The following is a 57,671-nucleotide window of genomic DNA, read 5'->3' as shown; positions in this document are numbered from 1 at the left end:
AAGATTTTGTAAAAGATCTGAATACTTTTTCTAATTTAAAAGCCCGTGTCAGCTACGGTGTTACCGGTAACGACCGTATCCCTGCAAGTTTATATCTTGCAACGTTTGGGCCCTACAGCACAGTGCTTAACGGAAGCGGCCAGCTACAACCAGGTATCGAGCCCAAAAATCTTGCAAACCCTAACCTGCAATGGGAGGCAACAAGACAATTGGATATTGGTTTAGATATGGGCTTTGCTAATGGCCGTATCAACGCAAGTATCGATTATTACAGTAAAAAAACTACCGACCTGCTTATCCAGGTACCGATTGGGGCACAATGGGGCGCTACTAATGGAACACAATGGATCAATGGCGGTGCTATCCAAAACAGGGGTATTGAGCTTTCGGTAAATACCAGCAACCTGCGCAGCAAAGACCTGTCATGGAATACTACAGTGACATTTGCTTACAACAAACAAAAGGCGTTAGATTTAGGTCCGGGGGTTACAATAATAAGCACTAATACCGCCAACCCAAGCGGTACCGTTTCGGGCCAGGAGTTTACAAGGGTTGTACCAGGTATTGAGCTTGGTGAGCTGTATGGGTATGTATACCAGGGTGTTATAAAAACAGGGGAAAGCTATGCCCCGCAACCAAATTCAAAAGCAGGCGACCCTAAATACAAAGATGTTAATGGCGATGGTGTAATTACTCCGGCCGACCGTACTTACCTGGGCAACTCAAACCCACATTACATGGCCGGTTTTGGTAACGATTTTCATTACAAAGGCATCGATCTGGGTATATTTTTCCAGGGAGCATTTGATTACTACCTGTACAATATGAACAACATGGTATTGGAATCAACAACCGGAGCAGCTGCATTGAACAGGTTTGTTGCAGGTAAAAACGAAAATACATCTATCCCGCGTGAAGGTTATTACCTGAGCACCTATGGTAGCTACGTAAACTCACGTTTTGTTGAAAATGCCTCTTATGTGCGTTTGAAATCGCTTACGCTGGCATACAACTTCCCGGCCTCGTTATTTCAAAATATGAAAATTTTACAAGGCATCAGGATTTATGCCGAAGCGCAAAACCTGTGGACCATTACCGGTTATAAAGGTACCGACCCGGAAGCAAACGTACATGCCGATGACACTGGCGCACACCCTGGCCAGGTTCCGATCCGGTCTGCTCTTGGAGGTGGTTTAGATTTTAACTCCTTCCCGGCATTTAAAACGGTAACGTTCGGTATTAAGGCATCTATCCATTAATGAATTATCCATTTAAGGGATCAACAAAATTTAAATCAAATGAAAAAATATAATATTCTACTCCTTGCAGCTACGGTTATTACACAATTTTCGTGTAACAAATCCAGCCTTGAACCTAAAATATACAGTAGCTTAACAAGCCAAAATGCATTTCTTACCAAGTCTGACGCTATTGCGGCCGTGAACGCGGTTTATGCCCGTCTGAAAGGTCCGTCTGTTGGTGATAACTTCGACTATTGGACAGTAAGGCACTTCGCCCTTACCGATTTAACCACCGATGTAGGCCACTGTAGCTACGCTGGCGACCCTGGGCAATTATCACTGGTGCAGTGGAACTCGGCCAATGGTTTGATAGCTGAGGATTACAAGCAGATCTATAAGCTGGTAGCCAATGCCAATAACGCTATCTACAATATCGGGGCAATGAAGAGTATCACAGATGCTCAGAAAAATCAGTTTTTAGCCGAAATGAAATTTTTACGTGCAATTGCTTATTCTGATCTTACCGACGCCTGGGGGCCGGTGATCTTGAATACCGAAAAAGATGTAGCCAATCCTGATTATAAGGCCCAGACTGCGCCAAGTCCTGTTGCGGATGTTGATGCGCTGATGATCAGCGATCTGCAAAATGCAATCAATGTGCTGCCTACAGATTATACCAAAAGCGATATCTATACAACCAATGATGTTGGCCGCGCTACCAAGGGGGCAGCGATGTTCCTGCTGGCCAAAATCTATCTGCGTGAGCACCAATGGCAAAAGGCTGCTGATTTGACTAAACAGGTAATAGATTTAGGAATTTACCAGTTATATCCAACCTACGAGGGTTTGTTTAAAGAATCTAATACATGGTGCTCTGAAAATATCTTTTCGGTATTAAGCGATGCTAATGTTAATGGAACAGAGTTATTGAACCACTTTGGTCCGCTGAGCCATCCGGTGTTAACCGACAGGTGGCAATACTATGCTGTAACCTGGGATTTTTACAACAGCTACGGCGATGAGGACGATCGCAAGAAAATGTTCTTTACTCAATACCAGGGTGTTGACGGGCTGACGCACAAACAAGCTCCTTCGCAGGGCGCTACCGCTCCGGATGGCGTATTATATATGCCGGACGTTGCAACCATGAAGTATGCCGATCCAAACGGTGCTAACACTTACTATGATGGTCATAGTGTTGATGTTTTACGCTATGCAGATGTATTATTGAGCCGCGCCGAAGCTTTAAACGAGTTAGGCGGGCCAACTGCCGAGGCTGTTTCATTGGTAAACCAGGTTAAAGGCAGGGCACACGCCAAGTTATTGGTACAAGCTAACCTTACCCAGGCAACTTTCCGCGATGCTTTATTACAGGAACGTGGCTGGGAGCTGTATTATGAAGGCAAAAGAAGGGCCGACCTGAAACGTTTTGGAAAATATGATGTGGTCGTGAATGCTTACTTAAAACGTATTGGCCAAACCAATACCGTACAGTTGCCGCGCGACGAGTATTTCCCGTATCCGCTTAACCAGGTTAACATTAACCCTAACCTGAATAATTCGGGCAGACAACAATAAGCATACAATTTAAATATTGGTAAAGAATATACAGCCTTTAAAAAGTTGTATATTCTTTACTGTTTAACCGGTATTACAAAATTTAGTGATGAAGCATTGGTTTAAAGTCTTAGCGGCGGGGTTATTAGTTTCAATCATCTGTGGTTGTTCGGGCGGTAACCTGGTAAAAGAAATTCATATAGGTTTGTACAACAACAACGAGTTAAAGATTAAGCTTGATGTTATGACCAGCAAGCCTGTTGATCTGTACGCCGAATACTGGATAGAAGGTAAGCAGCCGGTAAAATACCGGTCGACCACCACCGGCAACGGCACATCGTATAAGCTTGTACTCTGCAATATTTTGCCTGATACCACTTACTCATATCATATCGTAACTGTAGATGGTGGCGATACGGTTGTGAGCAAACCCCATACCTTTAAATCGCACCAGTTACCACTGTTTTTGCAGGAGCAATTTAATGCAAAAGTTGCCGCGAAAGCCACCTTGCCAGCACAGTTCAATGATGGTTTAATGCTTATCAATAAACGTTATGCGCCCGGTGTGGCGTTTTTGGTTGATGCTAAAGGACAGATCAGGTGGTACCACATGATTGATAGGCTGGGATTTAAGGTGATCAACTTTACAAAGGATAAAACCTTGCTTTCTATTTTAGGCCGCAACGACGAACCTACAAGTTACGGCAGCGAGATTTTGGAGATCAATATGCTGGGCGATACTTTGCTCCACCTCACCAAAGGGCAAGGCGATTTTAAGCAAACCATTCATCACGAAATACTGAAGAATGATAAAGGCCAGCTGGTAACCATTTTTGTTGATAAAAAAATCATGGACCTCACATCTGTTGGAGGTAGTAAACAGGATACCGTTAACGGAGATGGCATTATGGTGATGGATAAAACCGGTAAGCAGCTTTATAAATGGAGCGTGTTTGATGTAATGGATCCGCTGAAAGATCCGAAGATCCTGAAAACCAAAAAAGACTGGATGCATGCCAACAGTTTAAATTATGATGTTGATGGCAATTATCTGATGTCGTTTTATAACAACGGGCAGATCTGGAAGATTGATGCCCATAATGGTAAAGTGATTTACAAATTTGGCAAGGGCGGTACTATTGCCATGCCTGCCGATTGCAACTTTACCCAAGCCCATGCCGCCCACATCAATAAGCAGGGAAACCTCATGTTTTTTGACAACGGGGTAGAGAAACACCAGTCGGGGGTGTATGCAATGAAAATTGACGAAAAAAATCAAACATCAACCATTGCCATGCACATTAAACTACCTAAAGAAATTTTTAACGGCCGTATGGGCAGTGCCTATATGATTAATGATACAACCACATTGGTATGTTGCTCCAAAAGGCACATTGTGGTGCTGGCAAACAATAAAGGCGTTTTACAATGGACGATGGAAACATCGGTACCCACTTACCGTGCCGGTTTTATCAAATACGAACAACTTGATCCATTTTTAAAACCATAGATCATTAAAAATGAAAAAGAAATATCAATATATAACTTTCCTGTTGCTATTATTTGCTTTGGCTAACGCGACGCAATTAGTATCATGCAGCGGCAGCAGGGCCGAAGAGGCGGATAAAGTTGATTCGGCAGCCGTGAATAACTTGGTTGCTGTGGATACCTCCAAAATGCCCGGCGGTAAATACGGTGATGCTGTGCGTTACGGCCGGGAACTGATGTTGCATACTGCCTATTATATAGGTCCCGAAGGAATTAACGGTCATTATACCGGCAACAAAATGAACTGTACCAATTGCCACCGCGATGCAGGCACAAGGCCATACGCTTTTAATCTGGTAAGGTCATTTCGTGATTATCCACAGTATAGGGCAAGAGAGGGCAGGATTTTATCTTTGGCCGAGCGCATCAACAATTGTGTAATGCGCCCTAACCTGGGCAAACCGCTGCCATTGGATGGCAAAGAGATGATCTCGATCATGGCTTACCTGAAGTTTTTGAGCGATTCGTCAAATGTTTCTAAAACCACGAAAGGTTTAAAAAACATGGAGGTCGAGCTGCCGGATGTAGCGGCTTCATCAGACAGGGGCGAGGTTCTGTACGCTCAAAATTGTGAGCGATGCCATGCTAAAAACGGCGAAGGTAAAATGCGTTTTGATAATGTAAGCTATGAATATCCGCCGGTATGGGGATTATTGGCCTATCGTCCGGGTTCAAGTATGCACCGTGTGGTTAAATTAGCGCAATGGTTAAAGGGTAACATGCCTTATGATAAAACCGCCGAAGGCAAACCGTTCCTGACCGATGCCCAGGCGCTTGATATTGCAGCTTTTGTAAACGACGATAAAAAACACAAACGTCCGTTGCCTAAAACCACCAAAGAGGTTGATTATCCGCATTACGAAGAAAAAGCGATTGATTATGATAAAGGGCCTTTTAAAGATCCTTTTTCAGAAGAACAGCATAAATATGGGCCATATAAACCGATAATTGACTATTGGGAAGGAAAGGGGATTACTCCGGCTATTTAAAATAAGTGACCGTTCGATTGGTTGCACGGATGCAGAAAGCGTGGGATAGCGCGATTCCCTCCCTTGGGAGAGTGTAGGGAGGGGTTTCTACGATAGGCTTATTTTAGTTTGCATAGCGCAAAACCCCTCCCCGCCACCGCGCGGTCCGAACGCACCCCTCCCAGGGGAGGGAATAAAAAATCTTCCAAAAAGATATTATAAAAAGACTGACTAAATTTATTTCATGAAAAAACAATTTTTAGCTATCACTTTTCTTTTAACCGGCTTCGCGGCATCGGCACAAAAAGTACCTTATACCAATTGCGAAAAATGCTGGCTGGCCGATTCATTAGGCAACCATCGTGTGGTATTAACTTTTAACGGCACAGGTAAAGTGGCTAAAGCCGTGATCAATTGGAGACGCAGGGATAATGAGCCCGAAAACAAGCGGATCATTATTGAGGATGCTAAAACCAAACAAAAAATTACTAACGTAAAAATCGGCTTAATAAACCGTGAAAGCGGCGAGCTGTATTTTGAGCCAACATCGGGCAAGGGCGCTTATTTTGTGTATTACATGCCTTATAAAAATGAGGGGCGCTCAAACTATCCTAAAGGTGTTTACCTTAAACCAGAAAATACAGCTTCGATTGAATGGCTTAATACCATAAATGGTAAAGCTCCTTTAGCTTCGGTAAAAGAATTTCAGTCGATAGATGCTTTTAACAGTTTTTATCCGATGGAGGTAATTGCTACCAAAGCAGAGACTGAGGCATTGCTGAATATGCATAAGTCTGAAGCATTTTTAGTTTTTCCGGAAGATAGAATGAATTCCATCCGAATGACTAAAGATCTGCCGCAACGCTGGATAGAGCTTGGTCCACGAACAGCATTTACCGGTGAAGCAGCCCGCGGAGAAAACTTTGCATTTCAGCTTGGTATTTATGCGTTGCAGAATATCGAAAATGTGCAGGTAACATTCAGTGACCTTAAATCAGCCACTGGTAAGGTTATTCCGGCTTCGGCACTGTTTTGCATCAATACCGGAGGTACTACATACGATGCTAAACCGCTTACTAAAGTAGTAAACGTAACCAAAGGTGATATCCAGGCCTTATGGTGCGGAATTGATGTGCCCGCGGCCATTTTACCTTCAGTTTATACAGGTAAAGCCACAATCAGCATTGGCGGAAAGCCGACAAAAACAATTGCTTTATCTATAAAAGTAACTACCAAAGTATCGAAAGACGGCGGTGTAAGCGAGCCTTATAAAATGACTCGCCTTGGTTGGTTAAACTCAACCATGGCACAGCAAAATACCGTTATTGCACCGTATACCCCGCTTGAGGTAAATGGTAATACAGTAAGTCTGTTAGGCCGTAAAGTAGAAGTAAACAAGGATGGTTTCCCAAAACAGATCCAAACTTATTTTACCCCTGAAATGACGGAGTATGCCGCAGCTCCGAATAACCTGCTTACAGAAGGTATCCACTTTCATTTTATTGACGCCGCCGGGAAAAAGATAAACCTGAAAAGCCAGGGTGTGCAATTCACCAAAAAAGAAGCAGGTACTGTGCAGTGGACGGCAGTAAGCGCCAATGATAGCCTGCAGATGGACGTAATTGCTTCATTAGAATTTGATGGTTTCATGGCTTACACGGTAAAGGTAAAAGCCTTGCATGACGTTAGCCTGAAAGATATTACCATGCACATTCCTTTTAAAAAGGATTTTGCCAAATACATGATGGGCCTTGGCCAAAAAGGCGGCTACCGTCCCGAAAACTTTGAATGGAAGTGGGATGTAGCCCATAAAAACCAGGATGGCGCCTGGATAGGGAATGTGAACGGTGGTTTGCAGTATTCATTAAGAGATGAAAAATATGTTCGTCCGCTGAATACCAATTTTTATCTGCAAAAACCTTTATTGCTGCCTACCTCATGGGGCAATGATAATAAAGGTGGCATTAAAGTGGCCTTTGATGGTAAAGCGGTGCTGGCTAATAACTACAGCGGCGAGCGTGATCTGAAAAAAGGGGATGAGCTGTATTATAACTTTACCCTGCTGGTAACGCCTTTCCATACTATCAATACCGATTTTCAGTGGGCTACGAGGTTCTATCATTCATACAAACCTATTGATACTATCAAAAGTGCAGGTGCAACGCTTATCAATATCCACCATGCCACGGCTATAAATCCTACTATTAATTATCCTTTCATCGCCTGGCAAAAAATGAAAGCCTATGATGATTCGGCACATGCGGCGGGGCTAAAGGTGAAGATCTACAATACCATCCGTGAGCTATCAAATCATGCATACGAAACATTTGCTTTACGCAGTTTGGGGCATGAAATTTATTCGCCGGGTAAGGGCGGAGGTTTTAGCTGGTTGCAGGAGCATGTGGGAGATGATTACATAGCTGCATGGTTTGTACCCGAGATTAAAGACGCGGCCATCATTAACAGCGGCATGAACCGCTGGCATAACTACTATGTAGAGGGAATGAACTGGCTAACCCAAAACATAGGTATCGACGGTATTTACCTGGACGATGTGGCTTTTGACCGTGTTACCATGAAACGCATCAAACGCGTACTGACCAAAGATGGTCACCCGGGGATTATTGATCTGCACTCTGCTAATCAATACAATAAAAGCGATGGGTTTAATAACAGCGCCAACCTGTACATGGAGCATTTTCCTTACCTCAACCGTTTGTGGTTTGGCGAGTATTTCGACTACGAAAAAAACGATCCTGATTTCTTCCTGACCGAAGTAAGCGGTATACCGTTTGGTTTAATGGGGGAGATGCTGCAAGGCGGAGGTAATAAATGGCGTGGTATGGTTTACGGGATGACCAACCGTATGCCATGGAGCGATGGTGCCGATCCGCGCCCGATTTGGAAAGCCTGGGATAATTTTGGCATGAAAGGCACAAAAATGATTGGTTACTGGGTTGATGATAATCCGGTGAAAACCGATAAGGTCAAAGTGATAGCAACTGTTTACCAAAAGAATGGTGCGGCAATGGTAGCCGTTGCCAGTTGGGAAGATGCTGATACCGATTTTCAATTAAATATCGACTGGAAAAAATTGGGCGTCGATCCTGCCAAAGCAACTATTACTGCTCCCGAAATTAAAAGCTTTCAGCCGGGCAAAACATTTGGCTTGAATGACAGGATTCCGGTTGAAAAAGGTAAAGGCTGGCTGTTGATCATTAAATAACACGGTAATGAATAAAAAATGGTTTATCGCCGTATGCCTTTGCGTTGGCGGCCTGAAAGTATTTGCCCAGCAAACGGCAAATGTGCGTGAGTATACTAAGGCTATTACCACTTATCCTTTTTCGGATCCTAACCCGATACCGGCATTCACCAATATTTATCCATATTTCCGTTATGACGGGTTTACGGATAAACCGGTGCAAAAGGATTGGAAAATAGTCGAGTTGGAAAACGCGTACATCAGGTTAACCATTTTACCTCAGATTGGCGGCAAAATTTGGTCGGCCATTGAAAAATCGACAGGTAAGCCAATTGTTTATGAAAACCATGTAGTGAAATTCAGGGATATCGCCATGCGTGGGCCCTGGACAAGCGGCGGCATCGAGCCTAATTATGGTATCATCGGGCATACACCAAATTCGGTTACTCCGGTCGACTACCTGACCCGTACAAATGCCGATAGTAGCGTAAGCTGTTTTATCAGCGTACTCGATCTGCTTACCAACACCACCTGGACAATGGAAGTAAATCTTCCGGCAGATAAGGCTTACTTTACGACCAAATCTTTCTGGCATAACTCAACACCACTTGAACAGCCTTATTACCACTGGATGAATACCGGGATCAAAACCAGTGGTAAACTTGAATATATTTTCCCCGGCACCAAATACCTCGGTCACCAGGGCGAGTATGCCGACTGGCCTGTCAATAAACAGAACGGGAAGGACCTTGCCTTTTATGATAATAACAATTTTGGCGGGTATAAATCATACCATGTGTTTGGCAAATACACCGATTTTTTTGGCGCTTACTGGCATAACGATGATTTTGGTATGGCTAGGTATGGTGGTCATGAGGATAAAGCAGGTAAAAAGATCTGGATCTGGGGACTGTCAGATCAGGGCATGATCTGGGAAAAACAGCTTACTGATAGCGATGGTCAATATTCCGAAATTCAATCGGGTAGGTTATTTAACCAAACTGCCGTTAAAAGTACTTTTACACCTTTCAAACACAAAGGCTTTGCCCCGGGCTCATCAGATACCTGGACGGAATACTGGTACCCTGTATTGAAAACTAAAGGCTTTGTACAGACCAATAACTATGGCGCGCTGAACGTCAAATCCGGCGGCGGCTGGATAAGACTTTATTTTAACCCGGTTCAAAAAATAGCCGATACGCTGAAGGTAAAGCAGGGCGATAAAGTGATCTACAGCAAAAAAGTAACATTACAGCCGCTTCAATTATTTGCCGATTCGGTTAAGGCAGATGCTGGAGATATGCTGGTAACTTTGGGTGGTAATAAACTGATCTATAATTCAAACCCCGAAGCTGATAACCTCAGTCGCCCGGTTGATTTGCCGAAAGATTTTGACTGGAACAGCGCCTATGGCCTATATACCCAGGGCAGGGAGTTTATGGATCAAAAAATGTACCCCGAAGCTGAAGAAAAACTGCAGGCAGCATTAAAAAAAGATCCATACCTTTTACCTGCGTTGGTGCAGTCGGCCGCATTAATGTGCCGTGATATGCGTTATGCCGAAGCTTTGGTCTTTGCCAAAACTGCGTTAAGCATCAATACTAATGATGGTGCTGCAAACTACTATTATGGCACTATCAATGCGCAGCTGGGTAATGTGACTGATGCTAAAGATGGTTTTGATATGGCCGGTTTATCGGTTGAATACCGCAATGCTGCTTACTCAGCTTTAGGTAGTTTATATCTAAAAGAAAAGAACGATATAAAGGCTCTCGAGTTTGCTTCAAAGGCGCTGGATTTTAATCGTTTAGATATTTCTTCATTACAGGTACAGGCTGTAGCTTACCGTCATTCGAACGATAATAAGAATGCTGCAAAGGTTTTAGATACGATATTGACTTATGAACCGCTTAATCATTTTGCCCAGTTTGAGCAATATTTGGCACAGCCATCCGAGGCTAATAAAACAGCCTTTACAGCCATGATCCGAAATGAACAGCCCATTGAAAGTTACTTTGATCTGGCGGATTGGTATTATAAAAATGGCTGTTTGAGCGAAAGTGAAAAGGTTTTACAGCTTTCACCGGTTAATGCACTGGTGTATTACAAGCTTGCATTTTTGCAAAGTAAGGCTGGCAGACCTTTCAATGAATTTTTAAAGAAAGCCAATGCGGCAACGGCTGCATTTGTGTTCCCTTTCCGCAACAGCGATGAAGAGGTGTTGCAATGGGCTATGCAACAAAGCAATAACTGGAAGCCAAAGTATTTCCTGGCGCTGCTTTATAAAGACCGTAATCGTATTGATGAGAGCAAAAAACTATTTGCTGAATGCGGCAACCTGCCCGATTTTGTACCTTTTTATGCGGCAAGAGCTGCCATCGAAACAGGCGACGATGTCCTGGCCGATCTAAACACGGCAGCCAAGCTTGATAAAGGCTGGCGCTACAACAAGTTGCTTGGCGAGTATTATGTTAATAATAAGCAATATGCCAAAGCATTAATCACCGTTGAGCCGTTTTATAGATCGCATCCCGATAATTACATCATAGGCATGTTATACGCCAAAACATTGCTGCTCAATAAGCGCTATAGAGAATGCGGCAAGCTTTTATCGGGGATTGATATTTTACCGTTTGAAGGCGCAACTATTGGCCGTGAGTTGTACAGGGAAACCGAATTAATGCAGGCGGTTCAAAAACTTGATGCTAAAAACTATAATGCTGCTTTAACTTATATAACCGAAGCTAAAAAATGGCCGGCAAATCTCGGCGTAGGTAAGCCTTATGTCGAAAATATCGATGAGCGTCTGGAAGACTGGATGAGTTATCTGTGTTATAAAAAAATGGGCAACACTGATGAAGCTGCACAGTATCTGCAAAAAATAACTGCCTTTAAACCTCAAATTGATAATACGGTAAGTAATTTCCTTTCGGCTAATCACTTGGTTAGTGCCTGGGCTATTGAAAAATTAGATAGCAACGCGGCGGCGATTAATTGGTTAAATGCTGAAGTCAAGAAATACCCTGATGATAAAGTGATCAAATGGTGCAAGGAGGTTTATGAAAGCAAGGCCTTTAAAGAAAGCGATGTAAGTGATGCAAGCATTAGGATATTGGAACATTTGATGTAATCATCTCAACTGTTTAGCGAATGCCGATGGCCTGATCTTAGTTAACTGGTAAAATATAGCGCTAAAGGCAGATAAGCTGTTATAGCCCAATTTGTAGGCGATCTCGCTCATGGACATATCAGTTTGAAGCATCAGCTCAATGGATTTAACCATTTTTAGTAGCTTAAAATACTGCAAAAATGAAGTGTGCAGGGTTGATTGAAACAGGCGCGAAAGTGTCCTTTCGCTGAAACCGGTTTCTTCGCTAACAGATGATAGGGTTAAAGGTTCAAAAGCATTTTCATTCATATAATCCAATACCGGGTGCATCCGGGGATTATCGGTAGTGGGCAGCGCTACAGGTAATGCTTTTTTGCTAATCTCTGGTAGTATCGCTTTTATTCCCGCTAAAAAATGAAATGCCTGTTCATCGGGGTGTACATCACCGTTCCACCGTTCGGAGTAAATAAGCATCTGTAATAATAAATTGTTGATAGGGTAGATGCCGCCTTTCGTGTAAAAAGGGTTACTATCATCATCGTGCCAGTAAAAATACACCGTACGCGTAACTGCAGATTTATGCATCTCCACAAAATGCATCATACCACCCGGAATCCACACATAGTGCCTTGCTGGTATCACTAAAGTTTTATCGGTTAGGTGGATGTATGCGATCCCGCCTTCAATATAAATCAACTGTCCTTTTTTGTGGCTGTGGTTTGGGAAGTTTCGTTCTGTTTTCCAGTTAATTACATAAACTGATTCAGGATGTTTATCTATATCCCTGAAAAAGTTTTCGGCAGTAACCGCATCTATGTTTTGGCTGGAATGAATAAGCATTTGGCAAATTTAAATAAAATAAGCTTTTAACAACTACCGAACTTTGTGCTATTAAATCACCATGAACTTTAATAGTAAATTTTATCTGGCCTTGTTGCCAGTTTTGTTGTTGGGCATTTCAATAAAAGCACAACAACCCATAGCTGATACCCGCAAAAACCTTCCTTTAACCATAGCACAGGTTTGGCAAAAAGCAGCCATTAACAGCAAAGCCGTTCAAATTAAGCAATTACGTGTAACAAGCAGTGCGGAAGCCGTTAAAGATGCCAAAGCCGAACGTTTGCCCGAGATTGGCATTAACGGCGAATATGCCCGGGTAAGCAATATGCCGGTTTACGAAAACGGCATTTTTAATACGCCAACTCAATTTCCGGTTTTGCACACTACCTATACCGTGGGTGGAGAGGCTTATTTAAACATTTACAACGGGAATAAAACCAATTTGGAGATCGACGCCCGTAAACGTGAGCATAATATAGCCGGCGAACAGCAAAAATTAACCGTATCTGAAGTGAAGCTACGTGCCGCGGCTTATTACCTCGATATGCAACGTAGTATCATATTTAAAGATCTGCTGCTGAAAGATATCGCAGCGCAGGAAAAACAGCTTTTACAAATCAAAACACTCCAAAAAAATGGTGTGGTATTAAAGAGCGATGTGCTGAGGGCCGAGTTAAAACTCTCCAAACAAAAACTCTCGTTGGTTCAATTAGATAATGACCTCGCGATAGCCAATCAAAAGTTGAACATCCTGATAGGCTTGCCCGATGAGCAACGTGTTGTCCCTGTTGAAGCGGTGCAACTGGACACCACGGGAAAGGAAACTTACGATGAGTATTTAACTGATGCGGGAAAGAATGCTTATCAGCTTAAGATATCCGAACAGGAAACAGAGCTAAGCAAACTGAAATTGAAGAATGTAAAGGCAAACATATCGCCTAAAGTAGGTTTGTTTGCGGCTTATAATTATAGCTACCCCCAAATCCTGTTTTATCCATATTCGCCGAGTTTATACGGTTTGGGTTTTGCCGGTGTAAAAGCTTCGTTTTCTATTTCATCATTTTATCATAACAGCCATAAAGTAAAAGTGGCAAGGCTCGATCTGGAAAGCCAGGAAATTGAGCATGCCCAAACAGAGGATGGTATCCGTCAGCAGGTAAACGAAGCCTGGCTCAGGTATAAAGAAGCGTTAAACAGGGTGGATGTAAGCAAAACCAATGTACAGCAAGCTACCGAAAACAGGCGAATTGTGAACAATACTTACTTTAACCAGCTTTCGCTGATAACTGACCTGCTTGATGCGGATACGCAGTTATTACAGACCCGCTTTGATCTGGCTGCTGCCAGGATAGCCGCTCAACTTCAATATTATCAATTACAAAACGTAACCGGGAAACTTTAATCATGAACAAACATATAAACACTTATACCGCAACTGATAAGTTAATAACTAAAATAACTACGTGGATAGCCGGCATAGTTGCTGTTGGCTTACTGGTATGGGGTATTATAACTTTGCTGCACCTGTACAACTATGAAGAAACCGATGATGCCCAGGTTGAGGCTTACATTAACCCGATTACGGCAAGGGTAAGCGGTTTTGTAAAAGAGATACGGTATGATGAAAATCAGGATGTAAAAAAAGGAGATACCCTGCTCATTATCGATAACCGCGAATATCAAATACAACAGGAGGAAGCCGGTGCAGGCTTGCAAAACGCACGCGAGCAGGTGAGTGTGTTGGAAAGTAATGTAGAAACTGCTGCTAAAATAGCGGAAGTAAACAAAGTACAGATAGCTGCTACCAAAGCTAAATTGGTTAAAGCCCAGCAGGAATTTGACCGGTTCACCAAACTATATGAAGCAGAATCGGCCACTAAACAACAATTGGAAAATGTACAGAGCGCCCTTGATGTAGCCCGGTCTGATTATCAGGCTTCATTAAATAATTACCAGGCATCGCTGTCAAAAGTAAATGACAGCCGTTCGCAAATTTCGCCGGTACTATCCGAAATAAAACGCCGTGAGTTGGTATTGCAGCGTAACGAGCTTGACGTTTCTTATACCGTTGTAACTGCACCATATGATGGTAAAATGGGTAAGAGGACTATTCAGCCTGGTCAGCAAATTCAGTTAGGTCAAACGCTCGCTTATATCGTTGATAAAGAAACCGGTTTGTGGGTAGTAGCTAACTTTAAAGAAACACAGTTGCACAATATGCACATAGGCGGTGGTGTGGAAATTACTACAGATGCTTATCCCGACAGGAAAATAAAAGGGGAGATCCTTTCATTGTCACCGGCAACTGGTTCGCGTTTTTCGTTGTTGCCGCCTGATAACTCTACCGGTAACTTCGTGAAGATTACCCAACGTATCCCTGTAAAAATAAAAATTGATAGTAAAGCCGCTAACTTTTTAAGTGCAGGTATGAACGCCAGTGTAACCGTACCCAAAAACTAACAGCCATGAGCAATCTAACCCCTGTTTTTAAGCCCTGGGTACCCGAATGGTTGATCCGTATCACATTGTTGTTGGTTGTATTGCCCGGTATAATTTTGTTTTCCCTGTCTATCAGTAATGTGGGAGCGGCTGCAGGTTATTACGGTATCAGTCCAAATGATGCGCAATACTCGATGATCATACTGTATGCTGCAACAGCAAGCTTTGTGGTATTGGAAAAACGCTTCTTCAGAAATATTGCCAGTAAAACTTATTTGCTCATCAGTGTATTATTGCTGGTAACTACCTGTTATATCTGTTACTACGTGCACATTTTTTTTGTGTTGTTGATTTTTAGATATATGCAGGGCATGCTAACCTGTGCAAGTCTCAGCATTACCCTCACCCTGATGTTTACCCGTTTGCATAGCGAACGATCAAAGGAAATTGGCTATTCGGTTGTTTATTGCATCCTGCTATGCGTGTCGCCCCTGTCAACCTTATTTACGGCATCTATTATTGATGATTTTAATTTCAATGTGATATACAAATGTGCTATTTACTCCTTTTTACCGGGAGCGATATTGATGTGTATCATCATGAACAATGTGCGTCTTAGCCGTAAGTTGCCTTTGTACCAATTGGATTGGGCCAGTTTTGTCATTTATTCGGCCGGACTTTGTTTGATAGGCTACATTATGGTTTACGGTCAGCAGTATGATTGGTTTGATGACAAACGGATTATTTACAGCGTTGCCATAGTTATCGCACTGTTTGCCGTTTTTGTATTCAGGCAGCTTAGTTCAAAGCGTCCTTATTTTCATATTCAGGCTTTTAAATCCCGCAAATTTGTGTTGGCAGCGCTGTTGTTGTTTGTGTTTTATATCTGTCGTGGAGCGTTTGGTGTTACTACGTCATTTATGAGCAGCGCCATGGGGATGGATCCAATCCATGTTGGGTATCTGCTTATTTATAACCTGGCAGGTATTATTGTCAGCGTAACCATATCATCAAGGTTTTTGCTGATGAAAAAGCCTTTGCGGCATATCCTTATTTTAGGCTTTACCTTGTTGCTGGCGTTTCATGTGTATATGTGCTTTGTTTTTTCATCGCAGGTTAATACCGAAGATCTGATTATCCCGGTAATATTGCAGGGTTTAGGTGCAGGTATGCTGATGACACCGGTAATCCTTTTTGTAATTTCGTCATCTCCGGTTCAATATGGTACAACCGGTTCTGCAGTTGGTATTTTTATGCGTTTTACGGGCTTTAGCAGTAGTATAGCGCTTATCAATTATTTTCAATTATACAGGCAAAATGATCATGCCAATCGTTTCCAGGAGCAATTGAGCCAGTTAAACCCGCTTGCTGTTCAAAAATTAGCTGTATATAAGCAAGCTTTAACAGGCAAAGGTATAGCTGCCGATCAGGCCGCGAAAATAGCCAACGGCTTACTGAACAAAAATATCAATGCGCAAGCCCAGCTGCGTTTTGCTGTTGATTACTATCAGCTCATCAGCTGGGTGTTGCTTGCTCTTATTTTGGTGGTGATTTTATTCCCATCGGCTAACCGCACAATCATAAACCTTAAATCACGCCAGCCTGCACCTGTAGTTTATTGATTGTTATTATTCGCTTCTTAAACTCTTTACCGGGTTTTCAAGCGCGGCCCTGATGCTTTGATAGCTTACCGTAAACAAAGTTATCAGGAACGCTCCTGCTGCCGTAGCCGCGAATACCCACCAGGAAATTTCGGTGCGGAACTGATAGTGCTGCAGCCACTTGTTCATGAAATAATAAGCAAGGGGAGAGGCAATTAATAAGGATATCATCACCAGTAAAACGAAGTCTTTAGAAAGCAATCTCCATAAATTGAACACAGATGCGCCTAAAACTTTGCGAACGCCAATTTCCTTTACCCGTTGCTCGGCCACAAATGAAGCCAAACCGAAGAGACCAAGGCATGAGATAATAATAGCCAAACCTGCAAAAACAGAGGCCAACCTGCCTATGTGCTCTTCGGCGGCAAATTTTGCAGCGTATTCGTCGTCAGCAAATTTATATTCAAACGGAGCCGATGGAATTAGCTTTTTGAAAACAGCTTCTATTTTAGGTAATGCTTTACTTGCGCTTACATTCGGTTTAATTTTGATATTGATCAAGCTTGTAGGTACATGACCTTTGATCATGAATATAGTTGGATACATTGGCGCATAAGGCGATTCCATAATCATATCTTTAACCACGCCCAGTATTTTATAATGTTTTACTGCCTGATCCTGGAATTTCCAGCTTACCTCTTCACCAACTGGGTTTTTTAACCCCATGTATTTAACAGCCGATTCGTTGATGACGATGCCGGATGAATCAGTTATAAAATTCCTCGAAAAATCGCGCCCGTTTACAAATTGCCAGCCAATCGTTTTGCCATATTCAAAAGTTACAGGTAAAGTGCCAAATTGGTCTTCAAGGTTAGGGTTTTTGCCCCGCCAGGTAAAACCGCCATTGCCCGAAGCTATTTCGGTAACCTTGCCGAATGATTCGGACATTTCCGTTACTACACCGGTGTTTTTGAGCTCTGAACGTAGCAAATCGTATTTTCCGTCAAAGTCGCTCGATTTTTTTTCGATCATCACCAATCCTTCGCGGGTATAACCTACCGGGCGGTTTTTGGCTACCTGGATTTGCCGGTAAACAATAATGGTACAAATGATTAAAGCAACCGATACTGTAAATTGTACTACTACGAGTGCTTTACGCGGAATGGCAGCAAAACGGCCAACTTTAAATGTGCCTTTCAATACTTTTACCGGATTGAAAGATGACAAGTACAAAGCAGGATAGCTTCCTGCTATAATACTGGTTATGAAAATAGAGCCAGTACAGGCAAGCCAGAAATAAACATTTTGCCATGGCATCATTACCTGTTTTCCTGATAGATTGTTGAACCAGGGTAACGATAATCTCACCAAAATGAGTGATGCGAGAAACGAGAGTAACACAATCAGAAAAGATTCGCTATAAAACTGTCCTATCAGCTGTTTGCGCATGGAGCCTATGGCTTTTCTTATACCTATTTCCTTGGCTCGCTTTTCTGAACGGGCGGTGCTTAGGTTCATGAAGTTGATGCAGGCCAGGAGCAATACAAAAGTACCGATGATACCAATGAGCCATACCATTTGCATGGGGCCGCTATCGGCAATACCTCTTTTATAGCTATGCAGGTGCCAATCGCGCATGGGGTGTAAAAATACCTGCGGGTTTAGTTTAGCCTCGTCTTTAAAGTTGCTCAGGTTTTTTATTTCAGCGTCTTTGATATTTCTTGAAACCTTTTCAAAATCTGTGTTAGGACTGATTTCTACATAAATTTTCAGAAAATGGTTTTGCCAGTCAGTTGATGCCTGTTTTATCCAGGGGTTATCAATTACCCATAAGTCGGCAGGTGAGATAAACTTAAGGTCTTTGAATTGAGTGTTGAGCGGTAAATCTTCATAAACTCCGGTAACTTTCACATTCAATTTATTATTGATCTTCATTACCTGATTTACAGGGTTGCTATCACCAAAAAAAGCCTGTGCGGTTGATTGCGACAGCATAATGGAATAAGGATCTTTTAATCCGGATCTTGAACCGTGAATCATTTTGAGAGTGAGCATATCTGGCGCACCCGGATCCATAAACAAGCCTGTTCTGGATAATTTCTTATCGCCGGCAGATAAAATATCATCAACATCCCATGATGCCATAACGATATGCTTAAAATTATCTTTATAGTTGGTTTTCAGTTCCGTTACCATTGGCACCTGCATTGATGAATTAGCATAGGGATCCTTGGTATGCGGGTCGAAAAGTCGCGTCCTTACCTGGGCAATGCGGTCATAGTTTTGATGATATGTATCGAATGAGAATTCATCCCAGATCCATAAACTGATCAGGATAGTAACGGACATACCGATAGCGAGCCCGCCGATGTTGATCAGAGACGAAACCTTATTTTTTAAAAGGTTTCTCCATGCAACTTTTAAGTAGTTTTTAATCATGACGTTACGGTTTAAACAGAACTAAAAGGAAAGCTTTAAAAGTTTTGTTTAAAATATAATGCCATTGGGTTAATGCATTGATTGTTAGTATTTTATTTAGATGATTGGTGCGAGGTATGTATCGAAAACGTACATGTTTCGTTCGCTTTCATAACAAGGCGATGAATGAGATCAGTAGCCTCGAAATTGCACGCTCCGGAGTGGATAGCTAAATGAGGAAACTTTTTAATTCCTCCTCCTTCTTCAAAGTATTGACAAAAGGAGAAGGGCTATGCATTTGACTACGATTTGTGAAGGGATTAGGTGATAATATTATCCTTGTATCTAAATGCATGGAGTTGCATTTAGATACTAATTTGTTTAACAAATAATCTATTCTGTAGAGAGCAATTGAATATACTGTTCCAGCAAAATGATGTACTTATCTTTCCAAAGGTTTACCCTGTTATGATTTGGACGCATCATTTCCCTGTTTCTGACATCATAGGGGGCATTGGTGTTTTTGGGAAAATATTCCGGAAATTCTTTCGAAAAATCATGGTCTACAATTCGGCCTATGCGGTGAATAATATCTGCATTTAATTCTTTTCTGTTAAACCATTGGTATACCACGCTTCTGCTTACATCTGAATGCTGAGCGAGTTCGGTAATGCTGAAGCCTTTTTTTCTAACGAGTATTTCTACAATTTGACCGTGATGTTTTTGCATAATTTTTAGCTGTAAAAAGTTAAAAAACTAAATCAAAATAAGCTTAGGTGCTAATTAATAATTAGTTATTAATCAATAAACTAACTAACATTAGGTAACTGGGTATTGCAACATCTATGCCAGTACCCGTAATTTAATCTTGACGAAATTGATAGGAGAAGTTGGTTTGGTGATAAAAGGTATTTCCAACTTTACAGAATAATTTTAACTTTTATGTAATTTATTTTCTTGTGTTTTTTTAAAAAAATAAAATGCTGTGTATTTAATTACGCGCGATGTGTGGAATAATGTATACAATATGTGAAATTTTATTCCCAAATTTGTTAAATTGAAATTTGCGTGTTGTTTGATAAAAGAAATAATGGGAAGCAAATGCCTGATGTGTTACAATAATGTTACAATTAATATGGTTGTAATGCAATTGTGAAAATATGTGCCAAATTTTTGCTATCAAAACCTTGTTATATTAATAGTTAATTAATGTGGAATTAACCTAATAGCGGGCTAATTTAAATGCTATGTCCAAATTATTTACCCATTGTTGCTAAACAAAATTGTGGGTTAATTGATGATCGTTTCGACCGTCCTTGCTTTTTTAAATGCAGGTAATCTAATACTAAAACCGCTATTGCTTTGTATACTTAATGTGTTGGCTGAAGTTTTTTTAAGCGAATCTTGTGTTACACTATCCTGTAAATCAGGAAGAAGTGAAAGGAAAGTTGGGTTGAGAAGTAACTGAGCAATAAAATGTATAAAAATAGAATAGGGATTTGGCAATGAAATTGCCGAATTATTAGTACTTTCATAAAATAATAAGCATAAAATTAAATTACTACCAATGAATACACAGCACCCATGGCATGAAGTTTCAACAGGGCCCAAGATTCCTTATGTTGTAAACGCCGTTATTGAAATCCCTAAGGGCTCAAAAGCAAAATATGAAATTGATAAAGAATCGGGACTTTTAAAGTTAGACCGCGTTCTGTTCTCATCTGTAATGTACCCGGCAAATTATGGATTTATCCCACAAACCTATTGCGACGATGAAGATCCGCTTGATATTTTAGTATTATGTTCGGTTGATGTTTTTCCGATGTCAATAATTGAAGCAAAAGTGATAGGGGTAATGCATATGATTGATAATGGCGAGCAGGATGATAAGATCATTGCCGTTGCTAATAATGATATGTCGGTAAATTATATAAATGATTTAAGCGAACTACCTCCCCATACTATTAAGGAGATAGAATGCTTCTTTAAAGACTATAAAGTTTTAGAAGGTAAAAATGTAACTGTTGAGCGCTGGATGGGCGTTAGTTACGCGCACCGTGTTATAGAAGATAGCCAGGTGTTATATGATGTTAACTTTAAATCAACTCAAAACGAAGTGAAAGCTGCCGGCTAAGTACAGGCTAAAATTAAAATGCTTAATTCGGCTCTTAATAATAGAATTTCCGGATTAAGCATTTTTAATATACCTAAGTTATAAGTATATGTTGGTGTTGTTGTTTTTACGGGGACTTTTCCTCTTGTTATTTATATAAATAATTTTTTAGCGAAGCGTAATCAATTTAGCCAGGAGCCTATCGCTGATTAAATTTCTTTTTTGAGTTTTCGAGAAGGCTTTTGTTGTACTTCTCCAGCAGTTCAATATACTTATCCCTCCAGTAAGAATCCTCTATCTCATCTGCATGATAATCTGGTGCCTGATAGCCTTGATTTTTAATATTATCAAATTCACCTTCTGTAAACAAGTGGGGGAATTCGACAGAAAAATCATGTTTCAGGCAAAGCCCGATTTTATATATGATTTTTGGCTTTAAATACTTTTGATTAAACCAGTAATAAACGGAGCGACGGTTTACGTTAGTGAATCGTGCGATTTCGCTTATGCTGCAGCCTTTGCGCCTAACCACTTTTTCCACTATTTCGCCATGGTGCAAATCCATAAGTTTTTATAAAATAAGTTTTGAACTGCTTAATAACAATCTTAACCTCGATTAAGTTGATAATTATAATAAAAAATAAACGACAAGTTAATAATACATCTTAAAAAGTTAACTTGCAACATTTAAACATATTTGATCTATGTTTACTTTCACCGTTAAAACACAATTAAGTTGTTCAATGGTCATTAATATGTTTTTGCCCATAATTTGGGTAACCACACCCTGGTAGTTATATAGCAGGCCATCTTTTATTTTAACTTTATTGCCAATGTTTAAATTCTGAATGCTGATAAGCTCAACTTCTGAATAGTTATTAACTATTGATTTTATGCGTTCAATTTCCGCATCATTTAAAGTAACCGGCTTTCCGCAATAGGATACAAAATTTATTACTCCCGGAACCTGCTTCACCTTAAGTTGTTCGCCTGAGTTTACCTTCACAAACACATATGACGGAAATAAAGGTGTTTCTATCATTTTGTTTCTATCTGCCCATTTTTTCAGTGATTTAATAACCGGGCAGAAAGACATGATACGGTTTTCGTTAAGAGTTCTGTCTATTTTTTTCTCAAATCTCGATCTGGTATATACAACCATCCAGCTAGGTGATGCGGGCTTGAGTAAAACGGCGTTGTTCATCATAGTTATTCGAGCTTTTTTATTTGTTTGAAAATGAGGTAGATAATCAAACTAATGTTTTTCACTTTGTAGTGTGTTATTTTCATAAAAATCGCCAATTAGTTTAATAATTCGCATGGCCTCACACAATTTGTTTTCAAATTGTGAAAAAGTGTGGTATAAAAAATACGCTGTTTTTATGGTGTTGTTTAAGCAAATAACAGTTGTGGATGATGGTCGTTTTTAACCAGCGAGATAATGAAATTGGTAAAAAAATTAATGAATAGTTAGTCGAAAAGTGTTTTTAACTTATGGTTATTATTCAAAGGTGTATTTTTCCTTGTTGTTAAATAAAGGTGTAAATGTTTCGGAAAAGTGCCCCCGTTAAGCGAATTTATTCTACCGTGCTTTTTATAGAGGTTTCCCGTACGTAAATGGTTGTTACTTTGTTACAAGAATGTGAATAATATCACACTTTTGTACATTTCACAACAATCGGCAGTTTTGTTGATGAAAAGTAAATTATATGGCTAATTTTGTATCAATGTGTTAAATAAAATTCATGTTTAATTAAACATTGACAATGAATTAATAGACCGGCACAGTAATTTTTGATTGAAAATAGCTCACTGTAAGCGAAATGGCGAAGCTATACGCAATTATCAATTAACGTTTCTAACCAATCGGACAGTTACTGCGACCACATTCCTCAAGTCAATTTAATTTCTAAAAAGCATGGGCTATCGTGCCCGTATATTAAACAGCTGCAGCTGGAAATTAATTTTAAGTGAATTGTGATCTGGGCACAACAGGAGTTTTAAAATAGTCAGGATTCTGAATCCTCCCGCTGATAACTTAATCAAATGAACAGGCCAAACGCATCGAGCAAAAAGATATTAGTTATAGGCATTAACTTTTCTCCAGAATTGACAGGTATTGGAAAATATACCGGAGATATGGTTGAATGGTTTGTTGAGAATAATTATAAATGCACTGTAGTAACATCTTTTCCGTATTACCCCTTCTGGAAAGTACAATCACCTTATTCAAACAAATTTTATAAGCGTGAAGTATTGAAAGACGGCATGCTGACCGTTTACAGGTGCCCCTTATATATACCTGAAAAACCCGGCGGCTTAAAGCGGCTGGTTCATGAAGCCAGTTTTTTTCTGTCGGCCTTTTTTACGCTCATTTACTTATTGTTTAAACCCAAAAACGATTATATTTTTTGCATCGCCCCACCTTTTCATTTAGGATTTTTAGGATTGTTTTACAGGTTTTTTAAACGCGGTGAAATTATTTATCATATTCAGGACCTGCAAATTGAGGCTGCACGGGATTTGAATATGCTGAAGTCAAAAAGAGCATTTAAGGTTTTGTTCGGAATGGAAAAACTTATTATGCGAAAGGTTGATTTTGTAAGTTCAATTTCTAAGGGGATGCTTAAAAAAATCAGTTATAAAATCAACCGCGAAATATCCTTTTTTCCTAACTGGGTTGACACTGATACCTGTTACCCCTTAAACAACAATGCCGAATTGAAATTGGTGTGGAATTTTGATGCAAATGATAAAGTGGTGCTATACTCGGGCAGCATAGGCGAAAAGCAGGGAATTGAAGCAATTTTGGATGTAGCCGAAAAGCTTCGGGCGCATAAGTTTATAAAGTTTGTTATCTGCGGTACCGGGCCTCATAAAGATAAACTCATTCAGCGTGCCAAGATACAGCAGCTTGATAGTGTAAGTTTTCTTCCGCTTCAGGAACGCCATTTATTCAACAGCTTTTTGAATATGGCCGATGTTCACCTGGTGTTGCAGAAAAAGAGTGCTGCCGACCTGGTTATGCCATCAAAACTTACCACCATTTTGGCGGTTGGCGGGTTAGCGCTGGTAACGGCGGAGCAGGGTACAACTTTATATGAGGTAATAACCGACAACAGCATGGGGGTTGTTATTCCCCCCGAGGATATCGATCATTTGAAAAATGCTATCCTGGATTGCTGTACAAACGATAACTCCGAAATTAAACTAAATGCCCGTAACTATGCCGAAAATCATCTTAACATCAGCAAGGTGATCAGGAGGATGATGTTAAATATGCAAAAAACTGTATACCCCGAACATAAGGGAATTAAGTATTTGAGATTAGACAGGGATGCAGATTAATTTAAGACAAAAAATTATACTGCATCTTCAATATGGAAGCGTGATGCAGGGCCTGAAAGAGAAATTTCAGATTGAGCGTATAAATAATTAGATGAAGAGTATTCATACACGGTAACATTGTTCAACGAAGCTGTAATGTTTCCATCCTTATTTTCAAAAGCCTTAACCTCACCCAAAAATGTAAGGTTAACATTCAGATCGGTTATATATATTCTTTTTGTAACGGGCTCACTCATAGTTTAATTATTGGCGCAAAGAAAATAAAATTTTATGTCAATCTTTTTTCAGGACGAAAAGAAATGATTGTTTTTATTAAAGAGTTTTATGTAATTGTTTTTTATCTGACATATACAGGCCGCAAAATGCCTTTTCAATAATAACCTCTGCAAAACCTAACCTTTGTGAAATTAATATTTATTGATGATGAGCCAATTCAGCATTTTATTATTCAAAGAATGATTGACACATATCTTTTATATGTGCCTCAAACTAAGTATTATTTCGATGCAACAAAAGTTCTTGATTTTTTAAGTGAAAACAAAACCAACAGTGACGAATTGCCCGATATGATATTTGTTGATATCAACATGGATATCATGAACGGTGCTACATTTCTACATAAATATAATAAGCTAAAACACCGTTTAGCAAAAAAAATAGCTGTTTATATTATGTCGTCGTCAATTGATCCAACGGATCTGGCCTTGTCAAAAAAATATGATTTTGTTTTAGATTATATTATAAAGCCTTTAACCAAGGTCACACTCAAAAAGATATTGGAGCCTCAGTGATTTACGAAAAATCAACTGCTTTAACAGGCCGGAATAATACCCTCAATGTAAATTTTGCACTTGCTCCTTTTTAAAGTGATTTCCTGCAAACTGAATAATGGAGTTGAAGAAGCGTAATCGTAAACTTCGATATCCTGCAAAGTGGCAATGACCTTATTATTTACTTCTTTATATGATTTAAAGAAGCCCGCAAAAGTCAGATTTTGTTCAAAGTCAGTTAAGTAAATTTTTTTTTGAAGGTTTGGTGCCATTGCAAATCTGCTTTTTGATAATAAATAAAATGTATTTGCACTGCTATACGGTTTTCCTCTAATAATGTTGCAACAATTACTTAATCATTTAATGTTGCTTTCCAGCTAATCATAGTCTGCTAACAGCCAAAGCTGTAATAACATCTTTTAAGATGCCGGGGGATAAACCAGCGGCCTGTTTTTAAAGAAATAATTAAATCAATCATGATGAAAAATCAATTATTTGCTACTTGTGTAATTTTAATGGTGTTGCTGACATCCTGCGCCAGCTACAAGGAAAATATTTATTTCCAGGGGCTTGAAAGAAACCCCGAAATGAGCTATAAGATCACCAATTTTTCTCCGCCAACTATACAGCCCGGCGATGTTTTGGCACTAACTGTTAAAAGTTTAAATGCCGATGGATCGGCAATTTTTAACAGCAGTCCTGCAACTATATCTTCAGCCAAAGGCAAAGATAGCGACGGCCCGGCGGCTCCAGCTACCGGCTATCTGGTTAATAAAGACGGTGAAATTCAGCTTCCGCTGGTACACAGTGTTAAGGTAGGTCAACTTTCGCTTGAGGATGCTGCGGCAACTATTAAAAGCAAAATTACCCCGTTTCTAAAAGAGCCTGAAGTGTCAGTTTCTTTCATGAATTTTAAGGTATCAGTATTGGGAGATGTTGCACACCCTGATGTGCTTTCTGTTACTGATGAGCGATTTTCAATTACCGATGCACTTAGCAGGGCCGGCGACCTTACCCCAACAGCCAACAGAAAAAATATTTTATTGGTTAGAGAAGTTGATGGTAAACGGAAATATATAAATATTGATATTACCTCTCCACGGCTGTTCGAATCGCCATATTACTACCTTAAAAGTAATGACCTGATATATGTTGAGCCTGGCAAAGATAAGTTTGCAAGTCAGAGCTCCACATTTAAAATATTACCAATCATAATTTCAATAGCCTCACTGATATTGGTTACCTACCAGGTAACTAAGTAAAATGCTCTAAAAGTTATTTCAATAAATAAAACATAATATGGAGGTTGCTAATTCTATTGATTCAGGTTCGGCCAAAGCCAGGGTCTTTTTTAATAAGATCTTGTTTCATTGGCCTTTATATCTGATTTTCCTGGCTGTGTGTTTGGGGCTTGCCGTCTTTTATCTTAAATATAAACGTCCTGTTTATCAGATATATGCCAAAGTAATGGTTAAAGACCAGCAAAAAGAAGCAAATAAGGCCGCTCTTGAAGCAATTAATTTAACAGAAGCCCAAACCGGCATCGATGAACAAATGGGTTTAATGAGTTCAATCCCGGTAACAAAGCAGGTAGTGGAAGATTTGCAGCTTTGGACCACTTACCTTGAACGAACGCCATATTATTCATATAAAGATATTTACAGTACCACACCGGTTGAGTTTAAGTTAATTAGTCGTGGGAAAGGGCCTTTAAATTCAATATTTGATATTGTGATTGAAAGCGATAGCACGTTCTTAATAAAACAGCCTAAAGAAAAGTCAATCAGGTTTGCGTTTCAAAATAGCCTCGTTAATAGTTTTGGTACCTGGAAACTTGATAAAACTCCTGATTTTAAGCATTATATAGGTAAAACTATCAGGATAAAATTACGTGAGATAGATGATGTTGTAAGTTATTATCAGGGTGCTATCCATGAATCGCCTATAGCTAAAAGTTCGATGGTTGCTTTCAGGCTTGAGGACGAAGTGCCTGAGCGTGGCCGCGAAATTGTTGACGATTTGATAAGGGTTTATATGGCTGCTTCGGTAGAAGAAAAGCGCCGCTCAACCCAAAATACCATCAAATTTGTTGAAGAACGCTTAGGCTCCATTACCCAGGAACTTAATAACGTCGAAAATAAATATACCGGTTACAAAAGTGTGCGTGGCATCACTGAAATTGCCGACCAGTCGTCCCAGTATGTCGGCGGCGCTCAATCAAACGAAAAACAGCTTAATGATATTAAAATTCAGATAAGCGTTTTGGATGGTGTTGATCGTTACCTCAACTCCGACGATAATAAAGGAAATGCACCTTCAACCCTGGGCATCAACAGTCCGGCCTTGCAAAGCTATATTGATCGCTTAACTGATTTGCAATTGGAGCGTACTAAAATGCTATCTACATTACCAGAGAGCAACCCGTTGTTTAATCCCATAAACCAACAAATAGCATTAACACGCACTGCATTAAAGGAAAATTTAAAAACAACCCGGGCGTCATTATTAGAAACACAGAGAAATTTGCAAAGCGTTGGCTCTTCATACCAGTCAACCATACGCAGCTTACCCGGTCAGGAAAGAGACCTGAAAGATATTGACCGTATGAAGGGAATCAAGGAAAATCTGTTTGTTTACCTGCTTCAGAAAAAAGAGGAGCTAAGCCTGGATTATGCCTCAACAATTTCTGATGCTGCTATTATTGATCAGGCACATAGCGGGGGACAAAGCGCACCAATTCCCGGGTCGGTTTATGCTATGGCGCTTTTATTTGGCCTCATTGTACCTACAGGTATGATATACGGAAGGGACGCTTTTAAAAACAAGGTTTCAAGTAAAGGTGCGGTCATTGAAGGTACAGGGTTGCCGGTATTAATTGAAATCACCGATTCGGATACCACAGATCCGATTGTTGTGCTTAACCAAAAAACTTTTATTGGCGAGCAGTTCAGGGATTTGCGGACCAAGCTGAGCTATCTGCACAACAATAATAATAATCCCGGTAAAACCACACTTTTTACCTCAAGTATCTCCGGCGAAGGCAAAAGTTTTGTGTTAAGTAACCTCGGTACGGTTTTGGCCATTGCAGGGAAAAAAACAGTACTTGTTGAACTGGATTTGCGTAACCCAACTTTGGCTACTCGCTTTAACCTCAAAAATTCCACCATTGGTTTAACAGATTATATTATAGGTAACGCAAACCAAACGCAAATAATCCAAAAGTCTGAAATCTCGGATGATCTGCACATCATTTGTGGTGGTGCTGTTCCGCCTAATCCTTCAGAATTGCTAGGAAGCAAGCAACTGGCCAACCTGATTTCCGAACTGAAATTGAAATATGACCACATCCTTATAGATACGCCCCCGGTTCATATTTTAACCGATGCTACGATCATTTCACCAATGTGCGATCTGTGTTTGTACGTGATAAGGCAGGATTATACCCCAAGCCAGGAATTAGGCTTTATAAATGAATTGAGCAGTGATAATAAACTGCCAAGAATGAAGCTGATCTTCAACGCTGTAAAGAGCGAACTGCATGCCAATAGCTATATCTACCAAAAAAATAGCTACATCAAGGAGCCAACCCGAAGCATGAAAAGCAAAATGAAAAAGTTTGCAAGCAGGTTTTAATTCTCTTTCTTAATTAACAGGGACAACATCTAACTATATGTATTTGAAGATCGATCTTCAAAAATTATTACCTGCAATATGAAAAGTTTAACAAGTAACCTTTCTGTGAACGGCAGGTTTGAGAAATGGCAACAATGGACCAAACTTGTGGCCGTCACATTTTCTGCCCAGGCAATTATCCAGTTATTGGGTTTATTAACCGGGATTTTAATTGTTAGGTTGTTGCCCACAACGGAATATGCCTTTTATACACTGGCAAATACCATGCTGGGCACAATGACTGTATTGGCAGATGGTGGCATCTCATCAGGCGTGATGGCGCAGGGAGGCAAAGTTTGGCAAAACCGGGAAAAATTAGGCGTTGTAATTGCCAGCGGGCTCAAACTGCGTAAAATATTCGGAATATTTAGTTTACTGATTTCTTTGCCTGTACTTTTTTATCTGCTTGTACATAACGGCGCTACGTTGTTATCATCATGCTTTATTGTACTGGCAATTATCCCGTCGTTCTTTGCAGCATTGAGCGATACATTGCTCGAAACGGCATCTAAACTGCACCAGGGGATAAATAAGCTGCAAAAAAATCAATTGTCTGCGGGCTTAGGGCGCTTTGTACTGATGATAGGCTCGTTATTGGTATTTCCGTTTACAGCCGTGGCAATATTGGGGAACGGCATCCCGCGTATGTGGGCAAACGTTCAGTTACGGAAAATTTCAGCCGAGTATGCAGATCCCGGGCAGAAATCAGATCCTGTTATTGAAAAGGAAATACTGGCAATCGTAAAACGCTCATTGCCCGGCGCCATTTATTTCTGTGTATCGGGGCAGATCACTATCTGGCTTATCTCAATTTTCGGCAACACACAATCTATAGCCCATGTTGGTGCATTAAGTCGTTTAACTACCGTTTTAACCCTTTTTACTACCTTGTTCGGCACTCTTGTTGTACCGCGCTTTGCCCGTTTACCCGAGCAAAAAAAGTTACTCATACAACGCTTTATTCAAATTGAAGCCGCACTTTTTGTAATCAGCTTTATTGTTATCGTTATCGTAATGCTATTTCCTGCGCAGGTGCTGTGGGTATTGGGTAAGGGCTACACAAATCTTAATAAGGAGATGTTATTAATTACCATTTCAAGTTGTTTGGCTATGCTTGCTGGCATTACCTATTCGGTTTTGGTTTCGCGTGGCTGGATCATTAAGCCGGTAATTAACTTAACCATCAATATATTATTCCAGGTATTACTGGTTGTTACTATGGATCTTTCAAAAACAACCAATGTATTGATGTTTTCCATCGTCGACTTTTTACTTGCCTTTATCATCTTAATTACATACTTCATTTACAGGGTTTCAAAACTACCCAAACCAACAGTTTTATGAAACAACGATTCCCGGCTATGTTGAGGCATAAGCTTAGCAATATTAGTTTATCACTCCGGAAAAAATACTATAGGGTTTTAGGGATGCAGATTAATAATGGAGTGGTTTTAGGTAAGATCAAATGTAAATGGCCCGGCAAAATCAGTGTAGGAGCAGAAAGTGTAATTGAAGATGACGTGGTTTTTAAAACGCCCCAGCCATTTGCCGATACCAACTTTGTAAATATTGGTCAGCGTGTTTTTATTGGCCATGGCTGTGATTTCAATATCACATTAGGATTAACAATAGGCAATGATTGCCTCATAGCTGCCAATACAACATTTGTTGATGCGGGTCGAGAGATGCACCGCAGTTTGCCAATCAATCAGCAACCGGTTATACACAAGCCAATAATTTTAAAGAACGATGTATGGATTGGGACGCATAGTGTTATTCTTCAGGGGGTAACTATAGGCGAGGGCAGTATTATAGGTGCCGGTTCTTTGGTCAATAAATCAATTCCCGACTACCAGGTATGGGCCGGTACACCCGCCCGCTTTATAAAAAACAGATAAAATACTATGCAAACAGTTATTTGTACGCTTTTTGAAGGACATTATCATCTTGGCGTTGCCGCATTTGTTAATTCACTTCATAAACATGGTTTTAAGGGAGATATTTATGCCGGTTATTTAGGCGAATTACCTCCCTGGGCCACTGCAACAGATTTATCTCTTTTTGAGGATCATCAATTAGCCACTTACAATGTTAATGACGATATAAAAATTCACTTTGTCAGGTTAAAAACCAGTTACCATTTAGCCAATTATAAACCCGATTTTTTGAAATGGCTTTTTGAGGGCCCTGCCAATGATGCTGAGAATATCTTCTACTTTGATCCGGATATAATTTTGGATTATGACTGGAGTTTTTACGAAGAGTGGGTATCATTTGGAGTAACGGTTTGTGAGGATGTAAATTCACCGTTACCTCCAAACCATCCCCGCAAAATGGCCTGGAAAAAATATTTTGGGCAGTTCGATATCAACCTTAACCTTGATAGAGAGATATATGTAAACTCTGGCTTCATAGGGGTTAACAAAAAGGACATAGGCTTGGTTGATACCTGGATTATGATCCAGGAGAAAGTTGGTCCGCTGATAGGCGGATTAAGCCGGGCGCCATTCCCGGGCGAAGCTAACCTGGCCAAAGAACATGCCGGTGACTATGCTCCATTCAGCAAAACAGATCAGGATGCTTTAAATATCGCCATTGGTGCCTGGGATGGCGTTGTAAGTTTTGTTGGCAAAGAGGGAATGGGCTTGCAAGGTGGCGCTACACTAATGCTTCATGCTTTGGGAAGCCCTAAGCCCTGGCGTATTAAATTCCTGAAACAGTCCTTTTTAGGGGTTAGCCCGAGAAGTGTAGATAAAAAATTCTGGAAGTGTGTTAGTCATCCCATCAATCTTTTTAATAACAACTACATACAGCGCAAAAGCCTGGTTGTAAATATGGGGGCATTTATAGGTCGATTTTACACCCGCAACTAAGCAGCTAATTAACTTGCAGATAATAGTATGAAGATTTTGCTTGTTTGCGGATCTCTGGAACCTGGGCGTGATGGTGTAGGGGATTATTCCCGAAAACTGAAACTGGAGTTTGTGAAGCAGGGGCACCAGGTATTTCTTTTAGCACTGAATGACCGCTATGCCAATACATTAATCGAAAATGCAGCACATAAAGAGATTTCAGAGATCCGTCTCCCTGCATCAATGGAAGCCCGCGAACGCTTTATAAAGCTGCATGAAATAACAGAGACTTTTGCGCCTGATTGGCTAAGCTTGCAATTTGTTGGTTACTCGTTTCAAAAGCGTGCCGTTGTATTTGATTTGGCTAAACAGCTTAAGCGTTTAAAGATCAATGCCAGTGTGCATATCATGTTTCACGAAATCTGGCAGGGCGAATCAAGTGATAGCACACTGAAAGATAAGATCATTGGTTTTTTTCAAAAACGATCGGCAATAGCTGTAATAAAAGCATTAAAACCAAAGTGCATTTCAACAACAAATGGATACTATCAAAAGAGCCTTTTAAAGGCAGGCATCAACGCCAATAAAATACCTGTATTCAGTAATATGCCACTTGGCGACTGTACCCGGAAACGAATTTACGGACAGTTACCGGCTGATTTTAGAAATAACAGCACCGATTATGTTTTAGCTTCTTTTTTTGGAGGTTTCCATCCGCATGGTCTGCTTGAGGAACGGATTAGGCAACTATCGGTAAATGTGCATGATCAGCTTAACAAAAAACTTATAGTTACGCATGCGGGTAAAAGCCCGGCTATAAAAGAGCAATTTGCCGAGCTACATGAAGCAACGGGTGTCCCGATGTATGTATTAGGAGAATGGCCTGAAAACGACATAGCAGATTACCTGGGAGCCTGTGATGTAAGTCTCTCTAATCACCCCAAAGTTTTATTTGAAAAAAGCGGCAGCATAGCAGCAGCTTTATACAATCAATGTCCGGTTATCATTTTGCGCGATGGATTTGCAAACGATGATCAAAAAAGGGATGAGGTTGAAGAACTAAAATATATAAACGACATAAAAAAGTTTATAAACCAGGATACCGGCTTCGCTGAAAGATATAGCCCGCAGAATGCAGCCGAACAGTATAGCGCCATGTTTAAATCGAGTGTAAAATCATGACCGTCGGAATAATAACTACCAATTACAACACCATGGAGATGACGTCCAGGTGCATCGACCACTGTTTACGTTATGCAGATGACCAAATTGACCAGTTTACAGTTGTTGACGATTGCTCAACCGAATTGTTCGAAAACAAGTTTAACAATGTACAATTGCTTCGTAACCCGCAAAATTTAGGTTTGGTTAAAAGCTTAAACAGGGGACTAAGTGCAACGGATACCGACCTGGTGATCCTGTTCGACTCCGATGCCTGGCCACTCGAAGAATATATCCTTAAAACTAAGGCATTTTTTGAATCCAATCCAACTATCGGCATTGCTGCTTACAGCACCGAAAATGCTGAGGGAAAGCAGGCTGTAGCCTACGAGCCGGAGCCCGATGCCATGAGCGTAATACTTGGTCAAAAGTTACATGGATACTATCAAAAATATTTTAACAAAAGCCCTAAGCAAATAACGGTGTATACCTGTGCTATGGTAATCAGGAAAGAGGTATTACAGCAGGTTGGCGGTTTTGATGAAAACTATGACTGGCTGGAACTTGATCATGATATCTGCATGAGCGCCATCCGCAAAGGCTGGGGTATTGGTTTAATACCGGTAAGGGCATTTCACAAAGGTAGCGGTACTCCACAAAAAGTAGGCAGGCGGGTTATCCGCTTCTACCAAAACAGGATCAAGCTGCTTAAAAAGTTTGGCAAATATCCGGTAAGGCCTCTTTTAAATTCATTAATTGTTGGGCGCCTGGCGATGGAATATTTAGCTATAAATACCCTTGGGCGCATCAAAATGAGTAATGAGGTCAGGGCTGATAAATCTTATTCAAGATCCAGCCTCATTGGTATGTTTTTTACCGGGAAAATCTAATTGCGTAAAATAATGGTTTACTCAAATACTCCTAAGAAAATAGCAGGCGGGACAAGCATTTTTATGGATAGCCTGCGTATTGTGGCTGCTTTGGTTGTTTTTTTAGGCCATGGCTATGCTCAATGGTTCACCTCGGTAGGGTATGATTACAATGGCGTTGATTGGGGGCATATGGCTGTTGTGATATTTTTTGCGCTATCGGGCTATGTTATAGCATACTCAACCACTGCAAATAACCGGGGCCTCTTGCAATATGCACAGGCAAGGCTAAGCAGGTTATATTCAGTTCTGATACCTACATTGATTATCACCGCCCTGATTGAGCTTGTTGTTAAGTTTTCTGATCCCGCGTTATTAGCGCATTATACCAGGGGAATTTCATGGCCAAGATATATTATATCAGGCCTGTTTTTGAATGAGGTTTGGTTTTTTTCGGCCTCGCCTCCCATAAATGGGCCTTTATGGTCGTTATCATATGAGTTTTGGTACTATGTGATATTTGGCTTATTCTTTTTCAAAGCAAAAGGCTGGAAGGGCTTACTGTTACCGTTGGCAGCCTGCCTGATAGCCGGACCTAAGATTTTATTAATGATGCCAATCTGGCTTTTAGGCAATTGCGCATACAGATTTAAAAGTCCGATAAAAAGCTATGGGTTATCATGGTTGTTAATCGCAGCGATGGTGGGCATTGCGGTAACCTTGTTTTGTATATTACCAGGGTATCCGCTTCATTTAGGCAAGGCTCCGTTATTTTTTGCAGGGCAATTTATTACAGATTTTATAATCGGTGTTTTTATAGCACTTGCATTATGGTTGTTGCCTCAATACCAAACTAAAGATGTAAAGAAACCGAACACGGTTGTAAACTTCATCAGGAAATTCGCAGACCTTACATTTCCATTATATGTGCTTCACGATCCAATGCTGGTGCTGGTGCGGTCAATATGGAAAACAAGGCTGTTTGATGGTACGCAGTTTACAATCGCCATGCTGATTGTATTCGCCGCCGCTATGCTAATTGGATATGTTATGGAAGAAAACCGGAAACACTGGACAAGTTTCTTCAGGAAAGTATTGCACAAGGGAAAAACTTTATCACTGGCTAAAGCCAATGCGTAATATGGCTAAATCTCTGAAAGTATTATTGCTTACACACAAGTTTTATCCCGATTTGGGTGGAACTGAAGCCAATGCCGAGTTTTTGGCAAAAGCATTTCATAACTATGGAGTAGAGGTACATCTGCTTACCTGGACGCAGCAATCAGGTAGCAAAGTATTTCCTTATAAAGTTGTTCGTAACCCCGGTTTAAAACAATTACTGATCGAACATAAATGGGCAGATGTGGTTTTTGAAAACAGCCCGGTGTTAAGGATGTCATGGCCTGCTCTTTTATTTAGAAAGCCACTGGTTGTTTCATTAAATACATGGTTAAGTAACGAAGATGGCTCTAAGCCCTTCCCTGCAAAAATGAAATATTTGTGGTTAAAGAAAGCTTCAAGTGTGATAGCCGTGAGTGATGCTATTCGCCAAAAATGCTGGCCGGCCGCAGTTGTGATCGAAAACGCATATAACGATGACATTTTTATAAAAACTGTAGCCAATAGCAGTAAGTCTAAAAACTTTGTTTTTTTAGGGCGGCTGGTGTCAGATAAAGGGGCTGATTTAGCAATAGAAGCCATAGCGCAGTTATATAAAGAATACAGGGAAGCCAATTCCGATACCTCCCAGATTTCGTTAACAGTAATCGGCGAGGGGAAGGACTTTGAAAAATTAAAACAGTATGTGATAGATGCCGGTATAAAACAGATTGTGAAGTTTGAAGGCAGTTTAACCGGCGATAAGCTTGTTGACTGTTTAAATCAACACCAATACATGCTCATACCTTCAAGGTGGGAGGAACCATTTGGCATAGTTGCATTGGAAGGCCTTGCATGTGGTTGTATCCCAATTGTATCTGACGGCGGTGGTTTGCCCGATGCCGTTGGTAAAGCAGGGCTGGTATTTGAAAGAGGCGATTTACAGGACCTGGTAGATGCAATTAAAAGGCTATTAAGCGACAAACTTTTGCAGGAGAGATTAAGGGCCGAAGCAGATGCTCATCTGAAAGCACATAGCAGTAAAGTGGTTGCTAAACAATATATCGATATCATTAAATCCGCAGGCAAAAACAAAATTTATGAAAGTAATTTATACATCGCCTAACCGGAGCCATCACTATCGTTATGCGCTTGCTCTTCATGAGGCGGGGATTCTTTACAAGTTTGTAAGTGGTTTTTCGCGCTGGAGTCCCCGTGCTGCGTTTACTGAAATAGGAGATAAATTAGTACGCAGCGATAAAATTCAAAGCATTTATCTGGCAAGCTTAAAATTTAAAGCACCTAAATCTATCAGTTCACAATTGGCTTACTTAGCTAAAATTGAACAGGATAATGCCTGCATAAAATATCTTGATGAAGCAGATATTTTCATGTACTACAATGGCAGCGGCCTCAATGCCAGCAAACAGGCCAAAAGCAAAGGGAAAATAGTTATTGCGGAAGCGGTAAACAGCCATGTACAGTATCAGGAAAATTTGATGAAGGAAGAATACGAATCATTAAACCTGCAATGGCAACCTTTTCACGATAAGGAAAAAGCAAGACGGATTGAAGAATACCACATTGCAGATTATATACTGATGCCGTCAAACTTTGTAAAAAGAAGTTTTATTGAAGCTGGTTTTCCTGAACATAAGTTAATCAGGGTTCCTTATGGCTTTAATCAGCTAACAACAACTACTGAACTTGCAGATAACCAAGATCAGGACACCTTTACAATTCTGTATGTTGGAAGCATATCGGTACGTAAAGGCCTAAGATATCTGATTGAAGCCTTCAGGCTATTAAATCATCCCAATAAAAAGTTAGTGATTGTAGGCCCGGAAAGCAATCCCAATGGTTTGGCCGATATAATTATTCCGGATGGAGTTGTATTTACCGGAATCTTAAAAGGTCAGGAACTGGAAGCGGCCTATAAAAGAGCGAATGTTTTCTGCCTGCCTTCCATAGAAGAAGGATTAGCGTTGGTTTTGGGCGAAGCCCTGTCATTCGGCGTGCCTATTATCGCTACAGAAAATACTGGCGCCGATGATATCATAGCTGACGGCGAAGAAGGGTTTATAGTCCCGATCAGGAACAGTAAAAGTATTGCAGACAAACTGCAGTTATTGGCTGATGACAGGCAGCTTTATGAAAATATGAAGGCAAATGCGGTTAAAAAAGCCACCGGTTTAAAAGGCTGGGATGAAACCGGCCGGTTATTGATAGCATCGCTCAACGATGTATTTGCGGCTAAAAATAATTAACCAATTTTACATGGATCAGCAGGAGAAATTACGGGTTTATATTAAAAAGCTGCTTTACGTACTGGTCTTTGTTTTGATTTTTGAGGGCCTGATGCGTAAAATACTTCCTTCTGCTTTGGGGCTTTTGGTGTTCTTTTTAAAGGATATTTTATGCATCATGGGCATATTCAGTATCAGCAAGGCAAAACTCAATGGCCTGGCGTTAATGCTTTTCAAAAATTGGAAAACTGTGATGCTGGTATTTATTCCGCCGGTAGTTTTCACTGTTTTTCACGATCCCATTTTAAGCATTTTCGGTCTAAAGCAGTACTTATTGTACATGATTGTTGGTGTAATGATGCCATTTGCATTCCCGCCGGATAAAATGGATGAATTTAAAAAGTTTGTCACGTCCATTTGTTTAGCATTAATACCAACAACTGCTGTTGCTGTACTACAAAACAGCTTGCCGGCCAGCCATTGGTTAAACCTGAGTGTTGACGGTAGCTCTTTAGAAGGCTTTTCGGCGGCAGGACGTCTGAGGGTAAGCTCTACGTTTTCGTTTACCGGGCAATATTCGTGGTTTTTAAATATGGCATGTTCATTTTTAGCCATGAGCTTTTTTTGGCCTAAAAAAGAGGTTAAAGAGAAAGCCAAAAGCTGGCAGATTATATATTTGGCTGCCACAGGCGTATCACTGTTGATAGGCACATTTATAACCGGCGGGCGTTCGGCAGTGTTGGGCTGCGGGGTTTGTTTGGTACTTGGTTTTGCCTTTGCTGCAGTTAAGTCTCCAGGACAAATAGTTTCAAAAGGGTTGATTGGTATTGCAGTATTTACTGTATTGCTTGGAGGGATCCGGGCCGCCAAACCTGAGTTTTTTGCAGCATATGATGAACGCTCAAGCGACAACGATTCGGGTACCCAATCGGAAGAGATGAAGGGTAGGGTGCAGGGGAATTTTTTAAACTGGACTAACTGGGTTTTTGAACAGGATATTGTTGCCATTATATTTGGCAATGGTCTCGGAGTAATGAGCAATGGATCAGAAAAGATCAGCCAATACTCATATGATTTAAAATTAGAGTCAACCGGTACCGAAAGTGACTTTGATACCACTATTTATGAGGGTGGAATTTATCTTGCAGTGGTATGGTATGCTTTTAGGTTATGGATGATTATATTTTGCTTAGGCATATGGCAGAAATCACGAAGGAAGGATTGGAGCGTATTGCTTTCGTTTTTACTGAGTTATGTTATCCTCAACGCGTCAATAGGTGCAGTAGGGAAAAACCCGCCTGTAAATATTTGGCTGTGGCTGGCAATAGGCAGCGTTTTAATCATTAAAAATTATAACGATCAGCAGGATAAGCTGCTGAAAGAATCTGCAACCCGCTCGGTTGTTGCAGCATAGATATTACCAACAAAATCTTATGTCAAACAATAATTTTAGGGTGGCCATCATTGTATCCCATCCAATCCAGCATTTTTGTCCGCAGTATATCAGTTTTACAAAAATGAAAGGTGTTGAGGTAAAACTCTTTTTTGCCTCAATGCTGGGCTATAAAAAATACGTAGATAAAAATTTTGGACAAGAAATATCCTGGAATAACTTAAGGCTGGAAGAATTTGAGCATAAATTTTTGAATGGCGAACAGGTATTACCTTCAGGAAAAGAACTTGATGCCCCTTCAGTTACTGACGAATTGGATTCATATAATCCTGATGCAATTATCACTTACGGGCATTTTCAAAAGGTACAGCGCAGGGCACACCAATGGGCCAAAGCCAACAATGTTCCTATCGTTTACATCACTGATTCTGAAAATCGTCAGCGCCGTAAATGGTATAAATTGCTGGCTAAGTTCTTTTTACTAAGGCAGTATTATAACAAGGTAAATTACTTTTTTACAGTAGGAGATGCCAACGAAGCATATTTTAAGCTTTACGGAGTTCCCGAAAAGAAATTTATCAGGATGCATTATCCTATTGATGTCGATGTATATGCCAATGCCTATCAAAACAAGGTAGCATTAAGGAACAAGATCCGTGAACAATATGGTATACCGGAAAACGACTTCGCTATAGCCGTTGTAGGTAAACTGGTAACCTGGAAAAACCAGGAACATCTGATAGACCTGCTGATAGATCTGGAAGACAAGGGACATAAAGCCCATGCATTCATACTGGGTTCCGGCAAAACACTGGATAGTTTAAAACAAAAAGCCGAACAGCTGAAAGTAAATAAAGTACACTTTACAGGTTTTGTTGATCCGTTAGATTTGCCTGCTTATTATGCCGCAATTGATGCCTACGTACATCCGGCAAGCATCGAGCCCCACTCGTTAGCTATCAGTGAGGCCATTTACATGGGTTGCCCTGTAATTTTGAGCAACACATGCGGTAGTTACGGTGATACAGATGATGTTCAGATAAACAAAAACGGTTTTGTTTATGACTTTGGAAACATCGGGCAGCTCTCTGATAAGGTTGTAAAATTAATTGATGATCAGCAACTGCGTAAGCAATTCAGCGATCACTCCCGCAAAATCTCCTTGAAATTTCAGCAGCGTGCTCACGGCGAATCAATGCGGGATCTGATCAATAAAGTCAATAAAACCAAACGCAATTCGGTATCACTTTAACTATCACAATGCGCATTGTTTTTTTTACGCATCCTCCTTTTTTAGGCTCACAAAGTATGCCCCGTTTTGCTTCAATGTTGGCTAAGGGTATGCAGCAGCGGGGACATCAGGTTGAAGTTTGGACACCCGAAGCTTATTTTTATAAAATATCGGTACCAAACAGCTTAAAAAAGTGGCTGGGCTATCTCGATCAGTACATCATGTTCCCGGGCCAGGTTCGTAAACGCATAAAATCATATCCAAGCCAAACGTTATTTGTATTTACTGATCATGCCCTGGGCCCATGGGTACCATTAGTAACTAACCGCCCGCATGTAATTCATTGTCACGACTTTTTGGCGCAGCAATCGGCCTTTGGCAAAATAAAAGAAAACCAAACCGGGTTTACCGGCCGCATGTATCAGAAGTTTATACGGAAAGGCTATTTAAAAGGTAAAAATTTCATATCGGTTTCGAGTAAAACCAAACAAGATCTTCAGGAGCTGTTAACAAAAAAGCCTCAACTATCAGACGTGATTTACAACGGGCTAAACCGCGATTTCAAACCGCTCGAGATTAATAAAGCCCGGCAGATTTTTGGTAAAGCCATTGATGTTGACCTCTCAGAGGGATACATTTTGCATATAGGCGGTAATCAATGGTATAAAAACAGGATAGGGGTAATCGAAATTTATGAATCCTGGCGAAAGCTTAGCAGCAGCAAATTGCCCTTGTTACTAATAGGTAAAGAACCAACAACTGCACTAAAAGAAAAACAAGAACAATCTGCTTTTGCTGGCGAGATCTATTTCCTGACAGAGGTTAGCGACGAGCAAACACTATTAGCCTATGCTGGGGCCACGCTATTATTGTTCCCGTCGCTTGCTGAAGGATTTGGATGGCCAATTGCCGAAGCAATGGCTTCCGGATGCCCGGTAGTTACCACCAACCAGGCTCCTATGACCGAAGTTGCCGGTAACGCAGGCTTCCTGATTAAAAGGCGCGATGATCAAAATGGCAATATAGGTTTATGGGCAGATGAATCTGCATTGGTTGTTGACCGGGTTATCAATTTATCTTCGGCAGAACGCGAAATGGTAATTGATAGCGGGATCAAAAACGCGAAACGGTTCCAAACAGAAACGATGCTTAACAGTGTAGAGGAGATCTATAAATACCTGACAAAAAGCTTTGATCCCCGGCTTGAAAAATAACCGCCTTGCTGTAATTCTACTATCAATTTACTATAAAATGACTACTAAAGCTTCTAAGAGCGAATCTGCTACTATAGTTTACCTCAGGGGGTTAGCGGCATTTGGTGTTGTATTGTACCATGTGAGGGAGGATTTGTGGGTTGGCTGGAACGCATTACGCGGATCATCATCAGCATCTTCGTTTGACAAAGCCGTTGCATGGCTTTCTATTCCGACGCCTTTTTTAGGATCTGGCGTTATCCTGTTTTTTCTTTTGAGCGGCTTTTGCATCTCATTGCCATATGTAGGCAATAACGCCCGCAAGTTAAATTTGGAAGAATATGCTATCCGGAGGTTCTTAAGGATCTATCCGCCATATTTAATAGCAATCATATTCACCCTAATAATTGAGTTTATCTTATTAAAAGTGTATGCGCTACCGGTAGCTCCCTATACCTCATACCTGGCCAATGTTTTTATGGTTCAAAACTATACAACAGGTGCGTTAACATCTAATGGTGCTTTATGGACTTTACCTGTTGAACTTGAACTTTATATCGCATTCCCGCTTGTGTTTTATCTGCTCAAAAATTGGGGCGATAAGGCGTTGATGATTATAACGGGTATAGTATCATTAACAACACTCAGTCTTTTTATAAGCGGCCAGTTTTGGCTGGGATCTGATTTTGCTATGTATTGGGTTGTTTGGTGTGCCGGCGTTTTGCTTGCAAGGGAATATGCCAACGGAACGTTGAGCAAACCTTCAGCCTGGCTTTTGGTGACGGCAGTAATAACAATTGGATTAGCCGTTGTGCTCCAGGTACGAGGCACGCCTTCACCTTACCTTGAATTGCTTTTCGGTTTTTTTTACCTGATGTTGCTGTGGTTAGGTATCAGCACCGAATACCGCTGGAACAAATATATTCCCCGTAGCATAGTTAAAGTGATGAACGTTTTGGGTACCTGCTCGTTTTCGCTTTATCTGATCCATAAGCCTGTTTTCAGATTAATTGGTATTATCTGGGTCAGCTATTTTGGCAGTAAGCCGATTAACTTTTTAATTCCTGTTGGTTTCTCGATACTCATGGTTTGTATGGCATGGGGCTTTTATTTACTTATTGAAGCACCAACACATGCTTTGGCAAAAAAACTGTCCCGAACCAAAAAGCAACAGGCGGTTGTGATTCCGTTAAATAAGTAATAGGTATCAGGTTGAATCATCTTTTCAAACTGTTAATCAATAATCATCAGATTTGTTTTTCCATTTCATGCAAACAGACCTTTCAAAATTTACTATCGGCGATTATCAAAACGGCAGCAAATTAAAAGTGACAGTTTGGTATTTTATCAACTACTTTATTTTTAACAGCGCCTTTCCCTGGCCATACAAGTTCAAGGTAGCTTTACTCCGTTTGTTTGGTTCAAAAGTGGGTAATGGTGTTGTTATCAAAACAAAAGTTAAAATAAAAAACCCGTGGAGGCTCACTATTGGCGACAATACCTGGATAGGCGAATCTGTCTGGATCGATAATCTTGAAGATGTGAGCATTGGTAAAAATGTTTGCATTTCGCAGGATGCCATGCTGCTTACCGGTAACCACGATTATACCAAAACAGATTTTCCATACCGTTTGGGTAAAATCATACTCGATGACGGAACCTGGATTGGTGCAAAAAGCGTGGTGTGCCCAGGGGTTGTGTGCCGTAGCCATTCCATTTTAACGGTTAACTCTGTTGCCACCAAAGATTTGGAGCAGTGGAGCATCTACTCAGGAAACCCAGCCTCATTTGTAAGGCCCCGAAAAGCGTTAACCGACTAAAGCGCCAATGTTCAGAAACAAAAATGAGCGAAAAGATCAACTTAGTTTGCCTGCCGTTTGCAGGTGGGAACAGGTATTCGTACAGACCATTATTTAACGAAACCTCAGCCATATTTAATGTAGTAACACTTGAATATCCCGGCAGGGGAACAAGAATTTTTGAAGAGCTTACAGCTGATATTAATAAGCTGGTTAATGATTTGTTTGACCAACTGAAGCCCGTTTTAAGCAAAGGTGATTATGCACTTTATGGGCATAGCCTTGGAGGGCTGCTGACTTATCTGCTTGTGCTCAAGATTCGCGAAAATAATTATAAGTTACCCCGGCATGTTTTTATAACAGGTGCTTCAGGGCCTTCAGCGCCATCGCGCCAAACAAAAAAGTTTCATTTATATCCGCATAAAGAGTTTATAGAAGAGGTGATCGTATTGGGTGGTATGCCCCATGAGATTTTGCAGGACAGCGCCATGATGGAGTTTCTTGAACCAATTCTCCGCAATGATTTTAAGGTGAGTGAAACATATGTTCATCAGGTTGCTGAGCCGTTAAACATTCCTTTTACTGTCATCACAGGGATTGATGAAGATCTTACAGCCGAAGACGTGTTGCTTTGGCAGAATGAAAGCATCCCGGCTGTTGATTTTAAACAGTTGGATGGCAATCACTTTTTTATAATGCAGCATAGGGACTTTATTATCAATGCCATTGCCGAAAAGCTGACAAACAATTAAAAAACATTTTAGTCATGAACGAGGAACAATTATATCTGAAACCCAATGTGGTGATGGAACCATTGGTAGATAAATGGTATGCCTGGAGCCACTTGATTTCGCCGGCAACTGCCGCCATGAATATAGTTGGAAGGCATTTGGCTATCATCGAATCGTATTTGATGGCGCCGGCTATTCATGCCAATGCTGTGCTCAATCCTAAAATGAAAGGCGGTCCCTTTATGGATTTTGGTGGCGGAAGAATTGATGAGGTAACTGAGTTGCAGGAGCAATCACTTGAAAAGCAAAAAAATGTTATTGAGTTTGCTAAAGCTATAAAAACGTTAGATAGATTATTGGATGCCGAAGCAACAGGATATGGTTTAGAGGATTTGTACACTAAAGTCCCCGAAATTTTAAAGGGGTACGTGGAGTTGTATTACGATCGGAATAACAACCCCGGTTTCAGGTTTTTTGAATCGCTTTTATACCAGAGCGAGTTTTACAATAAAAGTTCGCAAAGCCTGGCCATGTGGATCACCAATAACGATGAACGTCCGTTTTGTCTTAGCACGCCCCGCCTTAACGAGCCGGATGTGTTAAGTCTTGACGTTCCTTTTGACCATGCCTGTATTGATGCGTTGGCCAAAATGAAACGCACACCTAACAGCTTTGCCACCATTAAAGAGCTCTGCGGAATTGCACCGGAGCAGGAACCGCTGTTTAAAACTTTCTTTACAGAAACGCCTCCGCCGCCCTATGAAAAATATACCGGCGATAAGATCAGGATGCGCTATTTCGGTCATGCCTGTATCCTGGTTGAAACTAAAGATATCAGCATCCTTGTTGATCCGCTGATCAGTTACTACGGTTATAGTTCTGATGTTCAGCATTTTTCGGATGTTGATTTGCCTGATACAATTGATTATGTACTGATCACGCACAATCACCAGGATCACATCCTGTTTGAAACTTTGCTGCCTTTAAGGCACAAGATCAAAAACCTGATCGTCCCGCGTACCTCAAGCGGCAAACTGGAAGACCCCGATCTGAAATTAATGTTCAATAGTATAGGTTTTAATAATGTAATGGACATCAGTGAGATGCAAACCATTCATTTTAATGATGCCATTATCACTGGTTTACCTTTTATAGGCGAGCATAGCGATATGAATATCCTCACAAAAGCCTGCTATTTGGTAAAAATAGGCGACTTCAAATTGCTGTTCCTGGCCGATTCAAGAATTGTTGAGCCGCGTTTGTATGAATTGGTGCACAAACATATAGGTAATGTTGATGTCCTTTTTATCGGGATGGAATGCGATGGTGCTCCGTTAACCTGGTTGTACGGCCCCCTGCTTACCAAAAAGCTGGCAAGGGACATGGATGGCAGCAGGCGCCTTGCCGGTTCTGATTGCGATAAGGGAATGGCTCTCATCGATATTTTTGAACCTAAAGAAGCCTACGTATATGCCATGGGGCAGGAACCATGGGTTGAGTTTATCAGCAGCATCAAATATACCGACGAATCTAACCCCATTGTACAATCTGATAAGCTGGTAAAGCTATGTTCAGAACGCAGAATAATTGCCGAACGTCTTTATGGCGAAAAGGAATTATTATACAATAAACAGGTAGATAGCCTTGTCGAGCAATAATCCCACAGCCGTTTAAGCATTCATCAAACAGTAGCATGTCAGGGCTTCAGTTTCCGTTGCATCCCGCACAGCGCGAGATTTACATTAATCAGCTTTTAAATATGGATAGTCCGCAATATAATATTGGGGCTTATATCATATTGAAAGGAGATTTGGACGTGGAGAAAATTCATGAAGCCGTAGGCTCGCTCCCTCAAACGTTTGATGCGTTTAAAATGAGGTTTGATTCAAAGTCGCCGGAGCTTGTTTACCAATTGGACAGTGACTTTAGCCATGCAGAATTAGTTGAAGCCGATTTCAGTAACCAAACCGATCCGCAGGCAGAAGCGATAGTATGGATGCGCCATATCTTTGGTACGCCGTTCAGACTTGAAAATGATGTTATACCTTTTGAACATTATTTGCTGAAAATTGCCGGTGATGAACATTGGCTTTTATTAAAATATCACCATTTAATTATTGACGGCTATGGCTTTATCGTAAGCATCCGGTACCTGTCACAAAAATATGAATCGCTCATTAAAGGGCAGCCACTTATCTTAAATGCACCGTCATATTGCGCAGAAACGGCGCGTGCCAATAACTACTATCACACGGATAGCTATAAAAAAGACGGAGATTACTGGAAAAATAAAATTGGTACTAAGCCCGAAAAATTGCTTTCCAAAAGGTATCCTCAATATAATGCAGCGGGGAAGTTTAGCACTACTTATAACATCGATATTACGGATAATCAAAAAATACAGTTAGATCATGTTCAGCTTGTTTGTAATGCCAGCTTACAGCAACTTACCATTGCGGCATTGCTGATCTACTTTGGAAAAATTACTCCGTTAACTGATTTCATAATAGGTGCCCCGGTTCACAAACGCGGATCAAGGCAGCAAAGAAATACGGTAGGGGTTTTTACCGGTGCATTGCCGTTTAAAGGGAGCTACAATGCCGGCCAAACTATAAGTGAATTGCTTGGTGAAATTGTCAACACTCAAAAACAGAATTATCGGCGCTACAATTACCAGGTTGAAGATTTGGCAAGGGCCCTTAAGATGAACCAGGCGACAGACAGTTTGTATGATGTAGTTGTAAACTATGAGCCATTTGATTTTGATTTGAATTTTGGCGGGGCATTGAAATCAGATCTTATCCGCCTAAGCAATGAAAGTGAGCGTACACCTTTGCAGTTATGCTGGCGCGATTATTATAAACAGGAGCGCTTACAACTGCAAATCCAGTTTTGTTATGAGTATTTTACTCTGGAAGAAATTGAACTTTTAGGCGAACGTATTTTTCATATCATCATCCAATTTCCGGAGTTTCTTAATAAAAGCGTTGAAGGTATAGATATTTTACCGGTAAGAGAACATGATCTGCTATCTGTATTCAGTACTTCTGATCAGGAACTGGATGAAGACATTGCCCGGCATACATCGATAGTTACAGCCTTTGAAAACCAGGTAACCTTAAGAGGTGAAGCTGATGCATTGATTTTTGAAGAAGAGGTTTTAAGTTATCATGAGCTTAACACCCGATCAAACAAAATAGCAAACTACCTGAAAGGGTTAGGAGTAGGAAAAGAAACGCTGGTTGCAGTTTGCATTGAGCGAAGCATTGATATGATAGCGGGCATTCTGGGGATCCTGAAGGCCGGCGCAGCTTATGTGCCAATTGATATCGACTATCCTATAGAGCGGATTAGCTATATTCTCAATGATACAGGCGCGAAGGTCATCCTGAGCAGCAAAACATGCAGCCTTAAGTTGCTTGATCTGGACGCAATGATTGTTGAACTGGATAACGAAGCGTTAATAGATGTTCAAAGCAGCGAAAATTTAAATACCATTACAAACCAAAATCAGCTTGCTTATGTGATGTACACCTCCGGCTCAACCGGGAAACCCAAAGGGGTGATGATAGCGCATGGTGGAGTGGTAAATCTTGCTGCCAATCAAGCCGTAGCGTTAAAGTTAGCACCTGGCATGCGCACATTGCAGTTTGCATCTATTGGTTTTGATGCTTCCTGCTACGAGATTTTTAATACCTTGCTAAGCGGAGGTTGCTTGGTTTTGTGCCCAAAAGAAGCCTTATTATCCGCCGAAGATTTTAAGAAACTCCTTGATAAGCAAAAGATAGAATTGGCAGTAATCCCGCCATCATTTCAGGAGGCCATAGCAGATACTCTTGGAACCGTTAAAACAATAGTTTCTGCAGGCGAGCCTTTAAACGAAGCTGTTGGAAGACCTATACAATCGCAGGGCGTAAGGCTGATCAATGCTTATGGCCCAACCGAAAATACTGTATGTGCTACGTTAACCGATGAGCCCATCCGGGCTGATAGAATTATAACGATTGGAAGCCCAATTGCTAACACGCAGATCCATATCAGAAGCGCATCAGGAGAATTAAGCCCGATCGGTGTACCGGGCGAGATCTGTATTGGCGGCGTTCAGCTGGCAAGAGGTTATTTGAACCAACCGAAATTAACTGAAGAGAAATTTATCACAAACCCGTATAGTGAAGATCTTAAAGCAAAGTTGTACAAAACGGGCGACCAGGGCCGATGGCTACCGGACGGTAACATCGAATACATGGGCAGGATAGACGACCAGGCAAAGATCCGCGGCTACCGGATTGAACCGGGCGAGATAGAGCAGGTATTGCTGCAACACGCAAACGTAAGGCAGGCTATAGTATTGGCCCGTACTGATATACAGGGATCAAAACGGCTTACCGCTTACGTTGTAATGAACGAAGCCGCTTACGATAAACAGGAATTGCAAAATTATTTAAGCGAGAAGCTCCCGGAATACATGGTGCCAAGGCTATGGGTAAGACTTGACAGTTTGCCGCTAACCCCGAACGGGAAAACGGATAAAAGGGCGCTTCCGGAAGCAGAAGCAAGTAATGAAGATCGCTATATCGCACCAGAGACCTCCACAGAGAAACAATTGGCAAAAATCTGGGAAGAGCTGTTGGGCGTAGAAAAAATAGGTACAAAAGATAATTTCTTTGAACTGGGGGGCCATTCGCTGTTGGCCATGCGGGTGATCTCGCAGGTAAGAAGGGATTTGAATAAGGAATTAAAAATCCATGCCCTATTTGCTTCTCCAAATATTACCGATTTAGCCAAACAATTGGAAGGGGGAACCGCAACAGCAGGAAGCACAATAAAAAGCGGAAATCCGCGACCTGAATATATCCCGCTGTCATACAGCCAGGAAAGGTTATGGTTTATTGACAGACTGGAAGGTAGCGTACAATATCATATTCCTGCTATATTGAAATTGGAAGGTGAGGTGAATCCCGCAGCCCTTGAAAAAGCGTTGAAGGAAATAGTAGAGCGCCACGAGGTATTGCGTACGGTGATCAGGGAACACGAAGGACAAGGCTATCAGCATGTAAACGAAAATAACTGGGTATTAAAACAAAGCCAGGCTAATAAATCGGAATTAAAAAGTTACATCAGCAAAGAAACAGCAAGACCTTTCGATCTATCGCAGGAGGATATGCTGCGTGCCGAGCTAATCGAAATACAGGAAAACGAATACGTTCTATTGCTGGTATTACACCATATTGCGGCCGATGGCTGGTCAATGTCTATACTTGTATCTGAGTTTAGCAAACTTTACAACAGTTTCATTACTAATGAAGCGCCTGGACTAAAAAGTCTGGAAATTCAATATGCAGATTATGCGATCTGGCAAAGAAAATACCCGGATGCTGAAAAACTGCAAAGCAAGCTCAGCTATTGGGAAGAAAAGTTGGCTGGAACCGCTATCCTTGAACTGCCAACGGATCACATGCGCCGGGCAGTTCAAAGCAGCAGAGGAGCGGCACATGAATTTACAATAGGCAAACAACAGGCAGAACAATTACAGAAGCTTGGCCTTGAACAGGGGGTAACATTGTACATGACCTTACTGGCGATATTTAAAGTGCTGTTGTACCGCTACAGCGGGCAGGAAGACATCTGCGTGGGTACCCCGGTAGCCAATCGTGACAGGGAAGAAATAGCAAATCTGATCGGTTTTTTTGTAAACACGCTGGCACTAAGGACGAACTTAAAGGGCGATGAAGCATTTACAGAACTGCTAAGCAATGTAAAACAAACCACACTTGAAGCATACGGCCACCAGGATGTGCCGTTTGAAAAAATAGTAGAGACTGTAATAAAAGAAAGGGACTTGAGCAGGAGCCCGCTTTTTCAGGTGATGTTCGTGCTGCAGAACACCGGAAGCACACTTGATCTGGAACTGGGAAGCATCAAAACCACTATAGAACGGGTCGGTGATTATTTAAGCAAATACGACCTAACCTACAATGCAGAGGAAATAAAAGAAGGGATCAGATTTATAGTAGAATATAATGCCGATTTGTATGAGGCCGAAACCATTGCAAGGATGGCAGGCCATTATGCAGAGCTGATTACGTCGGTAATCAGCGCTCCCCAAACAACCATTAACAAGCTGCAATTGTTGAGCCGGGAAGAAGAGCTGCAATTACGATTATTTAATGAAACAACGGCGGCATATCCAAAGGAATCAAACATTATCAGCCTGTTCGAAACGCAGGCAGCAGAAACACCGGAAGCCACGGCAATCATATTCGGAGATGAAAAGCTAAACTATCAAAACCTTAATGAGCAATCAAACAGGATAGCACATTACTTAAAAACACAGGGCGCAGGCAAAGAAACACTGATAGCGATTTGCATAGAACGCTGTATTGATATGATGGCTGGCATTCTTGGCATATTAAAGGCAGGAGCAGCTTATGTTCCTGTGGATATTGATTACCCTCAAGAGCGGATCAGCTATATCCTTGAAGATATTAAAGCAACAATTGTACTCTGCAGCAGTACCCGCAAACTGGTATTGAAAGATCAGGATATCAACGTTGTAATGCTTGACGATAACCAGGAAATATCAAGCCAAAGCAGCAGCAATTTAAACAGCGTTATCTCGCCAAACCAACTGGCCTATATCATGTATACCTCCGGCTCAACCGGTAAGCCTAAAGGCGTAATGGTTGAGCACGGCAACGTGGTAAGCCTTGTGAAAAACGCGGGTTATTTTGAAGCTAATCATAAGGATACATTACTGGTAACAGGTTCACCATCATTTGATGCAACTACTTTTGAATATTGGAGCATGTTGCTCAATGGCGGCAAATTGATCCTCTGGGATGATAAAGACCTTTTCAATAGTGCGACACTTAAAAAGCTTATAGAGCAGCACAAAGTAACTACAATGTGGTTTACTTCAAGCTGGTTCAATCAGCTCGCCGATGATGCACCCGAAGTATTAAAGGGATTAAATACGGTATTAGTGGGCGGTGAAAAACTTTCTGCTCCGCATATTAAAAAAATCAGGTCAACATACCCGGATTTAAAGCTTATTAACGGGTATGGTCCTACTGAAAATACCACTTTTTCATTAACTTATCCCATAACTGAAGTTGATAAAGATGGAATAATCCCTATAGGTAAACCATTAAATAACCGCAAAGCCTACATCCTTGATTCGGCGCAACAGCTAAACCCTGTTGGCGTATTTGGAGAGGTGTGGCTGGGTGGAGCCGGCGTATCGCGAGGTTATTTAAACCAGCCCGAACTTACCAGCCAAAAATTTATCAAAGACCCTTTTTGTCACGACGCCAATACAATGATGTATAAAACAGGCGACATTGGCAGGTGGCTCGCAGACGGAAATATTGAATACAAGGGTAGGGTTGATGACCAGGTTAAAATTAGGGGCTATCGCGTTGAACCAGGTGAGATAGCAAATGTATTGTTAAAAAGTGATTTGGTGAACCAGGCAGTTGTATTGGCCAGCTCCGATAAAAAAGGTGTTAACCGCCTAACGGGATATATAGTTGCAGACAGCCCATGCGATAAGCAAAAATTACAGGACTATCTGCTTAAGCAGATGCCGGATTATATGGTACCGCGTTTATGGGTACAAATGGAAAGCTTCCCGCTTACGGCAAACGGAAAAATAGATAGACGCGCATTGCCTGAAGCTGAACTATCGGCATCATCAGTGCAAAGTTATGTAGCTGCAAGCAATGAAATAGAAAAGCAATTAATAAAAATCTGGCAGGAGTTGCTGGGTGTAAATCCAATAGGTATCTACGATAATTTTTTTGAACTGGGCGGTCATTCGGTATTGGCTATGCGCGTTGTTCATTACATAGAAAAGGAACTGTCAATAGCTATACCTATTAGCACCCTGTTTCAGTTCGCCTCTATTAGCGAATTAAGTAAATACATAACTGTTCGTAATAGTAATAAACAAACCAATCAAACATCATCATTTACCATAGTTGATATATAAGCAGAAAAACCTGACCCTGTTCCCTTTAATCTTCGTTTTTCAAAAAAAGTAGTACATGAAAGAACTGTTTACTAAAGCTATCAATATTTTGTACCTGGCCGAACAAAATGATGTGAAAATCATATTGAACGGAGATCGTCTGCAACTTCAGATCCCTGAAAATGCAACTGTCGATCCGTTGCTTATCGACGAAATCAGGGAGAATAAAGAGGCGATAATTACTTTTTTAAAACAGGATAATTGGAACGTAAAAACAAATATTGAAGGGGTTGGTAAGATAACATCTTTCGATAGAGACGCAGTTGTAAATATCCCCGTATCATTTAGTCAGGAGCGTTTATGGTTTATTGACCGTTTGCAGGGCAGTTTGCAATATCATTTATCCGAAGTGCTTTTACTGAAAGGGCATTTGGATGTGGAAGCACTGGAAAATACTTTTAAAACGATTGTTAACCGTCATGAAGTGCTTCGCACTGTGATTCGGGAAAAGGACGGAGAGGCTTATCAGGAAATAAAAGCTGTTGACGGCTGGCACTTAGGGCGTGAATTGTCAGGCAGGTACATTGGCGGTTCCGAACAATTAAAAGAGCAGATCAACGCGCTTATTGAAAAGCCTTTTGACCTTGCCGCCGATGATATGCTTCGTGCCGATGTGATTGCGCTTGAAAACGGAACGCATGTGCTGATCATAACTATGCACCACATTGCCGGAGACGCATGGTCGATGCCCATCCTGGTAAAGGAAATAGCGACTTTGTACGAGGCATATTCAAAAAATAAAACACTTGAGCTGCCGGAATTACCACTGCAATTTGCCGATTTTGCCCTCTGGCAACGTAATCCGCTGCAAGAGCAGAAAATTGAAAATCAGCTGGAGTATTGGAAGCAAAAGCTTGCAGATGTTGAACCTTTGCAATTGCCGGCAGATAGTACCAGGTCGGCAGGTGTGGTTGTAAATGGAGCTACATTAACATTCAATACTGGTAATGACCTCACAGCGGCATTACATAAATTAAGCCAGCGAAACGGGGCAACATTGTATATGACCCTGCTCGCCGCTTTCAAGGTATTGCTTTACCGGTACAGCGGACGGGAAGATATTTGTGTTGGTACCTCAATAGCTGGCCGCCCGCAACAGGAGCTGGAGCAATTGATCGGGTTCTTTGTAAATACGCTTGCACTTCGTGATCAGGTGGATGGCAATGCTACGTTTAACCAGCTGCTGGCGCAGGTAAAGCAAACTGTACTTGATGCCTTTACTTACCAGGATGTACCATTTGAGCGGGTTGTGGAAGCAACGGTAAAAGAACGGGAAGCCGGCGTTAGTCCGCTGTTTCAGGTAATGCTCGTTTTGGGTAATACCCCTGAGATACCTGCCATAACCCTTGGCGATCTGGAATTGTCAAGTTATGGTATAGAACATAAGACAGTAAAGTTCGATCTTACTTTTTTTGTAACAGAAACAAAGTATGGCTTAAAATGGGCTATACAATACAATACCGATCTGTACAACACAGCGCGTATCAGGCGCATGATTAAACATTTCGAAACCTTGCTGATTTCAATCGTATCAAACCCCGATACGGAGATCGACAAACTTAGGTTGTTAAGCCGCAAAGAAGAACTATGGCTCGTAAAAAACGGACGTAGCCATTGTGCATACATCGCCAATGAAACCATTATTGAACTGTTTTTGGCGCAGGCACTGCAAAATCCCGATAAGCAGGCAGTAGTTTTTGAAGGCCGGGCGTTAACCTACCGCGAATTACATGTGCGCTCTAATCAACTTGCACACCACCTGCAACGCTACGGTGTAAAGACAGATGTATTAGTACCGGTTTATATGGAGCGTGGTTTAGAAATGATCATGGCTATTTTGGGAATTCTTAAATCAGGAGGCGCATATGTGCCGGTAGATACAGATTTCCCGGATGACCGGGTAAAACACATTCTGGATGATACACGGGCCGGAATTATTGTGAGTAGCAGCAAGTTTGCAGATCGCGCGGCTGCTATAACTGAGTACCAAAAGGTGCTGGAGTTGGATAACATGGAATGGGAGCTTTCCATCGAACCGAAAAGTGATCCCGAAATATTCCCGTCATCCAGCCATTTAGCTTATGTAATTTATACCTCCGGCTCTACAGGCAAACCTAAGGGCGTTCTGATCGACCATGACAGTCTGCTTGATTATGTATACGGTTTAAATGAGCGCACAGGTATCAGCGAATGTGAAACCTTCGGCCTGATGTCGACAATCGCAACAGACCTTGGCAATACCGTATTGTTCAGCTCGTTGGCTTACGGTGGTACACTGCATGTTTTCTCCAAAGAAACAGTAAGCAATGTTCATCAGATTCATCATTATTTTGATCAGCACCGGATTGATTGTATTAAAATCGTTCCATCACATTGGAAAGCCCTTTCGCCCGAAACGGATGCTCCGTTATTACCTGCTAAACTGCTCATCTTCGGTGGGGAAACCCTGCCTAAAGAAGCTGTAACCCGCATAGCCCGTTACAGCAATTGCCGGGTTGTTAACCATTACGGCCCTACCGAAACTACTATTGGTAAATTATTATACGAGGCAACCGATCAATTAATTGAAGGCTCCCGTATCCCTGTTGGTCGCCCGTTTTCAAATACCATCGTTTATGTTTTGGGTAAAGCAATGGAGCGTTGCCCGATTGGCATTCCCGGCGAACTTTACATAGGTGGCCGCGGGCTTGCACAAGGATATCATCGCCTCCCTAAATTAACCAAAGAAAAGTTTATTGCCGATCCCTATCGCAGGGAAGGGGCACGCATTTACCGTACCGGTGACCGCGTGGTTATGCGCGCCGATGGTAATATAGAATATTTGGGCCGCATGGACGATCAGGTAAAAATAAGAGGCTATAGGGTAGAGCCGGGTGAAATTGCCCTTGTGCTTGAGCATAGCAAATTTGTAAGCCACGCCGCAGTGTTAGCCATTGACGATAAACTGGGAAATAAACAACTGGTAGCTTATATTGTACCATCGGCCAAATTTGACCCTGTTGGTTTAAATATCTATCTGAAGGCGCATTTGCCCGATTATATGTTGCCTTCGCACCTTATCCAGCTTTCGGCTATCCCATTAACCGCTAACGGCAAGATAGATCGTAAAGCCTTACCTCATCCTGAAAAGCAAGTGGTTGGTAGTGCATATACGGCCCCCCGTAATGAGGCTGAAATCAAGCTTTCCGAAATCTGGCAAAATATTTTGGAGATAGATAAAATCGGGATCAATGATAACTTTTTTGAACTTGGAGGCCACTCTTTATTAGCTGTAAAGTTGATAGCCGAGGTCAGAAAGGCCTTTGAACAAGACCTTTCTATCGGCGAAGTGTTTGATTATCCAACAATCGGTTCCTTGTCTTCGCGCTTAGGTCGTGCGGAGCAAAATACATCAACTCGGATCATTGCGCAACCGCGTCCCGAACGTATTCCTCTTTCTTATAGCCAGGAACGCCTCTGGTTTATTGACCGGATGAATGGCAGTGTACAATACCATGTACCGGCGGTATTTAATTTATCAGGTAAGTTAGATATTGATGCGCTCCAAAATACGTTTCGCGAAATTGTGAACCGTCATGAAGTATTGCGTACAGTTATTGTTGAACACGATGGACAAGGATATCAGTACGTAAAACCCGGGAATGCCTGGGCTTTAAAACAAACCGAAGCGAAGTATTATGAAGATCAGAATTTATCGCTTGGGCAATATATTAACCTGCAGATAGCACAGGCATTTGATTTATCGCAGGATGACCTGTTGCGTGCTGAAATAATAAAAGTTAGTGAAAATGAGTTTACGCTTATTTTAACCATGCACCATATTGCGTCGGATGGTTCTTCATCGGCAATACTGGCAAAAGAATGGCTTGAATTATATAGTGCTTTTTCAAATAACAGAAAGCCTGTACTACCTGTAATAACTATACAGTACCCTGACTATGCCATTTGGCAAAGAGCTACGTTACAAGGAGACTTACTGGCTTCGAAGCTAGCTTACTGGCAGCGGAAATTAGCCGGCGTTTCCACGCTTCAATTACCTGCCGACCGTCGGCGCCCGGCAGAACAGAGCACTAACGGAGCTTTATATGAGTTTGAGATAAGTAAGGAAGTTACGGGCAAGCTGCACACGTTGAGCGTGCAAAACGGTGTTTCTCTTTACATGACATTGCTATCTTCATTCAATGTTTTATTATATCGTTACAGCGGGCAGGAAGATATCTGTGTAGGCAGCCCGATAGCAAATCGTAACCAGGCGGAAATTGCAGAACTGATAGGCTTTTTTGTTAACACATTAGCTATACGGAGCCAGTTGGATGGCGATATGTCATTTACAGCGCTTCTGGCACAGGTAAAGCAAACCATGCTCGAAGCCTATGAGCAGCAGGATGTACCATTTGAAAAAGTGGTTGAAGTCGTGGTGAAGGATAGGGATCTGAGCAGAAGCCCACTGTTTCAGGTTATGTTTGTATTACAGAACACAGCCCGTATACCTGAGCTACAACTTGGCGATTTAACGCTGCAGCAAACACATGAGGCACATCATACCGCCAAATTTGATATCACATTGTTTATCATCGAATCGGAGAACGGCTTGCGCGCCGGGCTTGAATACAATACCGATATCTATGACGAGGCAACGATCGATCGTATGGCTGGCCATTACAATCAATTGCTTAGCGCGATAGTTGATACTCCATATGAATCTGTTGGTCGTTTGAAGATGATTGGCGAAGCTGAAAGTGATCAGCTTAAAACATTTAACGCCACAGAAGTTGAATATGCCGGAAACGGGAGTGTTATCAGTTTGTTTGAAGGGCAGGCTGCAGAGAATCCTGATGCAATAGCACTTGTATTTGACGGCGAAGAACTGAGTTATGGTGTTTTAAATGAACGCTCAAATCAATTAGCCTGGTATCTGCAAAAGCAGGGTGTTACTAATGAAACCCTTGTGCCTGTATGTATAGAACGCGGCTTGGGAATGATCGTTGCTATTCTCGGTATTCTGAAAGCAGGCGGCGTTTATGTGCCGGTAGATCCTGATTTCCCGCAGGATAGGATCGATTATATGATAGCCGATACCGGTGCATCCGTGTTGGTGAGCAGCAGACAAAGCCGCAAACGAATTTTAAATTCAGTGACTGTAATTGAGTTAGATGGAAAACACGAAGAGGATATAGCTAATGAAAGCAAAACGAACCTTGATGTAAGCATCATTGATAAACAGTTGATTTATATCCTGTATACTTCGGGCTCAACGGGGAAACCTAAAGGCGTGATGATGCCGGAGCGAAGTATGTTCAATTTGTTAAACTGGCAGGGAACGCAGTTTAAAAATAAAAACCGCAGGGTTTTACAGTTTGCAGCTTACACGTTTGACGTAAGTTTCCAGGAGATATTCTCAACCCTTTGCTTTGGAAATACGCTTTGCCTTATTGACGGCGACACCCGCCGTGATATGGATGCCTTGATTGACCATATTGTTAAGTATGAGCTAACACATTTGTTCTTACCTGTGGTTGTGCTCCAAAATTTAGCGGAACAGATTATTGCCGATCCGGATTTTTCATTTTTGGTTGAAGAAATCATTGTGGCCGGAGAGCAATTGAAAATCACAGATGAAGTAAGGGCTTTGATCAGGAATGTTGGAGTAAAAGTGATTAATCAGTATGGCCCTACAGAAGCACATGTGGTAAGTAGTTATACTGTTGATAATTTAGATGTCTCTGTATTGCCACCCATCGGCGCGCCAGTATCAAACACGCAGCTCCATATCAGAAGTAAGTCAGGTGGTTTAAGCCCAATTGGCGTACCGGGTGAGATTTGTATCGGCGGTGTACAGGTGGCCAGGGGCTATCTGAACCAGCCGGAGCTGACAAAGGAAAAGTTTATCGCAGACCCTTACAGTGAAGACCTCAACGCAAAGTTGTACAGGACTGGAGACCAGGGCAGATGGCTGCCGGATGGTAACATCGAATACCTGGGGAGGATAGACGACCAGGTAAAGATCAGGGGTTATAGGATAGAGCCGGGCGAGATAGAACAGGTGCTGCTGCAACAGGAAAACGTAAGGCAGGCCGTGGTGCTGGCCCGTGCAGATAAGCAAGGCACAAAAAGACTGACTGCTTATGTGGTGATGGATGAAGCGGCCTATGATAAACAGGAACTTCAAAACTATTTGCGCGAAAGGCTACCGGAATACATGGTGCCAGGGCTGTGGGTAAGACTGGACAGCCTGCCGCT

The 57,671-nt window shown here is 41.3% G+C and carries 38 protein-coding genes (1 of these 38 running past the window's edge); 31 read left to right on the top strand and 7 right to left on the bottom strand.

Features of this window, described 5'->3' with window-relative positions; genetic code table 11:
• From AC59JO_RS25770 to AC59JO_RS25745, 6 genes are all read left to right on the top strand, one after another.
• Positions 1 to 1,259, top strand: the 3' portion of a protein-coding gene (locus tag AC59JO_RS25770; protein WP_497309092.1) for a SusC/RagA family TonB-linked outer membrane protein. Its footprint begins 1,852 nt before the window's first position; 1,259 of the gene's 3,111 nt are visible here — the last part of the coding sequence; the start codon falls outside the window, past its left edge; it ends in the stop codon at positions 1,257 to 1,259.
• Between the two features lie 39 nt (positions 1,260 to 1,298).
• Positions 1,299 to 2,819 (top strand): RagB/SusD family nutrient uptake outer membrane protein, encoded by a 1,521-nt coding sequence (locus tag AC59JO_RS25765; protein WP_497309090.1) that lies wholly within the window; start codon positions 1,299 to 1,301, stop codon positions 2,817 to 2,819.
• 88 nt (positions 2,820 to 2,907) lie between these two features.
• On the top strand, positions 2,908 to 4,308 hold the full coding sequence (locus AC59JO_RS25760) for an aryl-sulfate sulfotransferase (protein WP_497309088.1): 1,401 nt from the start codon (positions 2,908 to 2,910) through the stop codon (positions 4,306 to 4,308).
• Positions 4,309 to 4,318: 10 nt separating this feature from the next.
• Positions 4,319 to 5,335 carry a c-type cytochrome gene (locus tag AC59JO_RS25755; protein WP_497309086.1) on the top strand — a complete coding sequence of 339 codons (1,017 nt, stop codon included), beginning with the start codon at positions 4,319 to 4,321 and terminating at the stop codon, positions 5,333 to 5,335.
• Between the two features lie 223 nt (positions 5,336 to 5,558).
• Entirely contained in the window at positions 5,559 to 8,540 is a 2,982-nt protein-coding gene (locus AC59JO_RS25750) for a glycoside hydrolase domain-containing protein (protein WP_497309084.1), read from the top strand.
• 7 nt (positions 8,541 to 8,547) lie between these two features.
• Entirely contained in the window at positions 8,548 to 11,649 is a 3,102-nt protein-coding gene (locus AC59JO_RS25745) for a DUF5107 domain-containing protein (RefSeq protein WP_413668478.1), read from the top strand.
• Here the strand turns inward: AC59JO_RS25745 and AC59JO_RS25740 are convergent, their stop codons facing one another.
• A complete protein-coding gene (locus AC59JO_RS25740) occupies positions 11,650 to 12,468 on the bottom strand; it encodes a helix-turn-helix transcriptional regulator (RefSeq protein ID WP_413668477.1) in 819 nt (272 codons plus the stop codon). It lies immediately after the preceding gene.
• Positions 12,469 to 12,529: 61 nt separating this feature from the next.
• Between AC59JO_RS25740 and AC59JO_RS25735 the strand changes: the two genes are divergently transcribed.
• The 3 genes from AC59JO_RS25735 to AC59JO_RS25725 are packed head-to-tail and all read left to right on the top strand — an operon-like array spanning position 12,530 to position 16,529.
• Complete coding sequence (locus tag AC59JO_RS25735) at positions 12,530 to 13,870, top strand: TolC family protein (RefSeq protein WP_413668476.1); 1,341 nt, start codon at positions 12,530 to 12,532, stop codon at positions 13,868 to 13,870.
• Between the two features lie 2 nt (positions 13,871 to 13,872).
• Positions 13,873 to 14,928 carry an HlyD family secretion protein gene (locus tag AC59JO_RS25730; protein WP_413668475.1) on the top strand — a complete coding sequence of 352 codons (1,056 nt, stop codon included), beginning with the start codon at positions 13,873 to 13,875 and terminating at the stop codon, positions 14,926 to 14,928.
• A gap of 5 nt (positions 14,929 to 14,933) precedes the next feature.
• A complete protein-coding gene (locus tag AC59JO_RS25725; protein WP_413668474.1) occupies positions 14,934 to 16,529 on the top strand; it encodes an MFS transporter in 1,596 nt (531 codons plus the stop codon).
• Between the two features lie 6 nt (positions 16,530 to 16,535).
• On the opposite strand, the gene AC59JO_RS25720 is transcribed toward AC59JO_RS25725, so the two are convergent.
• Together AC59JO_RS25720 and AC59JO_RS25715 are read right to left on the bottom strand one after the other, a co-directional pair.
• A complete protein-coding gene (locus tag AC59JO_RS25720; RefSeq protein ID WP_413668473.1) occupies positions 16,536 to 18,947 on the bottom strand; it encodes an ABC transporter permease in 2,412 nt (803 codons plus the stop codon).
• A 372-nt stretch (positions 18,948 to 19,319) separates the two neighbouring features.
• Positions 19,320 to 19,655 carry a hypothetical protein gene (locus tag AC59JO_RS25715; protein WP_413668472.1) on the bottom strand — a complete coding sequence of 112 codons (336 nt, stop codon included), beginning with the start codon at positions 19,653 to 19,655 and terminating at the stop codon, positions 19,320 to 19,322.
• An 838-nt stretch (positions 19,656 to 20,493) separates the two neighbouring features.
• On the opposite strand from AC59JO_RS25715, the gene AC59JO_RS25710 reads away from it, so the two are divergent.
• On the top strand, positions 20,494 to 21,060 hold the full coding sequence (locus AC59JO_RS25710; protein WP_413668471.1) for an inorganic diphosphatase: 567 nt from the start codon (positions 20,494 to 20,496) through the stop codon (positions 21,058 to 21,060).
• Positions 21,061 to 21,238: 178 nt separating this feature from the next.
• On the opposite strand, the gene AC59JO_RS25705 is transcribed toward AC59JO_RS25710, so the two are convergent.
• Both AC59JO_RS25705 and AC59JO_RS25700 read right to left on the bottom strand, forming a co-directional pair.
• On the bottom strand, positions 21,239 to 21,604 hold the full coding sequence (locus tag AC59JO_RS25705; protein WP_110587465.1) for a hypothetical protein: 366 nt from the start codon (positions 21,602 to 21,604) through the stop codon (positions 21,239 to 21,241).
• A gap of 108 nt (positions 21,605 to 21,712) precedes the next feature.
• The gene (locus tag AC59JO_RS25700; RefSeq protein WP_413668470.1) at positions 21,713 to 22,201 is read right to left on the bottom strand and encodes a UpxY family transcription antiterminator; all 489 of its coding nucleotides are present in this window, start codon (positions 22,199 to 22,201) and stop codon (positions 21,713 to 21,715) included.
• Between the two features lie 884 nt (positions 22,202 to 23,085).
• Between AC59JO_RS25700 and AC59JO_RS25695 the strand changes: the two genes are divergently transcribed.
• Positions 23,086 to 24,387, top strand: a complete 1,302-nt coding sequence (locus AC59JO_RS25695; protein WP_413668469.1) for a WcaI family glycosyltransferase — start codon at positions 23,086 to 23,088, stop codon at positions 24,385 to 24,387.
• A gap of 14 nt (positions 24,388 to 24,401) precedes the next feature.
• Here AC59JO_RS25695 and AC59JO_RS25690 read toward each other — a convergent pair whose 3' ends face one another.
• Complete coding sequence (locus AC59JO_RS25690) at positions 24,402 to 24,623, bottom strand: hypothetical protein (RefSeq protein WP_413668468.1); 222 nt, start codon at positions 24,621 to 24,623, stop codon at positions 24,402 to 24,404.
• A gap of 165 nt (positions 24,624 to 24,788) precedes the next feature.
• On the opposite strand from AC59JO_RS25690, the gene AC59JO_RS25685 reads away from it, so the two are divergent.
• Positions 24,789 to 25,178: a response regulator gene (locus AC59JO_RS25685; RefSeq protein WP_413668467.1), complete on the top strand. Its 390-nt coding sequence runs from the start codon at positions 24,789 to 24,791 to the stop codon at positions 25,176 to 25,178.
• A gap of 20 nt (positions 25,179 to 25,198) precedes the next feature.
• On the opposite strand, the gene AC59JO_RS25680 is transcribed toward AC59JO_RS25685, so the two are convergent.
• Positions 25,199 to 25,429 carry a hypothetical protein gene (locus tag AC59JO_RS25680; RefSeq protein WP_413668466.1) on the bottom strand — a complete coding sequence of 77 codons (231 nt, stop codon included), beginning with the start codon at positions 25,427 to 25,429 and terminating at the stop codon, positions 25,199 to 25,201.
• A gap of 207 nt (positions 25,430 to 25,636) precedes the next feature.
• On the opposite strand from AC59JO_RS25680, the gene AC59JO_RS25675 reads away from it, so the two are divergent.
• The 19 genes from AC59JO_RS25675 to AC59JO_RS25585 all read left to right on the top strand — a co-directional run.
• On the top strand, positions 25,637 to 26,419 hold the full coding sequence (locus AC59JO_RS25675) for a polysaccharide biosynthesis/export family protein (protein WP_413668465.1): 783 nt from the start codon (positions 25,637 to 25,639) through the stop codon (positions 26,417 to 26,419).
• Between the two features lie 37 nt (positions 26,420 to 26,456).
• Complete coding sequence (locus tag AC59JO_RS25670; RefSeq protein ID WP_497309077.1) at positions 26,457 to 28,790, top strand: GumC family protein; 2,334 nt, start codon at positions 26,457 to 26,459, stop codon at positions 28,788 to 28,790.
• 78 nt (positions 28,791 to 28,868) lie between these two features.
• Positions 28,869 to 30,173 carry an MATE family efflux transporter gene (locus tag AC59JO_RS25665; RefSeq protein WP_413668463.1) on the top strand — a complete coding sequence of 435 codons (1,305 nt, stop codon included), beginning with the start codon at positions 28,869 to 28,871 and terminating at the stop codon, positions 30,171 to 30,173.
• On the top strand, positions 30,170 to 30,727 hold the full coding sequence (locus AC59JO_RS25660) for an acyltransferase (protein ID WP_091210389.1): 558 nt from the start codon (positions 30,170 to 30,172) through the stop codon (positions 30,725 to 30,727). Before AC59JO_RS25665 ends, AC59JO_RS25660 begins: the two co-directional genes overlap by 4 nt.
• A 6-nt stretch (positions 30,728 to 30,733) precedes the next feature.
• Positions 30,734 to 31,702, top strand: a complete 969-nt coding sequence (locus tag AC59JO_RS25655; protein ID WP_413668461.1) for a hypothetical protein — start codon at positions 30,734 to 30,736, stop codon at positions 31,700 to 31,702.
• A 27-nt stretch (positions 31,703 to 31,729) separates the two neighbouring features.
• Positions 31,730 to 32,863, top strand: a complete 1,134-nt coding sequence (locus AC59JO_RS25650) for a glycosyltransferase family protein (RefSeq protein WP_413668460.1) — start codon at positions 31,730 to 31,732, stop codon at positions 32,861 to 32,863.
• A complete protein-coding gene (locus AC59JO_RS25645) occupies positions 32,860 to 33,732 on the top strand; it encodes a glycosyltransferase family 2 protein (RefSeq protein ID WP_413668459.1) in 873 nt (290 codons plus the stop codon). The genes AC59JO_RS25650 and AC59JO_RS25645 overlap by 4 nt, the downstream gene beginning before the upstream one ends.
• A 12-nt stretch (positions 33,733 to 33,744) precedes the next feature.
• Positions 33,745 to 34,851: an acyltransferase family protein gene (locus tag AC59JO_RS25640; RefSeq protein WP_497309073.1), complete on the top strand. Its 1,107-nt coding sequence runs from the start codon at positions 33,745 to 33,747 to the stop codon at positions 34,849 to 34,851.
• Position 34,852: 1 nt separating this feature from the next.
• Complete coding sequence (locus AC59JO_RS25635) at positions 34,853 to 35,935, top strand: glycosyltransferase family 4 protein (RefSeq protein WP_497309071.1); 1,083 nt, start codon at positions 34,853 to 34,855, stop codon at positions 35,933 to 35,935.
• Complete coding sequence (locus AC59JO_RS25630; RefSeq protein WP_497309069.1) at positions 35,910 to 37,076, top strand: glycosyltransferase family 4 protein; 1,167 nt, start codon at positions 35,910 to 35,912, stop codon at positions 37,074 to 37,076. The genes AC59JO_RS25635 and AC59JO_RS25630 overlap by 26 nt, the downstream gene beginning before the upstream one ends.
• A gap of 10 nt (positions 37,077 to 37,086) precedes the next feature.
• Positions 37,087 to 38,469, top strand: a complete 1,383-nt coding sequence (locus AC59JO_RS25625; RefSeq protein WP_497309067.1) for a hypothetical protein — start codon at positions 37,087 to 37,089, stop codon at positions 38,467 to 38,469.
• A gap of 19 nt (positions 38,470 to 38,488) precedes the next feature.
• Complete coding sequence (locus AC59JO_RS25620; protein WP_413668454.1) at positions 38,489 to 39,700, top strand: glycosyltransferase family 4 protein; 1,212 nt, start codon at positions 38,489 to 38,491, stop codon at positions 39,698 to 39,700.
• A gap of 8 nt (positions 39,701 to 39,708) precedes the next feature.
• Positions 39,709 to 40,893 (top strand): glycosyltransferase, encoded by a 1,185-nt coding sequence (locus AC59JO_RS25615; protein ID WP_497309065.1) that lies wholly within the window; start codon positions 39,709 to 39,711, stop codon positions 40,891 to 40,893.
• 37 nt (positions 40,894 to 40,930) lie between these two features.
• Positions 40,931 to 42,073 (top strand): acyltransferase family protein, encoded by a 1,143-nt coding sequence (locus tag AC59JO_RS25610; protein ID WP_497309063.1) that lies wholly within the window; start codon positions 40,931 to 40,933, stop codon positions 42,071 to 42,073.
• A 67-nt stretch (positions 42,074 to 42,140) separates the two neighbouring features.
• Complete coding sequence (locus AC59JO_RS25605) at positions 42,141 to 42,692, top strand: WcaF family extracellular polysaccharide biosynthesis acetyltransferase (protein ID WP_497309061.1); 552 nt, start codon at positions 42,141 to 42,143, stop codon at positions 42,690 to 42,692.
• A 23-nt stretch (positions 42,693 to 42,715) separates the two neighbouring features.
• Positions 42,716 to 43,423 (top strand): thioesterase II family protein, encoded by a 708-nt coding sequence (locus AC59JO_RS25600; protein WP_497309059.1) that lies wholly within the window; start codon positions 42,716 to 42,718, stop codon positions 43,421 to 43,423.
• 14 nt (positions 43,424 to 43,437) lie between these two features.
• Entirely contained in the window at positions 43,438 to 45,060 is a 1,623-nt protein-coding gene (locus AC59JO_RS25595; RefSeq protein ID WP_497309057.1) for an MBL fold metallo-hydrolase, read from the top strand.
• A gap of 35 nt (positions 45,061 to 45,095) precedes the next feature.
• Positions 45,096 to 51,392, top strand: coding sequence for an amino acid adenylation domain-containing protein (locus AC59JO_RS25590; protein WP_497309055.1), 6,297 nt, complete (start codon positions 45,096 to 45,098; stop codon positions 51,390 to 51,392).
• Positions 51,393 to 51,447: 55 nt separating this feature from the next.
• On the top strand, positions 51,448 to 57,671 hold a 6,224-nt coding region (locus AC59JO_RS25585), incomplete at its 3' end, for an amino acid adenylation domain-containing protein (RefSeq protein WP_497309053.1).

It is taken from the genome of Mucilaginibacter sp. A5337 (assembly GCF_059690695.1).
The sequence above is the reverse complement of the archived record's forward strand: the minus strand, read 5'-3'. Positions and strand labels throughout refer to the sequence as shown.

What these genes read in the sequence shown, in the direction of transcription:
- AC59JO_RS25715 (WP_413668472.1), bottom strand. Translation starts at nt 19,655, where the DNA reads ATGCAAAAACATCACGGTCAAATTGTAGAAATACTCGTTAGAAAAAAA.
- AC59JO_RS25740 (WP_413668477.1), bottom strand. Translation starts at nt 12,468, where the DNA reads ATGCTTATTCATTCCAGCCAAAACATAGATGCGGTTACTGCCGAAAAC.
- AC59JO_RS25695 (WP_413668469.1), top strand. Translation starts at nt 23,086, where the DNA reads ATGAACAGGCCAAACGCATCGAGCAAAAAGATATTAGTTATAGGCATT.
- AC59JO_RS25670 (WP_497309077.1), top strand. Translation starts at nt 26,457, where the DNA reads ATGGAGGTTGCTAATTCTATTGATTCAGGTTCGGCCAAAGCCAGGGTC.
- AC59JO_RS25590 (WP_497309055.1), top strand. Translation starts at nt 45,096, where the DNA reads ATGTCAGGGCTTCAGTTTCCGTTGCATCCCGCACAGCGCGAGATTTAC.
- AC59JO_RS25735 (WP_413668476.1), top strand. Translation starts at nt 12,530, where the DNA reads ATGAACTTTAATAGTAAATTTTATCTGGCCTTGTTGCCAGTTTTGTTG.
- AC59JO_RS25665 (WP_413668463.1), top strand. Translation starts at nt 28,869, where the DNA reads ATGAAAAGTTTAACAAGTAACCTTTCTGTGAACGGCAGGTTTGAGAAA.
- AC59JO_RS25680 (WP_413668466.1), bottom strand. Translation starts at nt 25,429, where the DNA reads ATGGCACCAAACCTTCAAAAAAAAATTTACTTAACTGACTTTGAACAA.
- AC59JO_RS25620 (WP_413668454.1), top strand. Translation starts at nt 38,489, where the DNA reads ATGTCAAACAATAATTTTAGGGTGGCCATCATTGTATCCCATCCAATC.
- AC59JO_RS25705 (WP_110587465.1), bottom strand. Translation starts at nt 21,604, where the DNA reads ATGGATTTGCACCATGGCGAAATAGTGGAAAAAGTGGTTAGGCGCAAA.
- AC59JO_RS25655 (WP_413668461.1), top strand. Translation starts at nt 30,734, where the DNA reads ATGCAAACAGTTATTTGTACGCTTTTTGAAGGACATTATCATCTTGGC.
- AC59JO_RS25690 (WP_413668468.1), bottom strand. Translation starts at nt 24,623, where the DNA reads ATGAGTGAGCCCGTTACAAAAAGAATATATATAACCGATCTGAATGTT.
- AC59JO_RS25725 (WP_413668474.1), top strand. Translation starts at nt 14,934, where the DNA reads ATGAGCAATCTAACCCCTGTTTTTAAGCCCTGGGTACCCGAATGGTTG.
- AC59JO_RS25645 (WP_413668459.1), top strand. Translation starts at nt 32,860, where the DNA reads ATGACCGTCGGAATAATAACTACCAATTACAACACCATGGAGATGACG.
- AC59JO_RS25635 (WP_497309071.1), top strand. Translation starts at nt 34,853, where the DNA reads ATGGCTAAATCTCTGAAAGTATTATTGCTTACACACAAGTTTTATCCC.
- AC59JO_RS25600 (WP_497309059.1), top strand. Translation starts at nt 42,716, where the DNA reads ATGAGCGAAAAGATCAACTTAGTTTGCCTGCCGTTTGCAGGTGGGAAC.
- AC59JO_RS25730 (WP_413668475.1), top strand. Translation starts at nt 13,873, where the DNA reads ATGAACAAACATATAAACACTTATACCGCAACTGATAAGTTAATAACT.
- AC59JO_RS25625 (WP_497309067.1), top strand. Translation starts at nt 37,087, where the DNA reads ATGGATCAGCAGGAGAAATTACGGGTTTATATTAAAAAGCTGCTTTAC.
- AC59JO_RS25610 (WP_497309063.1), top strand. Translation starts at nt 40,931, where the DNA reads ATGACTACTAAAGCTTCTAAGAGCGAATCTGCTACTATAGTTTACCTC.
- AC59JO_RS25700 (WP_413668470.1), bottom strand. Translation starts at nt 22,201, where the DNA reads ATGGTTGTATATACCAGATCGAGATTTGAGAAAAAAATAGACAGAACT.
- AC59JO_RS25675 (WP_413668465.1), top strand. Translation starts at nt 25,637, where the DNA reads ATGAAAAATCAATTATTTGCTACTTGTGTAATTTTAATGGTGTTGCTG.
- AC59JO_RS25630 (WP_497309069.1), top strand. Translation starts at nt 35,910, where the DNA reads ATGAAAGTAATTTATACATCGCCTAACCGGAGCCATCACTATCGTTAT.
- AC59JO_RS25660 (WP_091210389.1), top strand. Translation starts at nt 30,170, where the DNA reads ATGAAACAACGATTCCCGGCTATGTTGAGGCATAAGCTTAGCAATATT.
- AC59JO_RS25755 (WP_497309086.1), top strand. Translation starts at nt 4,319, where the DNA reads ATGAAAAAGAAATATCAATATATAACTTTCCTGTTGCTATTATTTGCT.
- AC59JO_RS25720 (WP_413668473.1), bottom strand. Translation starts at nt 18,947, where the DNA reads ATGATTAAAAACTACTTAAAAGTTGCATGGAGAAACCTTTTAAAAAAT.
- AC59JO_RS25615 (WP_497309065.1), top strand. Translation starts at nt 39,709, where the DNA reads ATGCGCATTGTTTTTTTTACGCATCCTCCTTTTTTAGGCTCACAAAGT.
- AC59JO_RS25595 (WP_497309057.1), top strand. Translation starts at nt 43,438, where the DNA reads ATGAACGAGGAACAATTATATCTGAAACCCAATGTGGTGATGGAACCA.
- AC59JO_RS25750 (WP_497309084.1), top strand. Translation starts at nt 5,559, where the DNA reads ATGAAAAAACAATTTTTAGCTATCACTTTTCTTTTAACCGGCTTCGCG.
- AC59JO_RS25640 (WP_497309073.1), top strand. Translation starts at nt 33,745, where the DNA reads ATGGTTTACTCAAATACTCCTAAGAAAATAGCAGGCGGGACAAGCATT.
- AC59JO_RS25760 (WP_497309088.1), top strand. Translation starts at nt 2,908, where the DNA reads ATGAAGCATTGGTTTAAAGTCTTAGCGGCGGGGTTATTAGTTTCAATC.
- AC59JO_RS25710 (WP_413668471.1), top strand. Translation starts at nt 20,494, where the DNA reads ATGAATACACAGCACCCATGGCATGAAGTTTCAACAGGGCCCAAGATT.
- AC59JO_RS25605 (WP_497309061.1), top strand. Translation starts at nt 42,141, where the DNA reads ATGCAAACAGACCTTTCAAAATTTACTATCGGCGATTATCAAAACGGC.
- AC59JO_RS25745 (WP_413668478.1), top strand. Translation starts at nt 8,548, where the DNA reads ATGAATAAAAAATGGTTTATCGCCGTATGCCTTTGCGTTGGCGGCCTG.
- AC59JO_RS25650 (WP_413668460.1), top strand. Translation starts at nt 31,730, where the DNA reads ATGAAGATTTTGCTTGTTTGCGGATCTCTGGAACCTGGGCGTGATGGT.
- AC59JO_RS25765 (WP_497309090.1), top strand. Translation starts at nt 1,299, where the DNA reads ATGAAAAAATATAATATTCTACTCCTTGCAGCTACGGTTATTACACAA.